Source organism: Parabacteroides sp. PH5-46, assembly GCF_029892785.1.
Taxonomy (GTDB): domain Bacteria; phylum Bacteroidota; class Bacteroidia; order Bacteroidales; family Tannerellaceae; genus DFXE01.
The window spans coordinates 1-48,384 of the sequence record NZ_JARXXA010000024.1; the positions used below are offsets into that span (position 1 = coordinate 1).

The following is a 48,384-nucleotide window of genomic DNA, read 5'->3' on the forward strand; positions in this document are numbered from 1 at the left end:
TAAAGAGACTGATTCTTTTAGAATCAGTCTCTTTTTTTGTTTAGCTTTTCCTATAGATTATTCTATGATAAAGAAGCTGAGTAATTCATAACCCTTTTCGTTGGGATGTAGGCCATCGCTGAATAAAGACTCGTCTATTTTTCCATTTGCGTCTAACAAAACATTGCCGGCATTTTGGAATTTGAAGCCTTCTTTTATGACCATCTCTTCTATGCGTTGATTGATTGAGTTTACCCATTGTTCAAGATTGCGGCGTGGGAGGATTCCTATTACTTTTATTGATGCTTTTGGTTGACGTTCACGTATGGCTTTTAATAGGAAGTTCAGGCCGTCCACTATTTGATCATCACTGCTTAATCCCCAGTTGTTTGTTCCTATCATTAGTATGATTCTTTCAGCATCAAAGCCGTCTAGTTCGTCGTGATAAACACGCCAAAGGACATTTTCTATTCGATCCCATCCATAGCCTAGGTTGCGAAATCCTAAAGGTTTCATATAAGTATTCCAGCTTTCGGCACCATCTTGGCGGGGGCCCAGGGGTTCGCCTCCCCAAAAGTGAGTAATGGAATTCCCCATGATAACAGCTGTCGAAGGGTTACTTTTGTTTAGTGACAGGACTTCCTGATGTCTTTTTCTCCATTCATAGTTATGAGGTTCTCGACGTTGGGTTACTGGTTTCATTGTTGTGCCATCTCCTTCCGGTATCTTTAGAATTTTGCGGATATTCTGTTCAACTGCCAGAGCTTGAGCTTGCATACCTAAATCATTCAGGTGAACATAATCAAGCCAACCATCAGCAGGTATGTTCAGCTCATCACTAAACAGATAATGAATATCCCCTACCCCTTCAGACTGCAGCAATCTATATGCATAAAGAGAGGCTTCGTTTGCATTAGCTACTGATGAATAGCGCATCGTATCTGTCTGAGCATTACTATTTCCGGCATGTTCAATTAATAAGACCGGAGCTTTGGATTTTTCACGTATTTGTCGGACTGCCTCTACTATACGTTTAGCTATTTCTTTTCCTTCATACTCAAACATATTCGGTATACAATCCAAGACATAAAGGCGAGCATCAATCCCCGTAAGATAATCTATCACCTCCTTCTCCATCTTGGTATTGCCTGAAAACCCCATATTAATCAAGGGGTATCCCAACGAGCGCTCAAGAATCGAACTCCAGGCCATTGCCGGACGACTGGCACAAGCTCCCTGCACAATAGACGTTCCATATAGCACAACAGGTTTCTCTGCCGACACCGGTATAAATTCAAAGGAGGCTTGATCCGGCGTTCCTATCTCCATCCACTTCACGCCATTATAAAGCGGAAGGTAGAGGCGATATTCGTATCCGTAATTGTGGTATTTATCCTTCTTTATCCGGTTGTAATGATAAACGATTGTATCTCCAAATACAAAATCGCCAGAACAGAAATTCCACTCTCCGTCACTATTTATACTATAAAGGTCTAAACCGGAAACGCTGGTTGCCGGCATATGCGACATGGCTAAGGAACCGGTCACAGCATAGCGAATTTTAATCTCCGGAGCATTTGTGTAAAAATGTATCGCCAATCCGGATGAGTGACGGGATAAATTCCAAACTGCTTCAGGTACTTTCCTTTTTGCACTTTCAGGCAGACGTGTATATGTCTTCCCGATCTCGGTTGTCCAGCCCTGGTTTTGTATCACAGGGAAGGAAGCTTGCAGAGGATCGTTCCACTTCCATTGTGCTGCTAATGATAAGGTAATACAACAAAACAGGAGAAGTAAATTTATTCTTTTCATAAATATAAGTAGAGTATAATAGGGTTTACTGATTTTGCACGTATTTAGCCGCCCGTTCAGGGTCGAGAGATAAATTCAAGACGTCTTTTCTGCGAGATTCAACGTATGCTTTATTTAATGCATTGTCTCGCACTTGCGCACCGGGATGGTTTTTTGCCAGGTCAGCTGCATGAGCTGCAATTTTGCAAGCGATTATATGATCGCGTATATCCTCCCTTTTTTGTCTTCCGGGTCCTTCTTTTGAGGCCATACTGCAGATCATAGATGTTCCGTGCCAGGCGCTCAATGCTGAGCCGATAGCGGATGTTATATGACTATAGCCCAAAGCAATATCGCCTACGATCGGCCCATTGGTATAATAGGGTGCTCCCTGGCAGGCATAACGTTGTTCTTTTACATTGCTGTGAATCTTATTCATCGGAAGATGTCCGGAACCTTCGGCCATTACTTGTACAAAATGTGTCCAGGCAACTCTTGTAAGTTTGCCCATTACAGACAATTCCGCCATTTGCACCGGATCATTGGCATCATAGATTGAACCCGGGCGCAATCCGCTGCCTATAGAAAGTGTTACGTCATACGTCTTTACGATCTCACATATTTCGGCAAAGTGGGTATACAGGAAGTTTTCTTCTTTATGTACCTTCATCCATTCGTTAATAAGCAGACCTCCATGAGAGACGATACCGGAAAGGCGCGTAAACGTCATATCGGCATGTTCTTTGCGCATGGCGGCATGGATGGTGAAGAAGTCGATCCCCTGCTCTGCTTGTTCTATCAATGTATCACGATAGATTTCCCAACAAAGGTTTTCTATCTTTCCACCTGCTTTTGCCAATGCCTGATACAAAGGAACCGTTCCCAGCGGAACCGGACAGTTACGAATAAGCCATTCCCTCCGCCCATGAATATCCCCTTTTGTAGACAGATCCATAAGCGTGTCAGTCCCCCATTTGCAACTTAATATCACTTTTTCCAAATCTGCATTCATATCCTGAGAAGCAGAGTCGCTGATAACATTCGCGTTCACTTTCACCAGGAATTTGTCGCCAATGATCATCGGTTCAGCCTCGGGGTGATTAATGTTGGCCGGAATAACCGCCCGCCCGGCAGCCACTTCCTTACGGACAAAGTCGGGGGTAATATAAGACTTCAGGCCTAAATCTTCGATCTGTTGATTTTCACGGATCGCCACATATTCCATCTCAGGGGTAATAATCCGCCGTTTGGCGTAAAACATCTGAGTAAGACATTTCCCTTCTTTCACCCGGCTTGGCAAATACACTAACGGAAACCGGTTTGCCGAAGAAGCTCCCCCTTCTCCCCTACCCTTTTCAGTAGCCGGCGAAAAGGCATCCATTCTAACAAGATCTTTCCGCCGCGTTCCCCATTCTTCACGAATACGGGGAATACCTTTCTCTATGTTAAGCTGGATTGCCGGATCCGAATAAGGTCCACTCGTATCATATACAATAACCGGATTATTTTCTTTCCGGCTCTTTACCCCTTTACTGTCTATATTAACAGAACTACTTTGCATTATCCTACGCATAGCTACCTTTATCTTGTTGATCTCTCCCGGTATATACACTTTTTCGGAAGACGGATAGTCAATACGTACCTTTTTCTTTTCAGACATAATTCTAGAATGAATAAAAAACAAAGGTAAAAAGATTAGCAGATGAAAATCAATGAAAATTGTTAAATTTAAGAATTAAGCGCAGGACGTGAGCAAAAATAAATAGCTCACCACTTAAAAATTATGGGATGCGGGCGGGAAAAATCAGGATGTATCCTAAAAAAAGAAAGACATAACTAATTGATACTTAGCTATGCCTTTCTTTTAAGCGTGACCGCGACAGGATTCAAACCTGTAACCGGCTGATCCGTAGTCAGCTACTCTATTCAGTTGAGCTACGCGGCCATTTGTTGCTTGATTGCGAGTGCAAAGGTAGCACATTCTTTGAAAATCACAAACCTTTTTACTGTTTTTTGCTATTTAATCCAGCATTTTTGGGTTAAACAGCAGATATCCAATATTCAAGCCAAAGTTGAAATTCTTCCTGGGATAGCTGTATCCGTTGGCATACACGCTGATAGAAGCAAAGGGCAACTGAACCACCAGTGCTGCTTCACCCATATATTCAAAGTTGTGCATAAACTTGCCATAATAAGGCAGGTCTACATATTGATTGGTTTCCATGTAGGTGACGTCTTTCTTTATCTCGTAGAAAGGTACAAAGCAGTACAAATCAGCACGTAGATGAAGGAGCCGGTTTAGCTTCAGGATGGGGGATATCCCGCCTGCCGCATATTGGTTGGCCCGAAAGGCTTCGTTGAAGACTATTTCGCTGTGAGGCGTAGGCGTAAAGGCGGGAGCCTGCAATATAGACGAAGTATAGTTATTCATCAGGTTCTTGCTGGAAACAACCAACTCTGTTAAAAAGCCTACATTAAAAGCTGAATTCACCACGTGGTAATGCTGCCAATGCCCTTTTACCTGCAGCCAGCTATGCGTCCGCTTGCCTGCATACTTCTGGTAAGATGTAGGAGCCGGGTCGTAATCCTCCGTTCCCGTGGCATAGATAGCCGTCAGGAATTGCTTCCGCCCGCTTGTAGGGTACTGCTTATAATCCAGGGAGTTTCGCTGAATATTCAGTGAACCGCTGAACACATTGTAGCGGCTATGATCGAAAGAGGCGTTCTGAAGCGAAAAGCCGGAGGTCTGAAGATAAAAATCATTCAATGTTCCGTACGAAAAAGCAATCTCGGACTTCGCCTTGTTCAGGAACGGGAAACCGAAGGTAAGATTCAGATACAGTTCCTTTTGCTTGATAATAGAAGGCACTATATCTTCGTAGAAAAGCGACTGGCTCTCGGAGTATTTCTTATACGAGAATACGCCATGAACATCTATATACGTAGGGATTCTTGTTTGCAGGTAAAAACGGCTGCTCAGTGATACCCCGTCAAACGAGTTACCCATCTGAAAGTTCGCATTCAGGTCACTGGCAAATTTGGAGATATTCTGATATCCTATCCCCAGGAATAGTTGGTTGGCCTGATGGGAAGAGATATTCCCTCCAAAGCCTACCGCCAGCTCATCCTTGATGGTTACATCCAGGTAGAGGTCGAACTTTTTTTCCTTCCGGTTATACACGGCATGGGGGATAATCTCCTTTATCTTGGAGTAAGTAAGCATCTTGAAATAAGCACGTTTGAAGTCATCCATCGTAAACTCCTTGTTGATATCACGATGTAGTTGTGTTTCGATATACGCCTTTTGTGCTTCATTTACTCCGGTAATATAAATGTTCTGGAAAATAAGCGGCGGCAGAGCATCCCTGTAGCTTTGCCTTCGAGTGGTCACCTCTTCCAGCGGCGTTTCGCGTGGCACTCTCCCTTTGATGGAGTCTATCAGTTCCATTGTCTTGTTATAGCCAATATCCATCAACTCTTTGCCACGATGAAAGTCTAGCAATGATACGTTCGGGAAACTAAATTTCAGCATCATACCTTCTTCTTCCGGAATGTCGTATTCCGTTTTCTGCATAATCATAGTTTCCAGCTGGTTGTAGATATTCTCGGAAGGTTTGGCGCTTTGTGTTCCGGCTACGGCACAACCGAAAATAAAGTCCGGGTGAAACGATTCTTTCATCGTATTTACCGGGAAATTATCATAGATTCCTCCGTCGAATATCGGCACACTATCTTTCCATATCGGCTTGAAAACAAAGGGGAACGACATGGAAGCCCTTACAGCATCCCCCAGGTCGCCATTCTTGAAAATAATCGGCTTTTTATTATAGATGTCGGAGCCTATACAGCGGAAAGGGACAAACAAATTGTCGAAATTCCACCCCGCCTTGGCCGTAGCCTGGGCAAACAAGCCCATAAAGGCCTGATTCATCTGTATCGGGTTGATCAAACTCTGTGGCAACAGGTTCGTTTTCACTCGGAAAGAATCACTCATCTCTATCGAAAAGTGAATAAGTTCGGGGGTAGGATCCGGCTTTTTGAAGTAGTAAATGTATTCATCTTCCACCATTCCTGTCTGCCAATAGCCAAACTCGTCGGAAAGCAATAGCTCCAGCATTTCGTCGGGCGAATAGCCCATAGCATACAGGCTACCGATGATCGCCCCGATAGAAGTACCGCTAACGTAATCGATAGGTATATTATTCTCTTCTAATGCCTTAATAACCCCTATGTGAGTAGCACCCTTGGCTCCCCCGCCGCTCAACACTAATCCGACTCTTTGAGCATAAATATTCGGAAGAGCCAGTATAAAGAGGATCGTATAAAGCGCAATCTTCTTCATAAATAATCGTTTTCAAATATCAAAAATAAAGTATATTTCTCAATAACCTACAAAGAAAACCAGTTTCTTTTATTAATTGTTTTATCTTTACGCCTCTTAATTCTAATCCATTTTTAGTTGAAATGAAAAAGTGTTTTATTCTTATCTTGACCTTATTTTGTATTGTTCCTTTGTTGACAGCCGCCCCCACCCCACGGATTAAAGGGATATTAGTTGAAGCCGGCAGTAAAAAACCGATTGATTTTGCAGACATTCTTTTGTTTGTAAACGGAAACGAATCGCCTGTTTCGCACACCTTGCCCGAAACCGATGGAAGTTTTTCTATCTCAGGCATTAATGATGGCGAATATACTTTATTAATTAAGTTGGTAGGCTTCGATATTTACTCTCGCAGCAATCTGGTTCTGAATAGTTCAACCCCTCTTCTTAACTTAGGGACAATTGAAATGAAAGCCCTCGAAGTAGGCTTGGCCGAAGTTGAAATTGTGGCGCAAAAAAAGCAAATCATCTATAAACTCGACAAAAAAGTGATAGAAGCCTCCAGCAATCTACTGGCAAACGGAGGCTCAGCAGTAGATATATTGGAGAATACCCCTTCCATCCGCGTAGATGCAGAAGGGAATGTCAGCTTTCGTGGCAGCAGCGGTTTCGCGGTATATGTAGACGGCAAACCAAGTGTTTTCTCCGGCACCCAGGCCCTGGAGCAAATCCCTTCCGGGCATATCGAAAACATAGAGCTTATCACTACCCCTTCTGCCCGGCACGATACGGAGGGAGATGTAGGTATTATCAATATTATCACAAAAAAACACTCGCAACAAGGGCTTAGCGGAATGGTTAATATCAGCGGAAGCACCGTTTACTCGCGCGCCCTGGACTTTCTGCTTACACAGCAAAACCTCAAATCCCGCTGGTATGTAGGAGGCGCCTATACCGAACGCGTCAGGAAGAGTGATTTCAATCAGGAAAAGAAGACTATTGTAGCCGATACAGCCACCACCTCCCACTCCGATGGCCCACGCCGAAGCCGAGGCTTCAATTACTCGCTGAAAGCCGGATGGCTTTATACATTAACCCAGACGACATTCAACCTGGATGTAGAAGGCGGCTACGGAGGTACCACCCGAAACGGTAACCTCGACTATACGGAAGAACGTAAAGCAAACGGTAGCGTCTTTGAACAAGGCGATTACCTCAGCCACGACCGATACGAGATAGACGAAACCTATCTTCACGGAACCGTTGGTTTTGCCCACAAATTCGACAACAAAGGACATAATCTAACGGGCAGTTTCTATGCTAAATACGGAGGCGATGCGCTGGAGTATTTCTCAAGCGACCTGATAGACGACAAAGGGCAACGCCAACAAGGGCATCGCGCCTACGAAGACGAGCATCGCTGGACCATCCGTGCCAACCTAGACTACCTCTACCCCTATCGCGAAACCGGACGCCTGGAAGCCGGATACCAATACTTCTCATACCTTGAAGACGGCGACTACAGCATGGAATTCTGGAATCCGGGAAAACGCGAATTCTATTGGCGGAACGATATATACAACACCTTCTACTTCCAGCGCGGGATCAACTCCTTCTACGGTATTCTGGCAGACAGCTACCGCTCTTTCGACTTCCAGGTGGGAGTTCGTGCCGAGCATACCCATCGCGTGCTGCGCAGTTCCAAGGAGTGGGCTAACCGGACGGTCAACCGTTTCGAGTTTTTCCCTTCCGCACATATAGGATATAACTTCCCGAAAGAACACACGGTTACGGCCTCCTTCTCCCGCCGTACTACCCGTCCGCAGCTGTTCTACATGGAGCCTTATATCACCTATCGCGACTACTATTCGGCCGAGATAGGCAACCCCGACATCCGCCCCGAATACATCAATTCATACGAACTGAATTATAAGAAAAACATTGATATACACGCCATTTCGGCCACCTTCTTTCACCGCAACCGCAAAGACAAAATCGAACGCCTGCGCGTACCATACGAGGCAGGAGTAACCCTCGACTCCATGGCTAATGTAGGCCATGACTACTCTACCGGTCTGGAACTTAGCGTACAAGTGCAACCCATCCGCTGGTGGAACGTAAACATAAACGGAAGCCTCTATCACTATAAAGTAAAGAATGAGTATAAGTTGGGCAACAGTAACGAAACGAGCACCAATTACGAAATAGCCTTCAACAATGGCTTCGACGCCGGGAAATACACCCGCATCCAGCTAGACGGCAACTTCGTAGGCCCGTCCGTCACCACCCAGGGACGAACCGACGCCTTCTGGTATGCCAACTTAGCCATCCGGCAGCAACTGTTCAAGCGCAAACTCAACGCAACGCTCTCCTTCCGCGACATGTTCAACTCCGCCCGATACAACAGCCGGATCAACACTTCCGTCTTGCAGTCGTACACAAAGATACGCCCCAAGTACCCACTGATCATGCTCACGCTAAGCTACACCTTCAACAACTTCAAAGCCTCATCCAGCCAAGGCCGGGAAACGCACGACCTGTTTGAAGGAACCAACCATTAAATACTTAAAACACATAGTATGATTCATCAAACCCTCTGTTGCTTTTTCGGCATTTTGCGCAAAAGAAAAAATAAAAGGTACCTTAAAAATAATTTAGACGTACGTGTAAATCAGATTACAGGTACGTGTAAATTTATTTAGAGGTAGGTGTAAATCAGTTTAGAGGTACCTCTAAATTATTTTTGAACAAAGCATAGCCCATAAGAGCAGGCAGGGTGTTGAAAAAAGAACGGTAGAAAACAGCTTGCTATTCAGCAATTTCACTATTTTCGCATTAGTATTTTATAGATATACCGGTTTGGTAAACTAAAAAAGTATTAAATAAAAAAATACTATATGTTTGATTTAAAGCATCTGGCGATTTTGAAACAATACATTGCAGAGTAAACCTGTTTTATAAAAACTTATATCATATTTGTGGCAAAGTTATTTGTCCATTGGATGCATTTTTTCAGAAAAGAATCGTAAATTTGCACCTTATTTGGAATTTTTGAATTTTAGTGTATAAGATTATGATAAAGATTACATTCCCTGATGGTTCTGTTAGAGAATATCCGGAAGGAGTAACGGCTTTGGAGATTGCTGAAAGTATTAGTTCACGACTAGCGCAGGATGTTTTGGCGGCTGATGTGAATGGCGAAACATGGGACTTGTCGCGCCCTATCTCGCAGGATGCAAGCGTTAAACTGCTAAAATGGGATGATGACGAAGGTAAGCATGCTTACTGGCACTCCAGTGCTCACTTGATGGCTGAAGCTTTGCAGGAGTTGTATCCGGGCATTAAGTTCGGCATCGGGCCTGCTATTGAGAACGGGTTCTACTATGATGTGGATCCGGGAGAAGGACAAACGATCAAGGAAAGTGACTTCCCGGCCATCGAGGCTAAAATGATGGAACTGATTGCCCGCAAGGAAGAAATCAAACGTCAGAGCATTGCCAAAGACGATGCCGTAAAGATGTTTGGAGACCGGGGCGAAGTATATAAAACCGAGCTGATCAGCGAATTGGCAGACGGCACCATCACGACTTATACACAAGGTAACTTCACGGACCTTTGCCGTGGACCTCACCTGCCAAATACGTCTTATATAAAAGCCGTAAAAATATTAAGCGTAGCTGGAGCCTACTGGCGTGGCGACGAAAAGCGTAAACAGCTGGTACGTCTGTACGGTATTACGTTCCCGAAAAAGAAAATGTTGGATGAATACCTGGCGTTTCTTGAAGAGGCGAAAAAACGCGACCACCGGAAGATCGGTAAAGAGCTTGAACTGTTTGCTTTCTCACAAAATGTAGGAGCAGGCTTGCCTTTATGGTTGCCACGCGGAACGCAATTACGTCTGCGCCTGGAAGATTTCCTGAAGCGTATTCAGAAGAAATATGGCTATCAACAGGTTATGACTCCTCATATCGGTGGTAAACAATTATATGTAACATCGGGGCACTACGAAAAATATGGAAAGGATTCTTTCCAGCCCATCCATACACCGCAAGAAGGAGAAGAATTCCTGCTTAAACCGATGAACTGTCCGCATCATTGCGAGATATTCAAACTCATTCCGCGCTCATACAAAGACCTGCCAATCCGCTTTGCCGAATTTGGAACAGTGTATCGTTATGAACAAAGTGGGGAGTTACATGGTTTAACTCGTGTACGTGGGTTTACGCAGGATGATGCTCACTTGTTCTGCCGTCCGGATCAGTTGAAAGAAGAGTTTCTGAAAGTAATGGATATTATCTTTATTATCTTCAAAGCACTTGACTTTGAGAATTTTGAAGCACAGATATCCTTGCGCGACCCGGAAAACAAAGAAAAATACATCGGTTCGGAAGAAAACTGGGTGAAAGCGGAAACAGCCATCATCGAAGCCTGTCAGGAAGCCGGATTAAAAGCGAAAGTTGAGCTGGGAGAAGCCGCTTTCTACGGTCCGAAGCTAGACTTTATGGTGAAAGATGCCATCGGACGTCGCTGGCAGTTGGGAACCATCCAGGTAGACTACAGCCTGCCGGAACGTTTTGAGCTGGAATATACCGGTGAAGACAACAAAAAGCACCGTCCGGTGATGATACACCGCGCACCGTTTGGTTCTATGGAACGATTTGTTGCTGTGCTGATTGAGCATACCGGAGGTAAATTCCCGATGTGGCTTACTCCTGATCAAGTGGCCGTATTGCCGGTAAGTGAAAAATACAATGACTACGCCTGGGAAGTAGCCCAAATGCTGGAAGACCAGGATATACGCGTAGTGGTAGATGATCGTAACGAAAAAGTAGGCCGTAAAATACGTGACAACGAACTGAAACGTATCCCTTATATGCTGATCGTTGGAGAGAAAGAAGCTGAAAATAATGAAGTTTCGGTAAGAAAACAGGGCGAAGGTGATAAAGGTTCGATGAAAATTACTACATTTGCAGCGCTTTTAAACGATGAAGTCGAAGAAATGATGAATCGCTGGCAAAAGAATAGAGGAAAATAATAATTTTAAACTATTAATAACGAGGAGAATAAACATTTTTGAATGAAGAATGACAATCTGAAAGATCAGTACCGGATCAATGAGCGCATCCGCGCCCGTGAAGTTCGATTGGTAGGTGACAATATTGAACAGGGTGTTTATCCACTTGCACAGGCACTTAAATTTGCAGAAGAACAAGGACTTGATCTGGTTGAGATTTCACCAAATGCTGCCCCCCCCGTTTGTCGAATAATCGACTATAAGAAACTTCTTTACCAGCAGAAAAAGCATCAGAAAGAGCAGAAAGCCAAGTCTGTGAAAGTAATCGTTAAGGAGATTCGTTTCGGTCCGCAAACGGATGACCATGATTACAATTTCAAGCTAAAGCATGCGAAAGGCTTCTTGGAAGATGGTTCAAAAGTGAAGGCTTATGTGTTCTTCAAGGGGCGTTCGATCTTGTTTAAAGAACAGGGAGAAGTATTATTACTTCGATTTGCCAACGATTTGGAAGATTACGGTAAAGTTGAACAAATGCCTGTATTAGAAGGTAAACGAATGACGATTATGCTTTCGCCTAAAAAAAGCGGAGCACAAGCCAAACCTCAGCCACAAGCACAGCAGCCACAGCCACAGGTGAAGAAAGTAATCACACTGAAACCCAAGACTGAAGAAGCAAAAGCTGAAGAAAAGAAAGAAGAATAAAAATACCCGGCAACGGGAAATATATAAGTTTAATAATTAAAAACAGAATTGGAAAATGCCTAAGATGAAGACTAATTCCGGTGCCAAAAAGAGGTTCGCCCTTACCGGAACAGGTAAAATCAAGAGAAAACACGCTTATAAAAGTCACATTCTTACAAAGAAGACTAAAAAGCAGAAAAGGAATCTTACGCACATTGGCTTGGTGCATGCATCAAACGAAAACAGTGTGAAAGAACTTCTTTGTTTGAAGTAACCTTTTTATTTCGAGTTTTACAACGATTTTTATTAACCGAATGTATTTAGCAAAAAAGATCATCCTGTAGAGATGGCGCTAACATTCAAAAACAGATTAGATTATGCCAAGGTCAGTTAATCATGTTGCTTCAAGAGCAAAAAGAAAACGGATTTTAAAACTTACGAGAGGATATTATGGCGCTCGTAAAAACGTGTGGACAGTTGCAAAAAACACATGGGAAAAAGGTTTGACGTATGCATTTCGCGACCGTCGTAACAAAAAACGTAACTTCCGCGCATTGTGGATACAGCGTATCAATGCTGCTGCACGTCTGGAAGGTATGTCTTACTCCCGCCTGATGGGTGCTTTACACGCTAAAGGTATCGAAATCAACCGTAAAGTGTTGGCCGATTTAGCGATGAATCATCCGGAAGCTTTCAAAGCAATTGTAGACAAAGTAAAGTAAAAGCTATTATAGCTGCGAAATACATGATAGAGACAAGGGGATCCCTTGTCTCTATTTGTTTATAATAGCGATGAAATGGGCAAAAAAAGAGGAATTTTCATGCCTATTTATTTGGAAATTCTAAACCTTCTATATATATTTGTGTTATAAAGATAGGTGATGAGTTAAGCCGCACTTGTTCGATTGGGAAACTCATCAGTAAAATACAATTCCGAGACAAAGCTCTTGTCACCAATGGCGGGCCGCACCCTTCGGGGATGCTTCGCACAGCGGATTACAAAGGTGGCAAAGCACTCAAATCCTGTCATACGGAGTTTGTTCATATCTACAGTGCGGCTTTCTTTCATATACAAAGAGACCGTCTCTTTTTAGAGGTGGTCTCTTTTTTTGTTTAAAAGATTAGGCATTTTTCTTATTTTTGCAAAAAAGAGTTTATCACCACTAATATTTACAATCATGAAGAACACAAGCCTTTTGCTTATTATTCTTACCTTTTTTACGTTTCAGTTGACTGCTAAGGTCAGCACTCCAAAGTTCTTTTCCGACCACATGGTGTTACAACGGGATATGCCGATTAACCTATGGGGGACGGCTGACAAGGGAGAGATAATCACGGTTCGTTTTAACAACAAAGAATACACTACACAAGCCGACAAGAAAGGGAACTGGTCTGTTGTGATGGACAGCATGCCATTTGGCGGTCCTTACAACATGAGTATTTCAGGAAAGGCCAACAGTATCGACTTTAAAGATATACTGATTGGAGACGTCTGGATTTGTAGCGGACAGTCTAATATGGAATGGCCACTGGAGGATACGGAGAATGCAGCAGACGAAATCAAGCGTTCCATGAATCCGAACATCCGCCTTATTACCGTAGAAAAGACGATCAAAACGAAGGAGGCTGCCGACATCGAAAGCGGCACCTGGGAAGTCTGCAAGCCTGAGACTTCACGTCGCTTCTCAGCTGTAGGCTATTACTTCGGAAAGGAGCTTCAGACGGAATTGAATATTCCCGTTGGCTTGATCAATACCTCATGGGGCGGAACAGATATTCAGCCTTGGACCAGTTGGGAAACAATGGTTCAGACAGACGACTACAAGAAATACACAGGAAAAACACTGGATCAGTCATTCAAATACGATCCCAAACTTCTTGAAAAGTACAACCAGGCAGTGGCCAACGATAAAGGGCTGGCTGAGAAATGGTATGCCCCCGACACCAAAGCGAAGGGTTGGGAGAAAATGTATGTCCCCAAGCTATGGGATGGTATCCTGGGAGAAGATGATGGTATCGTATGGTTCAGAACTACTCTTGAATTACCGGAAAGCGCAGCTGGTAAAGCCGGCGTTATTAATCTGGGGCCTGTTGATGATGAAGACATGACATATATAAACGGAAGCTTCCTGGGAGAGACACAGACATACAATACTCCTCGTAATTATGCCATAAAGAGTGGCATCCTGAAAAGCGGGATAAACACAATCGTAGTAAGGGTAAAAGATAATACCGGAGGCGGAGGAATGTTCGGACGCCCGGAAGAAGTATATCTGGAAGTAGGCGGAACCACTTATCCGTTGGCTGGCGAATGGGAGTACAAGCCTTCTGCCGTTACCTCCCAATTCGGAACCAAGCCATTAAGTCCCAATGTTTTTGCGTCCGTATTATATAATGGTATGGTCAAGCCGCTGGTAGGATACAACATCAAAGGAGCCATCTGGTATCAGGGAGAGAACAATTCCGGCGAAGCCTACAAGTACAGAACCTTATTCCCGAACATGATCAACGACTGGCGCAAGCAGTGGGGATATGAGTTTCCTTTCTTCTGGGTACAGCTGGCCAACTTTATGGAAGTGCAGAGCAATCCCGTAGAAAGCGCATGGGCCGAATTGCGCGAAGCTCAGAATATGACGCTTAGTCTGCCCAAGACAGGACAGGCCGTTATCACAGACATTGGCGATGCAGACGATATACATCCCAGAAACAAAAAAGATGTTGGACACCGATTGGCTCTCAATGCCTTGAAAACAGCCTACGGGAAAGATCTCATTGCCTCGGGGCCGGTGTACGACTCCATGTCAAAAGAAGGCAATAAGATTATCCTGACTTTCAAGAATACCGGAACAGGCTTGTCTACAATAGACGGGAACAAGTACGGGTATGTAAAAGGTTTCTCCATTGCCGGAGCAGACAAGAAATTTGTATGGGCAAAAGCATATATCGACGAAAACAAGGTTGTTGTCTTCAGCGAGAAGGTAGCTAATCCGGCTGCCGTACGATATGCCTGGGCAGACAACCCGGATGACAACAACCTGGTAAACAGTGCCGGGCTTCTGTCTTCTCCTTTCCGCACGGATGACTGGAAAGGCATTACGGAAAGATAACAAACCTGATAATATATCTATCCACATGAAAACCGCTTTAAGACTACTTTTTGTGTTCGCTGTTGTGTCGGTACAACTATCAGCTCAGCAGCCGAATTTCTTTAATAATCTTTATGATTATATAGAAAATACCTCCGTTTTTGAACTAAACCAGGAGGAAGGCAGAGCTTATTTCATCCCTGAAAAGAACCTATCACTTAATGGTGAGTGGCAATTCTTTTACAGTGATACACCGGAGGGTATTCCTTCGGACTTTTACAAACCATCGTTTTACGACAGGGCTTGGGAAACGATTGCCGTACCTTCCAACTGGGAAATGCTTGGATACGGAGATAAGTTGTTCCGCAATGTACATGCTCCGTTCAAAGCGAATCCCCCCTATGTTCCGAAAGAGTACAACCCTAGCGGGGCATACCTGAAAAGCTTTGTGCTTCCCGACTCCTGGAAGGAGGAACAAGTCTTTCTGCGGTTTGAGAAAGTAGCCTCGGCGTCATTCGTCTGGGTCAACGGGCAGGAAGTAGGCTATAATGAAGGAGGGCAAGAGCCTGCGGAGTATAATATTACAAAATACCTGAAAAGCGGAAGAAATAAGATAGCTGTTCTGGTACTGAAGTATTCAGACGGATATTATCTGGAGGGACAAGACTACTGGCGGCTAGCCGGAATATTTGACGATGTATGGGTATACGCCACTCCGGCAGTCAGGCTGTTTGACTGGCAGGTAATCACCGATCTGGACGAAAGCTATACGGATGCCGAGCTAAAAGTAAAACTGGACATCAAACAATACGCGGATTTTCCAGCTTCCGACTATCTGATAAGAGCTCAGTTGACAGACAGCAAAGAAGAAATAATAAGTGGATTTGAAAGCAAGCCTTTCTCCATCGAAGCGGGGAAAGTGCAGGTAGAATTGTCTAAGCATATCAGCCAGCCGCTGAAGTGGACATCGGAAACGCCTAACCTATACACGCTTCACATGCAGCTATTAACAGCCGCAGGAGACTTGATTGATCAGGCAGACACCCGCATCGGCTTTAAGGAGACAGAAATACGGGACGGCGTGTTTTACCTGAACGGCCTGCCCGTGAAAGTAAATGCCCAGAACTCGCACATGCAGCATCCGGAACTGGGGCACGTAATGAACGAAGCAACCATTCGTAAAGACTTTGAGATACTGAAACAATTCAACTTCAATACCGTACGAACTTCACACTATCCTCCGGTAAACAGATATCTGGAACTAGCTGACGAATATGGCCTCTATGTCATTGATGAAGCAGGCGTAGAAGCACATGCCACCGAATTTGTATCCAATTTGCCTGAGTTTACGGAAATGTACCGGGAGCGCGTGCGTAAAATGGTATTAAGAGACCGAAACCACCCGTGTATCCTGTTCTGGAGCGCCGGAAATGAAAGCGGGGAAGGTTTCAATATCACAGAGGTAGTGAAAGAAGGCCGGAAGTATGACGAAACCCGTTACTGGATGTACGGAGGAAACGCCTTTGCACACCCGGCAGAAGATATCATCGGCCCCCGCTATCCTACTCCTATGGAGTTGGAAATGCAGGTGGGTATCTCGCCGGACGAAGACGAGCTGCGTCCGTCTTTCATGGACGAATACTTGTCCGTAGCAGGTAACGGCGGAGGCGGAATGGACGACTACTGGCGCGTCATATACGCGCATCCCCGAACCATGGGGGGTGCCATTTGGGATTTCGTCAGTACCGGAGTAACCGAGCGAATCCGCGCCATACAAGACAGATCGTCTTATAACACACCCGTACATCTGATGGGCAATGCCTCTCTTGTAGCGGGAACAACAGGAAATGTCCTCGACCTGAACGGGCACGACCAGTGGGTAGAAGTCTACCGCGCACCGAACGTAGAAGTAACGGGAGATAAACTGACATTAACCTGCGATATATATCCTCGTAAACTAATCAGCAGTTGCGGCTCGCTGATTACTAAGGGTAGCTATCAGTTTGGTTTGCAGCAAAGAGGCAAAGATTCGTTGGAGTTCTACATTTTTACTGATAAGGCTTACAAAGTAAAAACAGCTTTACCGCAAAACTGGGAATACAACTGGCATCAGCTTACAGCCGTTTATGACGGGGAATATATCTCCATTTGGCTGGATGGCGCAGAGAAAGCCAGAAGCAAAGCAAGCGGGCTAATCAAAAATATGCCCTATCCGGTGAATATCGGACGCAATCCCGAAATACACGGACAGGAAACAGACGTATATATCTGCGATGCGCAATTTGACAATGTGGGAATCTTTAGCGAAGCATTGAAACCAAATGAGATACAGCCCGGCAATGCGCGTCTGTGGCTTGACTTTGAACAGGAAACGGACATGGGGCGTTTCTATAGCTACGGGATTGGCGCCCGTACGTATGGCAGCATCTGGCCGGACCGGAGTGTACAACCGGAAATGTGGCAAATGAAGAAAAGCGTACAGCCTATCTCTGCACAATGGGTAGATGCAGAAAAAGGATATGTAGAAGTCTGGAACAGAAATCATTTCCTGAATGCCTCACATTACAATACTCAGTGGTTTATTACCGAAAACGGAGCAATCATACAAAAAGGAAACCTGGCATTGGACATCCCTCCATTGACAAAGAAAATTGTGCAAGTGCCGTTCAAAAAGTCTGCTGCTGTAGCGGGTGCAGAGTACCTCCTCATGATAAGCTCGTCACTGAAAGAGGACGAATTATGGGCGCATGCCGGACACGAAGTAGCCTGGGATCAGTTGGCTTTGCCCTGGCACAAAGCAGAAGAGGCGAAACAGCACAGCAACCGGAAAGCGGTTCTTCATCAGACGGCTAAAGAGATAAAGGTAACAGGAAACGGCTTCAGCTACACCTTTGACAGGCAAAGCGGACTGCTATTGTCTATCCTTTACGGGGATAAAGAAATGCTGAAAGCCCCGCTGATGCTGAACGTATGGAGAGCGCCATTGGCTAACGAACTGGACGAATGGAATTCTTATAACGCCGTATCAGACAAGTGGAAAGCCGGATACGGACACTATGTGGTAACTGAATTTTACTCTGCAGGGATCGATTCGCTTAAACACGTTCCACTGTCTGTTGAAGCCTTTGAAACAGACGGTAAGGTATATCTTAATGTACGCGACATCTACCTGACCGGAAGCAGCACAATGGAGAAAAAGGATCTTTACATCTGGGGTATGCAAAGCAATGGTTTTGAAAATATTTATACCTACGTAATAGACGGAGACGGCGAACTGAGTATCCATCATAAGGTAAGTCCCGAAGGCAAAATGCCGCTCTGGCTTCCGCGCATCGGCTTGACCCTTACTTTAGACAAAAGCCTGGAGCAGGTAGAATGGAACGGACGAGGGCCGCAGGAAAACTACCCGGATCGCAAAACAGGCTATAAAGTAGATATTTACCAGTCAACAGTAAGCAATATGTATGAGCCTTATCTTATCCCGCAAGACTACGGTTTGCGCACAGATAACCGTTGGGTGAAAATGACAGACAAGGACGGACAGGGTATTCAGTTCAAGATGAACGAACGATTCAATTTCAATGCCCACCCCTACTCTTCCGAAAACCTTACGAAGGCGATGTACACCTATCAGTTGCAGGAGCAAGACGGCATCACGCTCAATCTAGACTATGCCACTTCCGGCGTAGGATGTACTGCCCGCAGCATTTTAAATGCCTATCGGGTGCTTCCGCAGGTATATGAAAGAACATTGAAAATCAGCCCTACGAAAAGGTGAAAAATCACACCCATACGATTTAAAAAACGCACCCATGCAATTTTCAAAACGCATGGGTGCATTTTTTTGAAAGGAGCCATGCGTTTTTAAAGAAGAAAAATAAAAGCCCTGTCGCAGCATTGTGACAGGGCTTTTCGTTTATCAATAAAGGGCAGATGTTACAGAGTGGTCAGTTTCAGGTTGCGCCAAGCCACTTTGATACCGCCTCCATCATGTATCTGAAGAGCGATGCGGCCTTGTCCGGCACCAATCTTTTCATCCTTAAAGTCTACCATTTCCTGGCCGTTCAGCCAAGTGGTAACATTGTCACCCAATACTTTAATGCGAAGAGTGTTCCATTCTCCCATTTTCAGGATATCTTCCTTTTCATCCGGAATTTGTATCAGCCAGCCACGTCCGTAAGACTCATAGATACCGCCGGTATCATGTCCCGGAGGCGCTACTTCTACCTGCCAGCCATTTACTTTTACTCCTTCTTCAATAAAAGAACGGATAAATACACCGGAGTTACCATCGGATTCTTGTTTAAACTCTACCGTCAGGTCATAATCGTCATAGTATTCGCGTGTAGCCAGATAGCCATATTCCTTGTCCGGGCCGCTTTCGCAATACAGCAAACCGCCTTCTACATACCATTTTTCCGTGCCGTAGGCTTCCCAACCTTTCAGGTCGGCTCCATTAAACAAGGTCACTTCTTTTGATTTACGCGGCAGCTCTTTTATCTTTATATTACGGAAAGAAGCCGGATACCCATGATCCTGCAGGCAGATCACACCTTTTCTTGCCAGGCCGTATTCGGGAGCATTCATCCATTTCCCACTGTTTTTACGGGCAAACCAGTCGTCTGTCCAGGCTTCAAACTCCAATAATTTCACACCATTCATCCAATGTTCTACATGTCCATTGTCGAACACAATTTTAGCTGTATTCCATTTTCCGTGAGGGTTTACCTTCATTTTGGCAAGGTCGGGCAAGTGCATGGCATAGTCAACGCCCATTTTCTGCCAGTTTTCCAGTTCGTCGGGGAAGTTTTCATCATCCAGCAGCTGGTATTCCGGTCCTGTTACATACGGAACCGTATACTGCGGACGCTCTACCACATGGTACAATACACCACTATTTCCTCCTTTTGAAAGTTTAAAATCCCACGACAGTTCAAAGTTTTCATATTGTTTGTCTGTTACAATATAGCCGCTGGCATCGCTGCCTTCACCTTTTGCTTGGATACAACCGTCTACCACGTGCCAGGGTTCTGTCAGTGTCGTCCCGTTATAATCCTTCCAGCCATTCATAGTTTCTCCGTCAAACAACAACTTCCAGCCGTCGGCAACTTCAGCCGGAGTCAGCGTGTTGTGTTTTCCTCCTTCACAGGACGAAAGCCCTCCCAAGAAGATGGCGCATACAATTAACGCACCACACATTCTTTTTTTCACTTCTACAATTCTCATGCTCATTTTGTATTTTACATTTAGATATTACGCGCCAAATATATCATTTTTTCGTCTATTTTCCACGCTCCATTAAAGACAAGGAAAAGAAAAGCGCATTTTCCAGCCTTGGTTCTGACTAATGTCAACAAATGTCCAATGTTTTTTTACGTCCGACAGCTCAATTCTATTTACTTTTAGCCGTTATTCAACGATGAGAACCTTTTTGCATAAAATATATAACAGTTGATTAGAAAAAACATTTAACCAAAATTTTTCTTCTATCCTTTTTTACTGTTTGCTAGTTTTAGCATATTTTTTTTCAGCCCTTACCCGCCGCCAAAAGGTAAGGGCTGCTTTTTTTTCGCTCACGTCCTGTTCAAAATAAGTCGTGAGTAAAATAAGCTGGCACACATACTAACATTAATCTGTTTATTGCTGTCTTCTTTGTGGGGTGGATCAGAAACGATAAGCTACAGCCAAGAATACAGTTGATGTATTCTTCTTATCCCTTAATGTATCCCGCATAGCTATGCCATCTACCACCATATTGCGCCGACTGTCGAATATATCAAAATTGGAAATGGAATATCCTACGGATACTAGAAAACGATCCAGGTTTAATGACAAATAGCTTTTCAGATGATAAAACAGCCACTCCCCTCCTCTATTCTTAACGGTTGTACTATTGCCGTAATACCCATCTTCCCTATCAAACGTAAGCCTCTCATTTGGTATTAAACTCATAAACAGACCTGTTTCCATATTGAAGAATAAGACATCGTCTCCGGACTCCTTAAGTAAAGGATAACTAAAACGCACTGCAGGCCTGAACAAAAGGGCACTGGCATACTCTACTTTCCGGCTTTCCCAGAACAGATAGTCATCATAATCATCACAACCGCACAGCAGGCTTTGAAACAGATTATAATCTTCAGCTCCCGAGCACATCATTCGTTGATAAGACTGATCCATCATATTTAAGCCGACTGTTATTCCTATGTATTTATTAAATAAAAAGGAATAGGCTAGTTCCATCTCAAAGGCTTCTTGCGTATTCAGTCCGCTTGTAAACTGCGCCTCATGGCGATAGAATTTATCCGTCTGCCCATAGCACAAAGTAGAACACAATAACAAGGTAAGGATTATAAATTTGTTCATAATTGAAAATATCTGTTACTATTATTCGTTCTCATTTATAAGAGAAGGAAACAACAGAAAACCCCTACTCTTTCACAAATATTTTTTCTTATGCAAACAAACAAAGAATTAATCCTGCTGGCACAGCGTATCCGGGCGCTCTCTCAAACCGGTTTGACTTATTCCTTGAGCGAGTACGACACCGAACGCTACGAAGAACTTCTGGACATAAGCAATCAAATAGTATCCCTTTCCACCGGGATCGACCCGGAGTCTATTAATGCATTATATATCCCACTAAAAGAATATGCAACTCCCAAAGTAGATATTCGAGCGGTTGTTTTTAACGAGAAAGACGAAATATTACTCGTTAAAGAAAAAGCAGATGGCCTTTGGGCACTTCCCGGCGGATGGAGCGATGTAGGTTATTCTCCGAAAGAGGTAGCTCAAAAAGAAGTAAAAGAAGAAACCGGCCTGGATGTAACCCCCGTTCGTTTGCTGGCAGTAATGGATATGAGCAAACATTCCCACCCCGCAATTCCGTTTTACATCTATAAGTTCTTTATCCTTTGTGAACAAATTGGTGGGGAGTTTACCGAAACGTTCGATATCCTTAACAAAGGTTTCTTCGACATAAACAAGCTGCCTCCCCTATCTTTGGAACGCGTATTGCCTCAGCAGATAAAGATGATGTCTGAGTATTACAAAACCAATGCAAACACCGTATATTTAGATTAATTTTATACTTTTGTAATAACCTGTAATCTAATATTGAAACAATTAAAGAGATATGGAACACTAGATTAACTAAATGACATCAAGATGAAAAAGTTTTTAATTTTACTCTCATTCTGCGGACTGCTATTTGCTTTACCTTTTATGCTTGCCGCTCAGACCAATCACAAGTTTCTAGACCCGGATTTGCCTATTGACGAAAGAGTTAATAACCTGGTCGGGCAAATGACTTTGGAAGAAAAGATCAGTCAGATGATTAATACGGCTCCGGCCATTGAACGTTTAGGGGTACCGGCTTACAACTGGTGGAACGAAGCGCTACATGGTGTAGCCCGTAGCCCCTACCCTGTTACCTCCTTTCCGCAAGCCATCGGTATGGCTGCTACCTGGGATGTAGAATCTATCTATCAAATGGCTGACTATACATCGGACGAAGGACGGGCAATCTATCACGACTCTTCCAGAAAAGGGAAAACAGGTATTTTCCTGGGATTGACCTACTGGAGCCCAAACATCAATATCTTCAGAGACCCAAGATGGGGACGCGGACAGGAAACCTACGGGGAAGATCCTTTCCTTACCGGAGCCATCGGTTCGTCTTTTGTGAAGGGTTTACAAGGAGACCATCCGGTTTACCTGAAATCGTCTGCCTGCGCCAAACATTATGCAGTGCATAGTGGCCCGGAATGGAACAGACATACATACGATGCTAAAGTAAGTAACTTCGACCTGTGGGATACATACCTCCCGGCATTTAAGGAGTTGGTAGTAGATACCAAAGTAAGCGGAGTGATGTGTGCCTATAATGCTTTCTTCGGACAGCCTTGCTGTGGCAGCGACGAGCTGATGATGGATATATTGTATAATCAGTGGAATTTCAACGGATATGTAACTTCCGACTGTGGGGCTATCTACGACTTCTTCCAAACACACAAAACACATGCCGACGCTGCCGTAGCCTCTGCCGATGCTGTTCTGCACGGAACAGATTGCGAATGCGGAAACGGAGCTTACAAAGCCTTGGCTGATGCTGTAGGACGAGGACTGATTACGGAAGAAGAAATAGACCTGTCCGTCAAAAGATTATTCAAAATCAGATTCCAATTAGGTATGTTCGACCCAGATGATCGTAACCCCTATGCTAAAACACCTGTTTCCGTTCTGGAATGTGATGAGCACAAAGCACATGCTTTAAAGGTGGCTCGCCAATCTATGGTTTTACTAAAAAATGAGAACAAGCTACTGCCTTTAGATAAAAAGAAGATCAAAAAGATTGCTGTAGTAGGTCCTAATGCAAACGATGAAAGCGTTTTACTGGCCTACTATTATGGCTATCCTACGAAAGTGACTACTTTGCTGGAAGGTATCAAGTCCAAAGTCGGGAAGAATATTCAGGTAGTATACGAAAAGGGCGTTAACCTGACAGACAATCTTGTCTTTACGTCCAGATACGATGACAAAGTCTTCAGCTATGATGGCAAACAAGGTTTCAAGGCGAATTATTATCAAAACACCAATAGAGAAGGAACTCCCGGTTTATCCCGCAGAGAAAAGGAAGTAGACTATCAATGGGGAGACGGACAGGATATAGCCAACGGCATTATCACCCGCCAGATGTCTGCTCACTGGTCTACGGTCTATTCACCCAAAGAAAGCGGCGAAGTTTGCTTCTATCTGAAAGCCGATGATTGGGCTGAGCTCTATATTGATGGTGTAAAACAGAACAGCGTCAGCCAGATTTACTCCTACTTCCCGTTCAAAGCGGAAAAAGGAAAGAAATATAATATCGATATCTACTATCGTCAGCATGCCGATAATGCTGAAATAACCTTCGATCTCGGAACCTTAAAGACTACAAACTATGCCGAAGTAGCTAATTCGGTAAAGGATGCCGACATCATCATCTTTGCCGGAGGTATCTCTGCTAAAATAGAAGGTGAAGAAATGCCTGTTGAAATTGAAGGATTTAAGAAAGGAGACCGGACTTCAATTGCCTTGCCTGCCGTTCAGCGTGAGATGCTTTCGGCACTGCATGCTACAGGCAAACCGGTTGTATTTGTATTGATGACCGGTAGTGCTATCGGACTTGAATGGGAATCGCAGAACCTTCCGGCTATCATCAATGCCTGGTATAGCGGACAAGCAGGGGGGCAAGCCATTGCCGATGTTATCTTTGGCGATTACAATCCGGCCGGACGTCTTCCTGTTACCTTTTATAAAAACGTAGATGATCTGCCCGACTTTGAAGACTATAGCATGCGTAATCGTACCTACAGATACTTTACAGGCAAAGCGCTGTATCCCTTTGGTTACGGACTAAGCTATACTACCTTCCAATACGGTTCGCTGGATATTTCGGGGAAGAACGGAGGACAGGTAGTAAAGGTTACAGTAACAAATACAGGCGACAGGGAAGGTGACGAAGTAGTGCAGCTATACCTCAGCAACAAAAGAGACTTCGTTACCCCGATCCGCTCTTTGAAAGGTTTTAAAAGGATTCACCTGAAGGCGGGAGAATCACAGACGGTAGAGTTTGCCCTAACAGCAGACGAGCTATCACTTGTCAGTCCTTCGGGAGGCAAAACCCCGATGAAAGGTGATGTACTGATCTCCGTAGGAGGCGGCCAACCTTCACCAGATGCTCTTGCCGCTCAGAAATGTATTCAGAAAAAAATTACGTTACCATAACGTTTTTTACACGAAGGTATCGTATATAAAAAAAGCAGCCATCTGTTTTTCAAATTGCATGCATGCGTTTTACGAATCGCATGCATGCTTTTTGAAAAACGTACGCATGCGTTTCTTTCATTGGCTTTTCTTAAAAATATACGCTGCATCTTAAGCATTTGCAATATAAAATGCGTACCTTTGCGGTTCAAACAAAGACCGTAAGATGAATTATAACACCCAAGAGAAAAAATTGGCCATGCCAGAGTATGGCCGAAATATCCAAAACATGGTTGAATACTGCGTTTCAATTCCTGAAAAGGAAAAACGCCAGCAATGTGCTCACTCGATAATAAATGTAATGGGAAACATGTTCCCCCATCTCCGCGACGTAAATGACTTCAAACATATCTTATGGGATCATTTGGCAATTATGGCTGATTTCAAACTGGATATCGACTATCCTTATGAGATTATCAAAAAAGAAAATCTCTATAAAAAGCCACCCAGAATTCCTTACAACAACTCACGTATCCGCTACCGCCATTACGGTATTGCGCTGGAAAAAATGATAAAAAAAGCCAACGAGCTGGACAATGGAGAGGAAAGAGACATACTCGTAAAATTATTGGCCAACCAAATGAAAAAATCGTATCTGACCTGGAATAAAGAGTCGGTAGACGATCGTAAGATATTTAAAGACCTGGACGAATTGTCGCAAGGGAAAATCGTACTGCATGAAGATGAGATAAAATTAACGGAAAGCCGTGAAATCCTGGCCAAGAACAACAACAATAATAACAACAATAATAAGAAAAATCATTCACGCAAAAACAGATGAGTTCTTTTGTAATTGAAGGCGGGTACAGAATGTCCGGCGAAATCATTCCTCAAGGGGCAAAGAATGAAGCGCTGGAAGTGATTTGTGCCGTCTTGCTTACACCTGAAAAGGTTACGATTCATAATATCCCTGATATTTTAGATGTAAACAACCTGATTCAACTCCTGCGTGACATGCAGGTTAAGGTGGAACGCTTATCTGCAGACACCTATACTTTCCAAGCCGATAACATCGACCTGGACTATATGAAAACAGATGAATTCCTGCGTAAAAGTACTTCTTTGCGAGGGTCTGTTATGATTGTAGGTCCATTGGTAGCCCGTTTCGGAAAAGCGCTTATCCCTAAACCGGGAGGCGATAAGATAGGGCGACGACGCCTGGACACTCACTTTGTCGGTATACAAAAACTGGGAGCATCTTTCCAGTACAATGCCGACCGACTGATCTATGAGATAGAAGCCGACCGACTGAAAGGAACATATATGTTGCTCGACGAAGCCTCTGTAACCGGAACAGCCAACATACTGATGGCTGCGGTATTGGCCGAAGGAACAACAACGATATACAATGCCGCGTGCGAACCATACCTGCAGCAACTCTCTACCATGCTAAACAATATGGGAGCACGTATCTCCGGAGTAGGTTCCAACCTGCTGACAATTCAGGGAGTAGAGGCACTGGGAGGCACTACGCACACGATATTGCCGGATATGATTGAAGTAGGTAGTTTTATAGGTATGGCAGCTATGACAGCTTCCGACATTACTATCAAAAATACCGGATATGACAAACTGGGGATTATTCCCGAATCATTCCGCCGCCTGGGGATTACGGTAGAGAAACAAGGCGACGACATTCATATCCCCACACACGAAACATATGAGATAGAAACCTTTATAGACGGTTCTATCATGACAATAGCCGATGCTCCATGGCCGGGACTTACGCCCGACTTGCTGAGTGTATTCCTTGTAGTAGCTACACAAGCTGTAGGAAGTGTATTGATCCACCAGAAAATGTTTGAAAGCCGTTTGTTCTTTGTTGACAAACTAATCGATATGGGAGCTCAGATTATTCTTTGCGACCCACACCGGGCAACAGTTATCGGACTGGGTAATCGCTTTAAGCTACGCGGAGCCAATATGGTATCACCGGACATCCGCGCAGGTATAGCCCTATTGATTGCTGCCATGAGCGCCGAAGGCAGTAGCCATATCCACAACATCGACCAGATAGACCGGGGGTATCAGGATATCGACAAACGGCTAAATAGTATCGGTGCACGTATCACACGTCTTTAACAACTACCGGACGCATGATAAGAAAAGAGGACGTTTGCAAAATAGGATATTTCGCCAAGCCCCATGGTATAAAAGGGGAAATCAATTTAGTATCTTCCAGTAACGCATTCGACGAAACCGACGAACCATATATTATCTGTGATATGGATGGTATACTGGTCCCCTTTTACGTCGAAGAATATCGCTATAAATCAGAGAATGTAATCCTTGTAAAGATGGAGAATGTAGATTCGGAAGAATCCGCCCGCCACTTCACAAACCGGGAAGTGTTTTACCCGCTGGCTGATATGCCGGAAAAAGATACTGTCGACGGCATAAGCTGGGATAGCTTTATCGGCTATCAGGTTATTGATGAAAAGCTAGGCACATTGGGTGAAATTACGGATGTAGACGAGAGTACAATCAACATACTTCTACAGGTTCATTACCAAGGTAGAGAGTTACTGATACCGGCTGCCGACGAGTTGATACTTTCGGCAGACCATGTAAATAAAAGCATTAGCGTATCTATTCCGGAAGGCTTACTGGATATATAGAAAACGTTAATAAGCGTAAAGTATTCATTTTCGGATAGGGTTTTTGCTACTTTTGCGTTTTAACAATCAATAATGGCACTAAAGCATAAAAATAACAAAGGATTCAAATCGTTTTGGTACCGGATGCGGTTCAAATACAAACTCTCCTTTTTCAATGAAGGAACATTGGAAGAAGTTTGGTCTTTCCGCATGTCGCGACTTTCTGCATTTTCTATTCTGGCATTATTTGCTTTTATCCTTATTACTATTACGTCACTGATCATTATAACGACTCCTATCCGTAACTACTTACCGGGATATCTGGATGTAGAAGTTCGCAGAGAGATCGTAGACAATGCCCTGCGCGCAGATTCTTTGGAAAGGATTTTGAACATACAGGCGTTGTATCTTGAGAATGTGGCAGGAATACTAAGCGGCACCATGCCTGTAGACTCTATCCGTGAGATTGATTCACTGGCACATGCCAATGCAAATTATGATATCCCCCGGAGCAAACAGGAAGCCGCCTTCATAAAAAACTTTGAAGAAGAGGAAAAGTACAATCTCACAGCTTTAAACCCCAATCATACACCAACAGATGCGGTATTCTTTTACAAACCGGTAAACGGCATTATCTCTTCCCATTATGAAGCCGACGTTCGCCACTATGGGGTAGACCTGGTAGCCGCTCCTAAAGAAAGTGTACTGGCAACCCTGGACGGAACCGTTATCTTTACAGGCTTTGACCCTCAATATGGAAATGTTATACAAATTCAGCATAAAAACGGATTTGTATCCATCTATAAGCACAACGAACTATTACTGAAAAAGATTGGCGATTCGGTTATCGCAGGGGAAGCTATCGCTTTGATTGGAAATACAGGTAATCTATCTACTGGCCCTCATCTGCATTTTGAATTGTGGCACAGAGGAAACCCCGTCAATCCGGAAGAATATATCGCTTTTTAAATATACATGAAGAGACGATTAGCCATACTAGGTTCAACAGGTTCTATAGGAACACAGGCACTGGAGGTTATCAGTGAAAACACCGACCTTTTTGAGGTATACGCATTAACGGCTAATAACCAAGCCGACCTGTTAATCCAGCAAGCCCGTCAGTTTATGCCGGAAATCGTTGTTATTGCCAACGAAGAAAAATACCCGGAAGTAAAGGACGCACTGGCAGACCTCCCCGTTAAGGTTTGGGGAGGCTCGGAAGCAATTGCTCAAATAGTGCAGGAAGAGCCGATAGACATGGTACTCACTGCCATGGTAGGATATGCAGGCTTAAAGCCAACTATCGCAGCCATCAAAGCCGGAAAGGCAATCGCCTTGGCCAATAAAGAGACCCTGGTTGTAGCCGGCGAACTGATTACAGCCTTGGCATCCGAACAGAATGTCCCTATCCTACCTGTAGATTCTGAGCATTCCGCTATATTCCAATGCCTGGCCGGAGAATGGCAAAATCCGGTAGAAAAGATATTACTGACAGCCTCGGGCGGCCCATTCCGCACCAAAACGATGGAAAAATTGGCTCATGTTACAAAGGCACAGGCTTTAAAACACCCCAACTGGGACATGGGAGCCAAAGTAACGATTGATTCGGCCAGCATGATGAACAAAGGCTTTGAAATGATTGAAGCGAAGTGGCTGTTTGGCTTATCCCCGGAACAAATACAGGTAGTAGTACATCCACAATCAATCATCCATTCGATGGTACAGTTTGAAGACGGATCGGTGATGGCTCAACTGGGTATTCCCGACATGAAGTTGCCAATCAGTTATGCGTTTTCATATCCCAAACGACTCAAAAGCAAAGCCCCCCGGCTGGATTTCACGCAGTATAATACGCTGACTTTTGAAGAACCGGACATGAAGCGGTTTCGTAACCTCGCATTTGCTTTTGAAGCAGTGCGGAAAGGTGGTAACATGCCCTGTATCCTGAACGCAGCCAATGAAATAGCAGTAGCCTCCTTCCTTCGTGAAGAGATTGGTTTCCTGCAAATGAGTAATATGATTGAGCAAACCATGCTAAAAGCATCCTTTGTTGCCAATCCTACCTACGAAGATTATGTAGCAACAGATGCTGAAGCCCGGAGAATAGCCTCCGAACAGATGTAAAAACAATTTAAATTAAACACGATAAATGGAAACATTTTTGATCAAGGCATTACAACTCATTCTGAGTTTATCTATATTAGTGATTATCCACGAATTCGGACACTTCTTGTTTGCCCGCCTCTTTAAAGTCCGGGTAGAGAAGTTTTATTTGTTCTTCGACCCTTGGTTTGCCCTGTTTCGCTACAAGCCGAAAAACAGTGAAACGGAATATGGTGTAGGCTGGCTTCCGCTGGGAGGGTATTGCAAGATATCCGGTATGATTGACGAAAGCATGGATAAAGAGCAGATGGCACAACCTCCTCAGCCGTATGAATTCCGCTCCAAATCATCCTGGCAGCGTTTGCTTATCATGGTAGGCGGAGTATTGTTCAACTTCTTGCTGGCACTCTTCATTTATTCCATGGTATTGTTTGCCTGGGGAGATAAATACCTTCCGCTGGAGAACATGAAGATGGGTATGGATTACAGCGACACATTCAAAAATGTAGGTTTTCAAGACGGAGATATCCTGTTAAAAGCCGACACTATGAAGCTGGAACGTTTCGGAACAGACGCCTTGCGCGCTGTAGCAACCGCCAGACAGGTAACCGTTCTCAGAGAGGGAGTTGAAACAGTCATTGCCATCCCGGAAGATATGATGCAACGTTTCTTGCGTGACAAACAAGGATTTGCCGGTATACGTTTCCCTATGATTATCGACCGGATGGCCGAAGAAACAAGCCCTGCTGCATTAGCCGGTTTGCAACCCGGAGACCGTATTTTATCCATCGGTGATGTAAAAACCCCTACATATTATGATGCAAGCGAACAGTTGGATGCCAGCAAAGGAAAAAACATTCAAGTAGGCTTCTCTCGTAATGGAGTGGAACAATTCGCACAAGTGCAGCTTGATTCTCTTGGAAAGTTGGGCATTTATCCTTCCTCTCCTAATGCGATCTATGAGACGGTAACCATCACATATAGCTTCTTTAAATCATTCCCGGCAGGAATTCGGTTGGGAATTAATACCTTGAAAGGTTATGTAAACGACATGAAGTATGCATTCACCAAAGAAGGAGCCTCCAGTTTAGGCGGATTCGGTGCTATCGGAAGCCTCTTCCCTGCACAGTGGGATTGGCGTTCTTTCTGGATGACTACTGCCTTCCTGTCTATCATTCTTGCCTTTATGAACATCTTGCCTATTCCGGCATTAGACGGAGGCCATGTAATGTTCCTGCTCTATGAAGTGATCACCCGTCGCAAACCCAGCGACAAATTCCTGGAGTATGCCCAAGTAGTCGGTATGTTATTGCTGTTCGGCCTACTAATCTACGCCAACGGCAACGACCTCTTCCGCTTTATCTTTAAATAGACTTAGTAGATATAATAAACTTAGTGGATACAATAGAATAAAGGGCTGGATGTTGCAAAACCATCCAGCCCTTTATCATTAAATCTATTAAGTTTATTAAGTCTATTAAACTTATTCCAGCGCTTTGTTTACGTTCTCCAGAGACTTTTTAGCATTTTCATTGGCAGGAGACTCTACTAATGCTTGCTCAAGATAAGTTTTTGCTTTTTTAAAGTCTTCATTAGCTTTTGCTTTTTCTGCGGCATACTTGTCGGGATCTGAAGTAGCTAAAGGGCTTGCTGCTTGTAATGCTTTGGCTCCGTTGTTAAAAAATAAGATACCCAGGCTATACAAGGCGTTTCCTTTATGTGTTTTATCAGGAACTACCAATACCTCTTTGAATAACTTTTCTGCTTCGGCAATGTTTCCGCTTTTCTGTTCTGCCTGAGCTACTTTCATCAAGTAACCGTAGCCCAGTTTCCCAAGGTTTACATTCGTTGGAAAGTCTTTGAGCCCTTCTCCTAAGGCAGCGATAAATTCATCTTTCTTATCTAAATCGCGTAAGGCCTTCACCTTCCCTACGTAAGCATTCTCTTTATTGTAATTCTTTTCAATAGCCATACCGAAAAAACGTACAGCTTCGGCATAGTTCTTTGCCTGGTCTGCACTGTATCCCGTATTGAATATCCGGGCAGCATCCTGATAGTCCGTCAACTTCAGGTATTCGCTATATTTCGTAAGGGCAAGCGCGTAGTTTTTTTCTTTTAAGGCAGCATCGCCTTCATCACGTAACTGATCTGCATCTTGTGCAAACAAACTCCCTGTACATAAGAATAAGGTTAAAACAAATAAAAGTACTTTCTTCATGGATGATAATGTTTTTAAATTAATAGTGCCTCTAAATTAGTAAGACTAACTTAGAAGCACCTATAATTTTAACTTATTTTAAAAAGAAATAATATATCCTTGGTGAAAATTACAAATCCAAAGGATGATATTCCAGTCCGAAGGCATCAGCTACAGCTTTGTAAACGATTTTACCGTCTACTACATTTAAGCCTAAAGATAATGTTTTGTCCTCTTTACATGCTTTCCGCCAGCCTTGTTCAGCCAGTTTGATGACATAAGGCAAGGTCGAATTGGTCAATGCCAACGTTGAAGTCTGCGGCACAGCTCCGGGGATATTCGCCACGCAGTAATGAATGATACCGTCTACTTCGTATATAGGCTCGGCATGGGTAGTAGGATGGGACGTTTCGAAGCAGCCGCCCTGGTCAATCGCTACGTCTACCAACACACTTCCTTTCTTCATCAGTTTCAGCATATCACGAGTTAACAAGCGAGGAGCTTTGGCCCCTGTAACCAGTACAGCGCCTACAACCAAATCCGTATTGGGCAATTCCTGCTCTATATTGTGAGCAGACGAATACAGCGTCTTAACGTTGGCAGGCATTACTTCACTCAGGTAGCGTAAGCGTGGCAAAGAAATATCAGCAATTGTTACATCAGCTCCCAATCCGGCAGCCATCAAAGCGGCATTATACCCTACGACTCCTCCGCCAAGCACAAGCACTTTGGCTGGTTTTACTCCGGGAACACCTCCCAGCAACACCCCTTTTCCGCCCTGAGGCTTTTCAAGGAAGCGGGCTCCCTCCTGCACAGACATACGTCCAGCTACTTCACTCATCGGAATCAAAAGCGGCAAAGTACGATCTGCATTCTCTACTGTTTCATAAGCCAAACAGATAGACTTACTCTTCATCATGGCTAATGTTAGCGCTTCTTCAGAGGCAAAATGAAAATACGTGAACAGCAACTGTCCGGGACGTACCAACGAATATTCACTGGCAATCGGCTCTTTCACCTTCACGATCATTTCAGCTATATTGTATACATCTTCAATAGTTGGAAGAATTTTTGCTCCGGCGTTTATGTATTCTTCATCAGGGAAACTACTTCCCTCCCCTGCAGTGTGTTGAACATACACAGTATGTCCTCTTCTTACCAATTCTTTAGCTCCGGCGGGCGTAAGCGCTACGCGATTTTCATTGTTTTTAATTTCCTTAGGGACTCCTACGATCATATTGTTAGCATTTAAAGTTTTGTGAGCCGAAATTTACACAAAAAACTGACATTATGATAATCTTTCCCCTGTTTTTTTGAGAAAACAAGTAATTTCCTTTACTCTTTTCCTGCAAACAGCGTTTTTAATTGATTTATGTCATGAACGACTGACCTGCAAACCTCCCGTCGAAAGCTTCATATCTACAAAACGAGCATTGGGATGAAGCGCAGAAGCTGTAAGAATACGCCGGATATGCCCGGCAGCTTCGGGATCCTTAGCTATAATATAAAGGTAGCCTCCTCCACCGGCACCCGGAAGTTCATATCCTAATGCATAATCTTTGATCAGAGAAATTAATGCTTCCACAGCAGGAGGGTTCGTGCCCGGATCGATGGCTTTTTTCTGTTCCCAGGTCTTACCTATCAAACGCCCATAAGTTTCAAAACTACCATATTGCACAGCATCATACAGATCAAGGGCATGTGTCTTCATTTCGGAAAGAAGACGCAAGCGGTATCCTTCATTCAGGAACATGCCGCGCACAATCTCTGCCAAAATACCTTTTGCTGTACGGGTAATACCGGTATAATACAATAAATGACATGATTGATACTGCGGATCCGTAAAAAAATAATCGGGCAACCATCGCACCAGTGGGCTTTGTCTGAAGCCTTCCTGCGTTTGCAGCAGTTTTACTCCATGCAAAATACCGCCATATTGATCTTGCCAGCCTCCGCCGGTAGTGAGCAACTGTTCCAATACCAGCGTACGGTCTCCAATGAGGCTTTTATCCCAGCCCAGCCCACAAAAATCGGAAACAGCAGCTAATACGGTAGCTGCCAGAATGGAGCTTGTGCCCAAGCCAGATCCGGCAGGAACAGCAGACAAGAGAGTTAACTCAATCCCACTGCCAAATTCCTTCAACTGCGCTTCCAGCGAGGCATATGTTTCCAGTGAATACTCCGGTATAAAACCAGCCAATGATAAGGCCGCCTTGGGAATAGAAAATGGAGATCCTACTTTATTATAATTCTTTAAATCCTCCCAGGTATGTAACTCTTCCCTGTCGCCCAAATCAATGGAGCGAAGAATAATTTTAAACTCCCGACAAGGCTTAACATAGACTTGTAACGGAGGTTGTCCGTTTAGTTCTACGGCAACATTAACCACATTACCACCTACATACAGACAGTAAGGAGGAGTATCTGTCCATCCGCCTGCCAAATCAATACGCACCGGGCTTCGTCCCCAAACAATCTGATCCTGGTACACATCCAGATGTGGTGTCTGGCGTTTACATTCCATTGACACGATCATCCCGTCTCGCAACAAACTGAATGCTTCGGATTCAGCCCTTGCCGCCTCTTCATTCTTTTTCTGTATTTGGAAAACCCTGGAACGGAACATTCGGTCATGAATCTGCTTGATAACAGGCATATCTTTAGACAATGGAGCGGGTAATGGGATAGCATCCTGGGCAAATGCCAAAGCTGCATCCGCTAAATCCAACTGATAAAAAATACTTCGTTCGTGATTCTCAGCCAACGTAGGCCAATTCTTCTGCCGAAAAGATTTGCGTTGAGCCGTTAAGCGTAGCAAATTGGCCTCATCAGTCAATTGCGCTGCCGACATTTTCGGAGCCTTCTGCCATAGTTCCCGTCCTGCTTCGTTTTCCGGATTTGCGATCATCCAGTTTAGCATTTCACCCATATCTTCTATGCTGTCACAGACCGGGAAAAGCAATAAATCCTGTATATCATCATTCTCCGGCAAATCTAAATACCTATCAGTCAACCATTGCTGCAAAGGTTGCTCCATGAACATTGTATCCGGCTCGGAGGCTTTGCCTCTAAACATATCCGTAAAGCCATACGGGCGGGCTACATACGCAGTATCTCCCAAAGGCACAACATCTACACAGATTCCCGCAGGCAACTTCAATGACCAGTTATTTTTCGGAATACCTGTCAGAATATGCTTATTCGTTATTTTCCAATCCTTAGCAATAAAGCTATTCTCTATCCACAGTTCAAAGTTGTCTGATCTGAGCGGTATTTCCACTTCTGCATTTTGGACAAACATGGCCGGATGAGGTTTTACTTTGCGCTGCATAATAGCCCGCTGATCACGCACCAGATTTTGCACAGCCAAAGTGGAAGATATTAACTCAGAGCCTGTTCCATAATGATAAAACTCGCCACCCGGTAAGGGCAGAATAGCGACTGATAACTGGTTTAACTCCGTATCTTTTATGCGGGGATTCTGCCCCAGAGCCAATCCGAATTCCGAATAAAGATCATACATCTTCAGCGATTGTCCGTCTGATTCATACGAATGTTTAACCAAGAGTTCTACTGCTTTATCACTCAGTAACCAAATCCCGATATCCATCAGAAACAGATGGGTTTGCGCCATCTCTCCCAAGAGATCAATAGAAGGCTTTTGCATCATAAAGTCCAAAGCGGAAGGATTCTCCCGGGATGACATAAAAACGCCATGACGAGTAGCCAGCACCGGATCAACCCACAAACCATAACATACAACATCAGCCTCCGGAATGCATTGCAACGGCTCATTTGCCCGAATATACACATCCCCGCTGGCAATCAACGTATGAAAAGAGTCTGGCGCTTTTTGCATGATCTCCTCATACAAAGGCAATTGCAACGACAGAAGACTTTGATTTAAGCGTTGCCCCCTCTCCCAGCGAAATACAGGGATAGGCGTAAGTATCTTACCCGAAGGAGCATAAGCCGGTAAACGACGACTCTGCCCACCGGCATGTAAAAGAATACGTTTCTCCTTTGCCAACCATTCCTCAAACTGAAGCGGAGAGGCTTCGTCGCGATAGCAAGCCTCTAGCAACCAGGTTGTTCCCCCACCCGACCCCAAGCGTTTACCGACAGGATCGGAAGTACAAAACCAGTTTTCAGGCGAAACATGTTCTATTTCATGGAAGCAATTCACCAAATTATGAGGCAAAGACAGTAAGTTCTTCATATTGTATCTCGCTTTTTCTTCAATTTCGATCGTGAAGATATTAATATAAATCGAACTTATCTGCCATACAATAGCTCTTTTTCTGCCTACGTTTTTGTTGGCTGACAGCCATCGGTCAATTGGTTGATAATTATCGGTCAGTTGGCTGACGGCCGTCGGCCAATTAACCGATGGTTATCGGCCAACGATTTTATGCCGTAATAATTACGCAAAGCATGGGTGAATTTGAAAAAACTTCAGACAATTGACAAACTATTTGTAAGCAAAATAGGTACAATATCTAATAATTTGCTACTTTTGTGGCGGTTTTTGTAAACACTAACAATAATGTAATAGTCTATGGCAAAATCGATAAAAGAGGAAGCATTACGGTATCATGCCGAAGGTAAGCCGGGAAAAATAGAAGTTATTCCAACCAAACCATATAGTACTCAGGCTGATCTATCATTAGCCTACTCTCCCGGAGTAGCTGAACCTTGCCTGGCAATAGAGCAGAATCCGCTGGATGCATATAAATATACCTCGAAAGGTAATCTGGTAGCTGTTATTTCAAACGGGACAGCTGTCTTGGGATTGGGTGATATAGGAGCGATGTCCGGAAAGCCGGTTATGGAAGGTAAAGGGCTTTTGTTTAAGATATTCGCCGGCATTGATGTATTTGATATTGAAGTGGATGAAAAAGATCCGGAAAAGTTTATACAGACTGTAAAAGCTATTTCTCCTACATTCGGGGGGATCAACCTTGAAGACATCAAAGCTCCGGAATGTTTTGAAATAGAAACCCGGCTGAAAGCGGAACTCGATATTCCAGTAATGCATGACGACCAGCACGGGACAGCTATTATCTCCGGTGCCGGACTGCTGAATGCCCTTGAGATTACCGGCAGGAAAATTGAAGATGTAAAAATTGTAGTGAACGGAGCCGGAGCGGCCTCTATTTCCTGCACCAGACTGTATGTGTTACTTGGGGCAAAGAAGGAAAATATCATCATGTGTGATAGCAAAGGGGTATTGTCTGTCTATCGCAACAACTTGAATGAGGCTAAAAAGGAATTTGCTACCGACAAGAATATTAAAACTCTGGAAGAAGCTGTGGCCGGTGCCGATGTATTTCTGGGACTGTCTGTTGCCGATGTATTGACAAAAGAGATGGTACGTTCCATGAACGACAATCCTATCGTCTTTGCCTTAGCCAATCCGAATCCTGAGATTTCGTATCAGGATGCGATGGACTCTCGTCCTGATATTATTTTTGCTACCGGACGCTCGGACTATCCGAACCAGGTAAACAATGTACTGGGATTTCCTTATATTTTTCGTGGCGCATTGGATACACATGCCAAAGCAATCAACGAAGAAATGAAACTGGCAGCCGTAAAGGCAATCGCCGCACTGGCAAAAGAGCCGGTACCCGATGTCGTAAATGCTGCTTATAAACTGAAAAGGACTACTTTCGGACGTGATTATATACTGCCAAAGCCATTAGACCCACGTCTGCTGACGGCTGTTTCCATCTCCGTAGCCAAAGCGGCTATCGAATCGGGTGTAGCGCGTAAAGTTATTACCGACTGGGAAGGCTATGCCAATCACCTGCGGGAGATGATGGGCTACGATAACAAGCTGATCCGCTCTTTCGTAGATATGGCAAAAGCCAATCCGAAACGTGTTGTATTCGCCGAAGCTAATCATGCCAATATGCTGAAAGCAGCGGTGGAAGCGAAATCAGAAGGAATTTGTATCCCAATCTTGCTGGGCAATGAAGAAAGGCTACATAAGATAGCAGCGGAAGAAAACCTGAACATCGATGGTATCGAAATAGTTAATTTACGCCACGACAGGGAAAACGACAGAAGAGCCCGCTTTGCCAAAATATTCTCGGAGCAAAAGGCGCGGGAAGGCGTTACCTTCTCTGAAGCCTACGAAAAGATGGTAGACCGGAATGCTTTTGGTATGATGATGGTCAACACCGGCGAGGCAGACGCCTTTATTACTGGTGTCTACAGCCGCTACTCGGAAGTAATCAAACTGGCTGAGCAAATTATCGGTATCCGTCCGTCATATAAACATTTCGGGACAATGAACATCATAAGCAGTAAGAAAGGGACTTTCTTTATTGCGGATACGTTGATCAACCGTCATCCGTCGGCTGATGTATTGAAGGATGTTGCCCGTCTCACACACGATGCTGTCAGATTCTTTGCGCACGAGCCGGTTATGGCGATGTTGTCATACTCCAACTTTGGCGCCGACAAGCAGGGCAGCCCTATGAAAGTGCATGAAGCGATCGATTACCTTCATACAAATTACCCCGAACTTGTAGTAGATGGAGAAATGCAGGTAAACTTTGCTTTCGACAAAAAGCTGCGGGACGAAACATACCCCTTCAACAAGCTGAAAGGAAAAGATGTAAATACACTGATATTCCCGAACCTGAGTTCGGCCAACAGTGCATACAAGTTATTACTTGAAATGGGTGTAGGAGAATCAATCGGCCCTATTCAGATGGGACTGAACAAGCCGATACACTTCACAGACCTGGAGAGTTCAACCCGGGATATACTGAATCTGACAACTGTTGCTGTGGTTGACGCCATTGTGCAAGAACAGATAGAAAAAGGAAACGAAGAGTAACGTTTCCGTTTTATGCCTTTATCAATAAAAAAAGGTTTACTTACGAATCATCGTTTAGTAAACCTTTTTGCTATATATTTCTTACTTAAATTATCTCAATAAAATGCAGTTTTACCATTTTATGATTTAACTGCACCTGCGTTCATCTCCTTTACAAGGCGACGGATCTTAGCATCTAATTGTTGGGAAACAGAACCTCTTCCTACCGTACGGTAGTGCTCAGCCTGATAACGCAACATGGCTAAAGTACGCATGCTTTCTTCACTTTTTCTTGTGATCATTATTCTTTCTTTTTGTTATACACTACAAAGATAACAACATTAATTGAAATAATGTTTTAAAACATACTTCAAAAGCATATTTTTAACGTTCGTTACGTATAAAGAAAGATATTTATATGATTTTAAAGTATTTCAGAGCTTTATAAATGCCATCATCATCTACGGAAGCGGTGACATAATCGGCAGCTTGCTTAACAGCATCCTCTGCATTTCCCATAGCGATGCCTGTGCCTGCATGACGGAGCATTTGTATATCATTCCCGCCGTCGCCAAAAGCCATGGTTTCATTCAGTGTAAATCCGTAGTGTTCAATGATCTTATCAATGCCAACCTGCTTACTGCTGCCTTTAGGAACAACATCGGTAAATAGAGGAGACCAACGTGTGGATTCGGATCCCGGCAGAAAAGGCATCACGTGTTTTTCCTGATCCGCATCAAAAAAAGCAATTATCTGATAAACATCGCCGGGTGGTATTTCCGAATACGGTACAACAGGAGGCTCGGGAAAGTTCAATTGACTCAACACCGTTTCAACCCGAGACGTTTTGTAATTCATAAATAACTCCTTTTCCTTCACCAGGATGTAAGGAAATACATTGGAAGGGTATGCTTTCTGATATTCAATCAGTGCATCTATATCTGTTGAGGGAATGCTGTGTTTATAGATTAGTTCACTTTCCCCGGCTACGCAATAGCCTCCGTTAAGGGTAATGTAACCATCAAATTCCTGGTCGCCCAGATTATTGATATACGCCCGATGTCGTCCGGTAGCAATAAAAAGCATGATACCTTTTTTTCGCAACAAATCAAGTGCTTCAAGCGTAGAGGGTGGAATAACGTGTGTGTTAAAACTGACGAGTGTACCGTCGATATCAAAGAAAACTGCCTTTATCATAACTATTTATAACCTTTCCGGCAAAGGTACAGAAAGTATCTAAAATATAAAAGCGCGATGCTCTGAACATCTCGCTTTTACGATACTAAATGTCTAATACTTTTGAAAAACCTTCAAAAGAAACTTGTTTCTTCATTCCAAAGTAAGGGATTGAAATTCAATGAATATGAAAAGACGCTTGTCTAAGGTCAACGTCAAAATTCCGTCACTACAAATAAACACATTTTCCAGAAGATGTGCAAGCTTTATGCTAAAAAAAGGGAGAAAAACATAAGTTTCCTCCCTTTTTGACAGTTATTTGCAGTTTTTACTTACTTATTCTTGCTCAACACCCCATTGTTGTTTAGCCAAACGTTTGTAGTTGTTGTATCTCCACTTCGCGTTTTCTTTGGCTGAAGCAAACAGCTCGGCTGCTTCCTGAGGATATTGTTTCATTACGGAAGAATAGCGAACTTCACCTTTCAGGAAGTCTTCAAAAGCATCCCATTCTGGTTCTTTGCTGTCCAATGTAAACGGATTCTGTCCTTCGGCTTCCAACGCTGGGTTGTAGCGCCACAGGTGCCAGTATCCACATTTTACAGCTTTTTCTTCTTCTGCCTGGCTCTTGCCCATTCCGGATCTTAATCCGTGAGCGATACAAGGAGCATAAGCAATTACGATAGAAGGTCCGTCATAAGCTTCCGCTTCACGGATTGCTTTCAGGGTTTGTGCCTGATCAGCACCCATAGCAATCTGAGCAACATATACATATCCGTAGGTAGAAGCGATCAGCCCCAGGTCTTTTTTACGGATACGTTTTCCGGCTGCAGCAAACTTAGCGATAGCTCCTACCGGTGTAGCTTTTGAAGACTGGCCTCCCGTATTAGAATATACTTCCGTGTCGAGCACCAGGATATTCACGTCGCGGCCTGACGCCAGCACATGATCCAATCCTCCGAAACCGATATCGTAAGCAGCTCCGTCACCACCAATGATCCACTGGGATTTCTTGATGATATATTTACTCAAAGACGCTATTTCTTTGCAAATGTCACATTTGTCTGCATTGGCTTTCACCAGCGGAGTGATCTTTGCTTCCAGTTCTATTGTCTTTTCTGCGTTATTTTTGTTGGCAGTCCATTCTTCGAACAATTCTTTTCCGCCAGCCGGACAGTCTTTTTCTATTGCCTGCTTCATCAGTTTTTCCAAACGTTCCCGCATGGCGTCAACTGCCAGGTTCATACCCATTCCGTATTCGGCAAAGTCTTCAAACAATGAGTTAGCCCACGCTGGTCCGTGACCGCTTTCTCCTTGTGTATAAGGAGTAGAAGGTACAGAACCTGAATAGATAGAAGAACAACCGGTAGCATTTGCTATCATCTGACGCTCGCCGAACAACTGAGTTAACAGTTTCACATACGGAGTTTCACCGCAACCGGAGCAAGCACCGGAGAACTCAAATAACGGAGTAGCAAACTGAGAATTCTTCACATTGGCACTGATATTTACCAAGTGTTGTTTGCTCTTCACCTGGTCTGTGCAATATTCCCAGTTAGGAGCTTCCTGTATCTGGCTTTCCAGTGTAACCATTTCAAGTGCTTTGCCTTGCTTGTTACCCGGACAAACGTCGGCACAGTTACCACAACCCAGACAGTCTAATACAGACACCTGGATACGGAACTTCATACCATCGAATTGTTTTCCGGTAGCTTTCAGCATATCATTAAACGGCGCTTTGCTCTGCTCTGCTTCATCCAATACAAACGGACGGATAGAAGCGTGAGGACAAACATACGCACACTTGTTACATTGGATACAGTTTTCTGACGTCCAAACAGGAACGTGAGATGCTACACCACGTTTTTCATATTTAGCTGTTCCTTGCTGCCAGGTACCGTCTTCAATACCTACAAAAGTAGAAACAGGCAATAAATCTCCATCCTGAGCATTAATTACGTTTACAACGTTCTTAATGAAGTCCGGTTGATTCTTTTTGTCGCTTTCTTCGTCCGGCAGGTTCGCCCATTCGGGTTTCACTGTCATTTGATTGTAAGCGCCACCCTGATCTACGGCTGCATAGTTCATATTTACAATCGCTTCTCCCTTGTTGCCATATGACTTAACGATGAATTTCTTCATCTGCTCGATAGCCAGATCTACAGGGATTACTTTTGTAATACGGAAGAATGCCGACTGCAAGATAGTATTGGTACGGTTGCCCAGACCAATTTCTTCTGCAATCTTTGTTGCATTCATATAATATACAGTGATCTTTTTCTTGGCAAAATAACGTTTGATTTTATTCGGCAGATTCTTTTCCAGCTCTTCGTCATTCCAGATTGTATTCAAAAGGAATGTTCCGTTTTCGCGAAGGCCGCGTGTTACGTCATACATACGCAGGTATGCCTGTACGTGACAAGCCACGAAGTTTGGCGTATTTACCTGATAGGTAGAACGGATCGGTTCGTCTCCGAAACGAAGGTGAGAACAGGTGAAACCTCCCGACTTCTTAGAGTCGTAAGAGAAGTATGCCTGGCAATATTTGTTAGTATTATCACCGATAATCTTGATTGAGTTCTTATTAGCTCCTACTGTACCGTCGGCACCCAAACCATAGAACTTGGCTTCAAACATTCCGTCGCCACCCATAGCTATTTCTTCCTGTTGTGGAAGAGAAGTAAAGGTTACGTCGTCTACAATACCGATGGTAAAGCCATTCTTCGGCATCGGCAAAGAAAGATTTTCATACACAGCCAAAATCTGAGCCGGAGTCGTGTCTTTAGAAGACAAACCATAGCGGCCACCGATAACTAACGGAGCACCTTCTTGTCCGTAGTAGATATCTTTTACATCCATGTATAGAGGTTCTCCGTTGGCTCCCGGTTCTTTTGTGCGGTCTAATACAGCGATACGTTTAGCTGTTTTAGGCATAGCAGCCAGGAAGTGCTTAGCAGAGAAAGGACGATACAAGTGAACAGCCAAAAGCCCTACTTTTTCACCCTTAGCTGTCAGGTGATCAATCGTTTCGCGGATAGCTTCCGTTACAGATCCCATAGCGATAATTACGCGGTCGGCATCTGCAGCTCCGTAATAATCAAACAATCCGTATTTACGGCCTGTAATAGCAGAAAGCTCTTTCATGTATTCTTCCACTATTTCCGGAACAGCTTCATAATATTTGTTAGAGGCTTCTCTGTGCTGGAAGAATGCATCGGGGTTTTCTGCCATACCGCGAGCCACCGGGTTTTCCGGATTCAATGAGCGGCTACGGAATTCAGCCAATGCTTTCTGGTCGATCAGATGTGCTACATCTTCATTTTCCAGCATTTCAATTTTCTGTATTTCGTGAGAAGTACGGAATCCGTCGAAGAAGTTTACAAACGGTACGCGAGACTTGATTGTAGCTAGGTGTGCTACAGCAGCCAGGTCCATTACTTCCTGCACAGAACCTTCAGCCAACATGGCAAAGCCGGTCTGACGGCAAGCCATTACGTCCTGATGGTCGCCAAAGATAGAAAGCGCATGCGAAGCGATTGTACGGGCAGACACATGGAATACACAAGGTAAGAGTTCACCTGCTATCTTATACATATTGGGGATCATCAACAACAACCCCTGCGATGCAGTATAGGTAGTTGTCAGAGCGCCAGCCTGCAAAGAACCGTGAAGAGCACCGGCTGCCCCACCTTCCGATTGCATTTCCTGCACCAAAACCTTTTCTCCGAAAATGTTTTTACGTCCGGCAGCAGCCCACTCATCTACATATTCGGCCATTGTAGACGAAGGAGTAATGGGATAAATAGCCGCCACCTCACTAAACATATACGAGATGTGCGCAGCAGCTTGATTACCATCACAAGTTAAGAATTTCTTTTGCTTTGTCATTTCTAAATTAATAATTATGTAACACTATTCTTTCAATACAAAAATCCAAACAGCCAAAGCGGGATAAGATTTTCACTTCCTACCTCGGCTTTATCTATCGCATAGTACAAATCGGGATTGTTACGTACTTTCAGGGATTCTTCTATCCTGAAGTTGTAAGTCCCGTCAACTAAAAAATGGGCGTTCTTCACTCCCGTATTCAGCTTGTTTCCTTTATGCAGCATATTATAGAAAAAGGTTTCCCTTATCGCCTGATTATTTACATCCGCCGGGCGGATAGGATACATCAGGTTTGTATTATGCATATAAACTCTTGCTGGTTTTTTAGGGAATGTATCGCCTTCATTGTAAAGCATATTAGTCAGGCGGGCGTCTGTCAGATATTTAATATAATTCATCACCGTAGCCCGGCTGGTTTCTATGTCTTTGCTTAACTGACTGACATTAGGAGCACAAGGCGCACTAATGGCCAGCAAATATAGCAATTTCCTTAGCTTGGGCAAATAACTTTGCTCTATTTGTTTAATATATAATACGTCTACCTCGAGCATCATGTTCATTGTCTTCAGCAGGTTCTCCGAGAAGTTTCTTTTCTCCAGAAAAAAGGGATAATATCCATGATGCAGGTAATCCTGAAAGAAAGCCATCGGCTTTACTTTGGAACAAATTGATTCGGCAATTATCGTATGATCGGCCAGAATCTCTTCAAAAGAATAAACAGGAAAAGAAGTATTGGCCATCAGGTTCAGAAATTCCCGAAAAGAGAAACCTCGTAAATTATAGGACGCAGCACGGCCGGACAAGTCCGGGTTTTCTTCTTTCAAACGCATGACCGACGAGCCTGAAAAGACAATACGCAAATCGGGGAAGTGATCGTAGCAATAACGTAACTCATGCGACCATCCCGGGTATTTGAATACTTGGTCGATAAGCAGTACTTTTCCGCCTTTTGCTCTGAATTCGGCAGCAAAATCTATGATGCTACATTCCGTGAAATAGAAATGGTTCAGGTTGATATACAAACACTCCCGGTTGTCTTTTCCGAAAAACTCCCGCGCATATTCAAGCAGAAAGGTGGTTTTACCCACCCCTCTCGAACCTTTGATTCCGATAAGGCGGTCGTTCCAGTCAACTTCATCCATTAACAATCTCCTCACCGAAGAATACGTGTGTTCGAGTAAGTAGTTATGTGTCCGAAAGAATGTTTCCACGATAATACGTTGTTATTTCCTGCAAAAATAACAAAAATCCATGATTTGCAATACCGAGATAGCAAAATAAATATTAATTTACCAATCCGAAATGGCATTTATCCTAAAAATATTTGCTCACGTGCAAATAAAAATAGCTCACGTCCTACTGAAAATAGGAGGCGAGCTATTTATTAGTTTCAGATATCCTTTATTCTATAACCTTTACCCAGCCGTATGGATCTGGCTCGTCGCCGGTTTGAATAGCCAATAGTTTCTTGTACAACTTCTCACAGGTAGCTCCGGGCTCTCCGTCTTTTGAAAAAATGTATGATTTGTTTTCATCCAAGTCATCAATCTTTGAGATCGGAGTAATAACGGCTGCTGTTCCGCATTCTGCCGCTTCATCAAAAGTGCTCAGTTCCTCTACTGCAATAGGACGGCGTTCTACCGTAAGTCCCATATCGGTAGCCAGTTGTTGCAGGCTCTTGTTCGTAATAGAAGGGAGAATAGAGTTTGAAGCCGGAGTAATATAGTTATTTCCTTTGATAGCAAAGAAGTTAGCCGGTCCACATTCGTCTAGATACTTCTTCTCTTTCGGATCCAGGTACAGAACAGCAGCATAGCCTTTACTTTGTGCCTTCGTTCCGGCTGCAAGACTGGCGGCATAGTTTCCACCTACTTTGATGGTTCCTGTTCCCTGCGGAGCTGCCCTGTCGTATCCGCGCATGATACATACCGGAGCCGGTTTGAAGCCACTCTTGAAATAAGGGCCAACCGGAGTTACAAATACCATGAAAAGATATTCGCTTGCCGGCTTTACTCCTACCTGGGCACCCAGACCAATCAACAACGGACGAATGTATAACGACGCTCCGCTTCCATAAGGAGGTACAAAGCGCTCGTTTAATTTTACAACCTTACGAACTGCTTCTTCAAATCTTTCTACCGGAAATTCGGCCATCATGATTCCCTGGCTCGAAGAAATCATACGTTTGCCATTCTCTTCCATACGAAAAACACGAGTCTTACCATCTTTACCCTTAAAGGCCTTGAGTCCTTCAAACGCCTCTTGCCCGTAATGGAGACAGGTAGCCGCCATATGAATATTGATTATTTCCGAGGAGCTAACTTCCAGTTCGCCCCATTTACCATCACGATAATAACATCTGACGTTATAGTCTGTTTTCATATATCCGAACGTAAGTTCAGACCAGTTAATTCCATTCATAAGATTGTCTTCTATTAGATTTAAATCACAAATTTAATCTATTTCACAATAATTGCTACATTTGCAACGAAAATAAACTATCAAAAAGTGAGACGTCGTGATTTCTTAAAAGCATCAACTGCGAGTTGTGTTTTATTTTTCGCTTGCAATAACAAACAAGCAACCGGATATACGCATTATCTGGACCCAGAAGTAGGAAAAGAAACGACACTTGAAGGAGAGGTCGTACATGTCTGCCCGATAAAAGGGAAGAAGATGAAATTACGACTTTCCGATGGTGAAATCATCTGCGTATTGCCTGCCGACAATGAACCCTTTGAAAAGGGCTTATGGGATAAAAAAAAGGTGAAAATCAGCGGAATGTTGAGCGAAAGCAAACTTTCCAGAAAAACTATCGCTGTTAATTACGAGGAGAAAAAACTGCTTTGTCACATCGACCAGACTCCCTGTCTTGATACACAATGGGCAGAAAACCGCTGGAAAGATGGCTCTGCAGAGAACCTATTGAATAGAGACAATGAAAAGTTGCAAAAGAAAATGCACGAAACAAAGGTGAACTTTATTCAGGTCTTTTCTATTACGGCAAAAAATATTATTGAGATATAAATAAAACTATGAGGGTTATCGATCATATCAGGAACAGTAAGCAAACGGCTTTTTCTTTTGAAATTCTTCCCCCTTTAAAAGGGAATAGTGTACAAAAAGTATATAGTGTTATTGACAAATTGCGCGAATTTGATCCTAAATATATCAATATCACCTCGCATCATAGCGAATTTATTTACAAAACATTAGCCGACGGTAGCTACCAACGGGTAAACATACGCAAACGTCCCGGTTCGGTAGCTATTGCCTCTGCCATTCAGAACAAATACGGCATCATTGCTGTTCCACATATTATCTGCAAAGGATTCAGCAAAGACGAAACGGAATACGCACTGATCGACTTGAACTTTCTGGGAGTATATGATCTGTTGTTGCTCCGGGGAGATGTGAAAACGCTTGACCCAAACTTGGACAAAAGCCAGTTTCATGATTATGCTATAGAACTTCAGGAGCAGGTAAACAACTTTAATAAAGGTATTGCCGTAGACGGCTCTACATTTGAAGCAAACGAAACTCCTTTCTCTTACGGAATGGCTTGCTATCCAGAGAAGCACGAAGAGGCTCCGAATATAGAATCGGACATTTACTATGCCAAAAAGAAAGTAGAAAACGGTGCCGACTACCTGGTGACTCAAATGTTCTTCGACAATGAAAAATATTACACCTTTGTGGATCGTTGCCGTGCCGAAGGCATTACCGTGCCGATTATCCCTGGTGTAAAACCCATTGTTTTCAAAAATCAGCTGACTATACTTCCTAAAGTTTTCCGCTCAGACATTCCCGAAGCATTAGCAAAAGAGCTGCGGAAATGCAAAACCGACGAGGATGCAAAAGCTGTAGGTGTAGAATGGTGTACCATGCAATGTAAAGATCTGATGGTTCATCAGGTTCCCAGCCTGCATTTCTATTCGTTCATGGCAACCGAGAGTGTATACCAGGTAGCAAAAGAGGTATATTAATCCTCCTTTTTCAATATTTCCTTTACGTGAGTTTTTAAGATGTGAAAAGCTGGTGCTGCCATAGCGCCATGGTCGTATCCATCTAGTTCATATAAGTAGGTTTCCTTATGTCCTGCGACTTTCATCATGCGCCAGAAGTAAGCGTTTTCTTCATAGCGTCCCAGTAGTTCCAACTCCCTGTCTCCGGAAACTATAACCAAAGGCGGAGCGTCAGGACGCACATAATAGAGCGGAGCAAATTCATCAATGCTGGGTTGTGTGTCTTTCATTCCTTTGGACTGTCTGTATGCAAAATGGCTGATTGCATGTCCGCTGAAAGGGATCAGTCCGGCTATCCGGTCGGTATCTATGTGATAGGCTTCAAGCCATTTTTTATCCAATCCAATCATGGAGGTCAGATATCCCCCTGCCGAATGTCCTGACACAAATATCTTATGAGGATCGCCTCCAAACTGCCCTATTTCGTTAAAAGTCCAGGCAACTGCAGCTGCGGCATCCTGCAAGCAGTCCGAGAGTTGGGCCTTCGGAAGCAGACGGTAATTTACCGCCACAACAGCCAATCCACAGTTCTTCAGTTGCTCGGGAATATGCTTTTTGCCTGAAGAAAGTCCACCTCCATGAAACCAAACTACCGTAGCAAAGCCTTTCTCGCCCTCCGGATAGTAAACATCCAGTTTGCAACGTTCCCGACTATAAGCGTCTCCATCTGTACGATAATTCAGATTTTCAACTATCTTATAAGCAGTAACTGTTTGAGCAAAAGCAATATTCACAAACAGAAGGGATAGCAACGATAATAGGATTCTCTTCATAACTTTCTATATTAAACAGGCATACAATAATACAAATTTAATTGATTTGCAAAGAAACCACTTTCCTCTAAACAAACAAAGGAGTTGTTTCTAAATATTGAAACAACTCCTTTAGTTTAG

At 43.8% G+C, this 48,384-nt stretch carries 32 protein-coding genes and 1 tRNA gene; 18 read left to right on the forward strand and 15 right to left on the reverse strand.

Going from position 1 to position 48,384, the window contains the following annotated elements; translation table 11 throughout:
* Positions 1-57 precede the first annotated feature (57 nt).
* The 4 genes from M2470_RS17265 to M2470_RS17280 all read right to left on the reverse strand — a co-directional run bounded on the left by M2470_RS17265 (position 58) and on the right by M2470_RS17280 (position 6,112).
* Complete coding sequence (locus M2470_RS17265; protein WP_280746258.1) at positions 58-1,791, reverse strand: SGNH/GDSL hydrolase family protein; 1,734 nt, start codon at positions 1,789-1,791, stop codon at positions 58-60.
* A 25-nt stretch (positions 1,792-1,816) separates the two neighbouring features.
* On the reverse strand, positions 1,817-3,430 hold the full coding sequence (gene thiC / locus M2470_RS17270; RefSeq protein WP_280746259.1) for a phosphomethylpyrimidine synthase ThiC: 1,614 nt from the start codon (positions 3,428-3,430) through the stop codon (positions 1,817-1,819).
* 211 nt (positions 3,431-3,641) lie between these two features.
* A tRNA-Arg gene (locus tag M2470_RS17275) sits at positions 3,642-3,715 on the reverse strand.
* 75 nt (positions 3,716-3,790) lie between these two features.
* Positions 3,791-6,112, reverse strand: coding sequence for a patatin-like phospholipase family protein (locus M2470_RS17280; RefSeq protein ID WP_280746260.1), 2,322 nt, complete (start codon positions 6,110-6,112; stop codon positions 3,791-3,793).
* Positions 6,113-6,234: 122 nt separating this feature from the next.
* On the opposite strand from M2470_RS17280, the gene M2470_RS17285 reads away from it, so the two are divergent.
* The 7 genes from M2470_RS17285 to M2470_RS17315 all read left to right on the forward strand — a co-directional run bounded on the left by M2470_RS17285 (position 6,235) and on the right by M2470_RS17315 (position 18,650).
* Positions 6,235-8,652 (forward strand): outer membrane beta-barrel family protein, encoded by a 2,418-nt coding sequence (locus M2470_RS17285; protein ID WP_280746261.1) that lies wholly within the window; start codon positions 6,235-6,237, stop codon positions 8,650-8,652.
* 512 nt (positions 8,653-9,164) lie between these two features.
* Positions 9,165-11,126, forward strand: a complete 1,962-nt coding sequence (gene thrS / locus M2470_RS17290) for a threonine--tRNA ligase (protein WP_280746262.1) — start codon at positions 9,165-9,167, stop codon at positions 11,124-11,126.
* A 42-nt stretch (positions 11,127-11,168) separates the two neighbouring features.
* Positions 11,169-11,807: a translation initiation factor IF-3 gene (infC, locus tag M2470_RS17295; RefSeq protein ID WP_280746263.1), complete on the forward strand. Its 639-nt coding sequence runs from the start codon at positions 11,169-11,171 to the stop codon at positions 11,805-11,807.
* Positions 11,808-11,862: 55 nt separating this feature from the next.
* The gene (rpmI, locus tag M2470_RS17300; RefSeq protein ID WP_280746264.1) at positions 11,863-12,060 is read left to right on the forward strand and encodes a 50S ribosomal protein L35; all 198 of its coding nucleotides are present in this window, start codon (positions 11,863-11,865) and stop codon (positions 12,058-12,060) included.
* Positions 12,061-12,163: 103 nt separating this feature from the next.
* On the forward strand, positions 12,164-12,508 hold the full coding sequence (rplT, locus tag M2470_RS17305) for a 50S ribosomal protein L20 (RefSeq protein WP_280746265.1): 345 nt from the start codon (positions 12,164-12,166) through the stop codon (positions 12,506-12,508).
* 456 nt (positions 12,509-12,964) lie between these two features.
* Positions 12,965-14,893, forward strand: a complete 1,929-nt coding sequence (locus M2470_RS17310) for a sialate O-acetylesterase (protein WP_280746266.1) — start codon at positions 12,965-12,967, stop codon at positions 14,891-14,893.
* A gap of 25 nt (positions 14,894-14,918) precedes the next feature.
* Positions 14,919-18,650 (forward strand): glycoside hydrolase family 2 TIM barrel-domain containing protein, encoded by a 3,732-nt coding sequence (locus tag M2470_RS17315; protein ID WP_280746267.1) that lies wholly within the window; start codon positions 14,919-14,921, stop codon positions 18,648-18,650.
* Positions 18,651-18,808: 158 nt separating this feature from the next.
* Here M2470_RS17315 and M2470_RS17320 read toward each other — a convergent pair whose 3' ends face one another.
* Entirely contained in the window at positions 18,809-20,071 is a 1,263-nt protein-coding gene (locus M2470_RS17320; protein ID WP_280746288.1) for a DUF1080 domain-containing protein, read from the reverse strand.
* 465 nt (positions 20,072-20,536) lie between these two features.
* Positions 20,537-21,238 carry a hypothetical protein gene (locus M2470_RS17325; RefSeq protein ID WP_280746268.1) on the reverse strand — a complete coding sequence of 234 codons (702 nt, stop codon included), beginning with the start codon at positions 21,236-21,238 and terminating at the stop codon, positions 20,537-20,539.
* 90 nt (positions 21,239-21,328) lie between these two features.
* Between M2470_RS17325 and M2470_RS17330 the strand changes: the two genes are divergently transcribed.
* The 8 genes from M2470_RS17330 (at position 21,329) to rseP (ending at position 30,751) form a co-directional block, all read left to right on the forward strand.
* On the forward strand, positions 21,329-21,955 hold the full coding sequence (locus M2470_RS17330) for an NUDIX hydrolase (RefSeq protein ID WP_280746269.1): 627 nt from the start codon (positions 21,329-21,331) through the stop codon (positions 21,953-21,955).
* Between the two features lie 84 nt (positions 21,956-22,039).
* Positions 22,040-24,640: a glycoside hydrolase family 3 C-terminal domain-containing protein gene (locus M2470_RS17335; RefSeq protein WP_280746270.1), complete on the forward strand. Its 2,601-nt coding sequence runs from the start codon at positions 22,040-22,042 to the stop codon at positions 24,638-24,640.
* A 205-nt stretch (positions 24,641-24,845) separates the two neighbouring features.
* Positions 24,846-25,460, forward strand: coding sequence for a DUF4290 domain-containing protein (locus M2470_RS17340; RefSeq protein ID WP_280746271.1), 615 nt, complete (start codon positions 24,846-24,848; stop codon positions 25,458-25,460).
* The gene (murA, locus tag M2470_RS17345; RefSeq protein ID WP_280746272.1) at positions 25,457-26,761 is read left to right on the forward strand and encodes a UDP-N-acetylglucosamine 1-carboxyvinyltransferase; all 1,305 of its coding nucleotides are present in this window, start codon (positions 25,457-25,459) and stop codon (positions 26,759-26,761) included. Before M2470_RS17340 ends, murA begins: the two co-directional genes overlap by 4 nt.
* A 14-nt stretch (positions 26,762-26,775) precedes the next feature.
* Positions 26,776-27,297: a ribosome maturation factor RimM gene (gene rimM, locus M2470_RS17350; RefSeq protein WP_280746273.1), complete on the forward strand. Its 522-nt coding sequence runs from the start codon at positions 26,776-26,778 to the stop codon at positions 27,295-27,297.
* Between the two features lie 72 nt (positions 27,298-27,369).
* On the forward strand, positions 27,370-28,245 hold the full coding sequence (locus M2470_RS17355; protein ID WP_280746274.1) for a M23 family metallopeptidase: 876 nt from the start codon (positions 27,370-27,372) through the stop codon (positions 28,243-28,245).
* A 6-nt stretch (positions 28,246-28,251) separates the two neighbouring features.
* Positions 28,252-29,400 (forward strand): 1-deoxy-D-xylulose-5-phosphate reductoisomerase, encoded by a 1,149-nt coding sequence (locus tag M2470_RS17360; protein ID WP_280746275.1) that lies wholly within the window; start codon positions 28,252-28,254, stop codon positions 29,398-29,400.
* Positions 29,401-29,425: 25 nt separating this feature from the next.
* Positions 29,426-30,751 (forward strand): RIP metalloprotease RseP, encoded by a 1,326-nt coding sequence (gene rseP, locus M2470_RS17365; RefSeq protein ID WP_280746276.1) that lies wholly within the window; start codon positions 29,426-29,428, stop codon positions 30,749-30,751.
* A 111-nt stretch (positions 30,752-30,862) separates the two neighbouring features.
* Here rseP and M2470_RS17370 read toward each other — a convergent pair whose 3' ends face one another.
* From M2470_RS17370 to M2470_RS17380, 3 genes are all read right to left on the reverse strand, one after another.
* Complete coding sequence (locus M2470_RS17370; protein WP_280746277.1) at positions 30,863-31,597, reverse strand: hypothetical protein; 735 nt, start codon at positions 31,595-31,597, stop codon at positions 30,863-30,865.
* Between the two features lie 109 nt (positions 31,598-31,706).
* Complete coding sequence (ald, locus tag M2470_RS17375) at positions 31,707-32,813, reverse strand: alanine dehydrogenase (protein WP_280746278.1); 1,107 nt, start codon at positions 32,811-32,813, stop codon at positions 31,707-31,709.
* A 138-nt stretch (positions 32,814-32,951) separates the two neighbouring features.
* Entirely contained in the window at positions 32,952-35,819 is a 2,868-nt protein-coding gene (locus M2470_RS17380; RefSeq protein ID WP_280746289.1) for a bifunctional fucokinase/fucose-1-phosphate guanylyltransferase, read from the reverse strand.
* Positions 35,820-36,134: 315 nt separating this feature from the next.
* Between M2470_RS17380 and M2470_RS17385 the strand changes: the two genes are divergently transcribed.
* Positions 36,135-38,426, forward strand: a complete 2,292-nt coding sequence (locus tag M2470_RS17385; protein ID WP_280746279.1) for an NADP-dependent malic enzyme — start codon at positions 36,135-36,137, stop codon at positions 38,424-38,426.
* Positions 38,427-38,545: 119 nt separating this feature from the next.
* On the opposite strand, the gene M2470_RS17390 is transcribed toward M2470_RS17385, so the two are convergent.
* The 5 genes from M2470_RS17390 to M2470_RS17410 form a co-directional block, all read right to left on the reverse strand.
* Positions 38,546-38,680 (reverse strand): hypothetical protein, encoded by a 135-nt coding sequence (locus tag M2470_RS17390; protein WP_280746280.1) that lies wholly within the window; start codon positions 38,678-38,680, stop codon positions 38,546-38,548.
* Positions 38,681-38,819: 139 nt separating this feature from the next.
* Positions 38,820-39,602: a Cof-type HAD-IIB family hydrolase gene (locus M2470_RS17395; protein ID WP_280746281.1), complete on the reverse strand. Its 783-nt coding sequence runs from the start codon at positions 39,600-39,602 to the stop codon at positions 38,820-38,822.
* 315 nt (positions 39,603-39,917) lie between these two features.
* A complete protein-coding gene (gene nifJ, locus M2470_RS17400) occupies positions 39,918-43,466 on the reverse strand; it encodes a pyruvate:ferredoxin (flavodoxin) oxidoreductase (protein ID WP_280746282.1) in 3,549 nt (1,182 codons plus the stop codon).
* 32 nt (positions 43,467-43,498) lie between these two features.
* Positions 43,499-44,677 carry an AAA family ATPase gene (locus tag M2470_RS17405; protein ID WP_280746283.1) on the reverse strand — a complete coding sequence of 393 codons (1,179 nt, stop codon included), beginning with the start codon at positions 44,675-44,677 and terminating at the stop codon, positions 43,499-43,501.
* A 190-nt stretch (positions 44,678-44,867) separates the two neighbouring features.
* Positions 44,868-45,887 carry a branched-chain amino acid aminotransferase gene (locus tag M2470_RS17410; RefSeq protein ID WP_280746284.1) on the reverse strand — a complete coding sequence of 340 codons (1,020 nt, stop codon included), beginning with the start codon at positions 45,885-45,887 and terminating at the stop codon, positions 44,868-44,870.
* Positions 45,888-46,142: 255 nt separating this feature from the next.
* Here M2470_RS17410 and M2470_RS17415 point away from each other — a divergent pair, with 255 nt between their 5' ends.
* Together M2470_RS17415 and M2470_RS17420 are read left to right on the forward strand one after the other, a co-directional pair.
* Positions 46,143-46,493, forward strand: coding sequence for a hypothetical protein (locus tag M2470_RS17415; RefSeq protein ID WP_280746285.1), 351 nt, complete (start codon positions 46,143-46,145; stop codon positions 46,491-46,493).
* Between the two features lie 8 nt (positions 46,494-46,501).
* On the forward strand, positions 46,502-47,452 hold the full coding sequence (locus M2470_RS17420) for a methylenetetrahydrofolate reductase (protein ID WP_280746286.1): 951 nt from the start codon (positions 46,502-46,504) through the stop codon (positions 47,450-47,452).
* Here the strand turns inward: M2470_RS17420 and M2470_RS17425 are convergent.
* A complete protein-coding gene (locus M2470_RS17425) occupies positions 47,449-48,264 on the reverse strand; it encodes an alpha/beta hydrolase (RefSeq protein ID WP_280746287.1) in 816 nt (271 codons plus the stop codon). The genes M2470_RS17420 and M2470_RS17425 overlap by 4 nt on opposite strands.
* Between the last annotated feature and the right edge of the window lie 120 nt (positions 48,265-48,384).

Excerpts from the sequence above, each read along its gene's own strand:
- M2470_RS17325 (WP_280746268.1), bottom strand. The coding sequence starts at position 21,238 with ATGAACAAATTTATAATCCTTACCTTGTTATTGTGTTCTACTTTGTGC.
- infC (WP_280746263.1), top strand. The coding sequence starts at position 11,169 with ATGAAGAATGACAATCTGAAAGATCAGTACCGGATCAATGAGCGCATC.
- rseP (WP_280746276.1), top strand. The coding sequence starts at position 29,426 with ATGGAAACATTTTTGATCAAGGCATTACAACTCATTCTGAGTTTATCT.
- M2470_RS17320 (WP_280746288.1), bottom strand. The coding sequence starts at position 20,071 with ATGTGTGGTGCGTTAATTGTATGCGCCATCTTCTTGGGAGGGCTTTCG.
- M2470_RS17410 (WP_280746284.1), bottom strand. The coding sequence starts at position 45,887 with ATGAATGGAATTAACTGGTCTGAACTTACGTTCGGATATATGAAAACA.
- M2470_RS17360 (WP_280746275.1), top strand. The coding sequence starts at position 28,252 with ATGAAGAGACGATTAGCCATACTAGGTTCAACAGGTTCTATAGGAACA.
- ald (WP_280746278.1), bottom strand. The coding sequence starts at position 32,813 with ATGATCGTAGGAGTCCCTAAGGAAATTAAAAACAATGAAAATCGCGTA.
- M2470_RS17420 (WP_280746286.1), top strand. The coding sequence starts at position 46,502 with ATGAGGGTTATCGATCATATCAGGAACAGTAAGCAAACGGCTTTTTCT.
- M2470_RS17370 (WP_280746277.1), bottom strand. The coding sequence starts at position 31,597 with ATGAAGAAAGTACTTTTATTTGTTTTAACCTTATTCTTATGTACAGGG.
- M2470_RS17330 (WP_280746269.1), top strand. The coding sequence starts at position 21,329 with ATGCAAACAAACAAAGAATTAATCCTGCTGGCACAGCGTATCCGGGCG.
- M2470_RS17265 (WP_280746258.1), bottom strand. The coding sequence starts at position 1,791 with ATGAAAAGAATAAATTTACTTCTCCTGTTTTGTTGTATTACCTTATCA.
- murA (WP_280746272.1), top strand. The coding sequence starts at position 25,457 with ATGAGTTCTTTTGTAATTGAAGGCGGGTACAGAATGTCCGGCGAAATC.
- M2470_RS17425 (WP_280746287.1), bottom strand. The coding sequence starts at position 48,264 with ATGAAGAGAATCCTATTATCGTTGCTATCCCTTCTGTTTGTGAATATT.
- M2470_RS17280 (WP_280746260.1), bottom strand. The coding sequence starts at position 6,112 with ATGAAGAAGATTGCGCTTTATACGATCCTCTTTATACTGGCTCTTCCG.
- nifJ (WP_280746282.1), bottom strand. The coding sequence starts at position 43,466 with ATGACAAAGCAAAAGAAATTCTTAACTTGTGATGGTAATCAAGCTGCT.
- M2470_RS17385 (WP_280746279.1), top strand. The coding sequence starts at position 36,135 with ATGGCAAAATCGATAAAAGAGGAAGCATTACGGTATCATGCCGAAGGT.
- thiC (WP_280746259.1), bottom strand. The coding sequence starts at position 3,430 with ATGTCTGAAAAGAAAAAGGTACGTATTGACTATCCGTCTTCCGAAAAA.
- rimM (WP_280746273.1), top strand. The coding sequence starts at position 26,776 with ATGATAAGAAAAGAGGACGTTTGCAAAATAGGATATTTCGCCAAGCCC.
- M2470_RS17335 (WP_280746270.1), top strand. The coding sequence starts at position 22,040 with ATGAAAAAGTTTTTAATTTTACTCTCATTCTGCGGACTGCTATTTGCT.
- M2470_RS17415 (WP_280746285.1), top strand. The coding sequence starts at position 46,143 with ATGAAATTACGACTTTCCGATGGTGAAATCATCTGCGTATTGCCTGCC.
- M2470_RS17395 (WP_280746281.1), bottom strand. The coding sequence starts at position 39,602 with ATGATAAAGGCAGTTTTCTTTGATATCGACGGTACACTCGTCAGTTTT.
- thrS (WP_280746262.1), top strand. The coding sequence starts at position 9,165 with ATGATAAAGATTACATTCCCTGATGGTTCTGTTAGAGAATATCCGGAA.
- rplT (WP_280746265.1), top strand. The coding sequence starts at position 12,164 with ATGCCAAGGTCAGTTAATCATGTTGCTTCAAGAGCAAAAAGAAAACGG.
- M2470_RS17340 (WP_280746271.1), top strand. The coding sequence starts at position 24,846 with ATGAATTATAACACCCAAGAGAAAAAATTGGCCATGCCAGAGTATGGC.
- M2470_RS17285 (WP_280746261.1), top strand. The coding sequence starts at position 6,235 with ATGAAAAAGTGTTTTATTCTTATCTTGACCTTATTTTGTATTGTTCCT.
- M2470_RS17390 (WP_280746280.1), bottom strand. The coding sequence starts at position 38,680 with ATGCGTACTTTAGCCATGTTGCGTTATCAGGCTGAGCACTACCGTACG.
- rpmI (WP_280746264.1), top strand. The coding sequence starts at position 11,863 with ATGCCTAAGATGAAGACTAATTCCGGTGCCAAAAAGAGGTTCGCCCTT.
- M2470_RS17355 (WP_280746274.1), top strand. The coding sequence starts at position 27,370 with ATGGCACTAAAGCATAAAAATAACAAAGGATTCAAATCGTTTTGGTAC.
- M2470_RS17310 (WP_280746266.1), top strand. The coding sequence starts at position 12,965 with ATGAAGAACACAAGCCTTTTGCTTATTATTCTTACCTTTTTTACGTTT.
- M2470_RS17315 (WP_280746267.1), top strand. The coding sequence starts at position 14,919 with ATGAAAACCGCTTTAAGACTACTTTTTGTGTTCGCTGTTGTGTCGGTA.